Source organism: Mucilaginibacter sp. Mucisp86 (genome assembly GCF_047324315.1).
Taxonomy (GTDB): domain Bacteria; phylum Bacteroidota; class Bacteroidia; order Sphingobacteriales; family Sphingobacteriaceae; genus Mucilaginibacter.
The window spans coordinates 5,071,491-5,129,161 of the sequence record NZ_CP168503.1; the positions used below are offsets into that span (position 1 = coordinate 5,071,491).

Genomic DNA, 57,671 nt, shown 5'->3' on the forward strand with positions numbered 1-57,671 from the left:
AAGCACAGCAGTAATAATACAAAGCAATAAAAACCCGGTGCAGGCTTGTGAGACTGTCTAAGCTCCCGCCGGGTTTTGATCCGTTGGTAAAATTCTTTCATAAAAATTGGTTTGATAATGGTTCTTTATTTTTGAGATTTGGTTGATGGGTTTATTGGTTTGGGTGCCATTTAAATGCGCAAATGGTAAAAGGTTTTTCCAGTAGTAAAAGGTTTCATCATTTTTTAAATATGTTAAGTTGACAATTAAAAGTTTTGAGCTGCGTTTACAGCTTATCGCTGTTTTTTAAAAAAATCAATTGGTTAAAAAATAGATTAGCTGGCACGTGTTCCCCTTGCTGTTTTTATTCTTATCGGTGTCAATTTTCAGGCTCAGCGTGTGCGGGCCTTTTTTTAGGTCGGTACTAAAGGTTACATACCAGGGCAGGTAGATCCATGAGCTGAACTCTGTGTACAGGTCCATTTTTTTCTCAGCACCGCCGTCAATGCTGTAGCTGATAATACCCGCATCCGGGCCTGATACAATGGCCATTCCAATAGCGGTGCCGGTAAATGGCAGCGTTAATGATGAGCCCGGTTTTGTGCCAATAAGCATCGGTTTGTGTACAAAACCCTGGCGGGTGCTCAGGTTATTGTTTGGTGCCCAATCGGGGTTAATGACCCAGCCGTTCAAATTTTTTGCATTTTGAATGTTGTAATAACGGCCGTTGTTCAGATTAAACGCGTTGACCGGTTTGGGCAATGGATTGGCTTTAGACGCGGTTGTCTGCTGTTGGTCAAAGCATGAATTAAGCAGGCTTTTTATTGTGGCAAAGTAAAGTTCCTGCCCATAAATAGCCGGGTGAAGGTTTTTAAAATCATATTCCCATGAAAACTCATGGTTATTAAGCTTATCAGTAACTTCTTTAGCCAGGTTGATGGATGGTAAGCCGTAATGCTCTGCGATCAATTCGTGATTTTTGATTTGCAGCGGGGTTTTACCATTGTTATAATCCCTGATTTTATCAGGATCAACAAATGACATCATGACAATGTCCATTTGAGGATTGGCTTTTTTTGCATGCCTTACAATTCCTTCCAGGGCCCGTACTTCGGTAAGGCTGTCCAGCCCGTTCACGTTATCGTTTACCGCGGCTTCAACAAACATCAAGTCAACTTTGCCCGAATCAAGTACGTCCCGCTGTAAACGGAATGCATGCGGCACACTACCTAACGAGGGGATCCCGGCCTGTATAAAGTGAAAACTGGTTGAAGGAAAGTGTTCGGTAAGGTAGCGGCTTATCTTTTCGCGCCAGCCGGGGTTATATGTAATTGATCCGCCTAAAAAAGCTATAGTAGCTTTTTTGCCCGCATTGAATATATTGAGGCTGTTAGTAAGGCCTTTACGGGAAATAAAATAATCGGTATACGGCAATGTCTTTTTTAAAGGATAGCTGTAGCCCATGATCATATTGGCCCAATGTTCGGGATGTTCAATAGGGAAGTGGTGTCCGTCCAACTCCTGCGGACCGGCAGTTACCGGGTATATCATCATCGGCCCGCCTAAAGCGGTATAGCGTTGAGCAAGAATGTTGGTGTTTTCGGCATTGGGCACTACTTTATCATTGATACCTATGATATGGATAACCGGTACCTTAAAAGCAGCAAGGCCATCAAGGTTATCAACAGGGTTGTCTTTATAATCAAGCGCTTGTTGTTCGGTAATGTGATACGCCTGTTGCAGCTGTTTCCATAAGCTGGAATCGCCCGGAGCACCTAACTTGCCACCTGGCCAGCTTTGAATATTGCAAACGGGGGCTTCATTATAAATGCAGCTAATTTTATCAGGGTTGCGTTTGGCCCAACCATATACATATAAACCGCCACGACTAACGCCTTCAAGGGCAACTTTAGTTGCAAAAGCTTGCTTGCCGGTTAAATATTGATAAAAAAAATCCCAAACCTGCAAAGCATAGGGACTGCCGTATTGATCGTCAACATTTATGAAAGCTACATGAAAGCCTTTGGTTAGCAGGATACTATCAATGTCAGTATGCCAATCAGGAAAAGAGGCCCGCCACACCCATGGATTACCTTCGAGCGCCTTTTTAGGATTTACATAATAAGCTTTGTGAGGGCCTATGGTGATATTGATCCGTTCAAATCCTTTCCAGCTATCGTTAGCTGTATGTTGAACAGTATATACGGCTGGGGCATTGCCCGCACCGTCATTTTCATGATTTTGTGCAGAGGCAATACCGGCCGTGAACCCAAATAATAGCGTAATAAGTAAAGTTTTAATCATTCAGTATTGGTTATAACAATCCCACTTCAAAAACTTCGTCCTTTTTTTGGATTGCGGTTTCTGATTAAAAAAATATTATGTAAACCTTAATTGCTGGCGTTTATAATTAAGATAAAAATATGGAGGGCATTGGCAATAAATTGCACTTAAATTGATTTGTTTCGATACTATTTTGACATTGGTTTTTGGGTTTTGAGTAAAAAACGCATTGCTGAAACAATTTAGTTGTATTAAGTGTAGTTTTCACAACAAAATAATATTGAAAAGGACAAAAAGTTGCGCAATATGGTATTGGTTGTTTTGTTAGTTCCACTGCTGATGGTTCATGGCAGCATCCAGTGGAGTGAAGGTTCAGAAACTTACGAAGTTTTTAAAACTTCGTAAGTTTAACAGGTGGGTTTAATGTCCTATTGCTGTCAACAGTGGTTCTTCGGGCCCGTCCGAATAAGTTTTGTTTTTTACCACATAGCCTTTAACCCCGTAAAATAGTACGTATACATAGCAAGCGAGCGGCGCAATGAATGCTATTTTGATACCTGAATGGTCTGATATCAAGCCCATTATTGGTGGGATAATAGCTCCGCCTACAACACCCATAATGAGTAATGACGAGGCTACTTTGGTGTAGTCACCTGTGTTTTTGATGCTGAGCGTAAAAATAATGGGGTACATCACTGAAGTAAACAGCCCCACTATCGACAGTGAAATTATGGATACATAGCCACCCGTAAGTACCGATACTAATATCAGCGTAAACGCACCTATACTGCATAAGGTAAGCACTTTATTGGGTTTTACCTGCTTAAGCAAAAATGCTCCCAGCAGGCGCCCGGCTAAAACCAGTGCCATATAAAGCGTGATAAATAAGGCCGCTTTTTGCTCGGTAATGCCGGCAATATTTAATGATTTTGTATACCGGATAATGAAACTTACCACGCCAACTTCGGCACCCAAATAGGCAAAAACTGCCAGTACACCCAGGATAGTATGCCTAAACTGAAATACCCCCGAAAGTTTTTGACGACTGTTGCCCTCATGAATAACCGGCAGTTTTAAAAAGTAAAGTACCACGCAAAGGGCAATAAACAGTGCAGCCAGTGTAAGGTAAGGAGGAATAACCAGATGTGCCTCGCTGCTTAAAAATGTTTTTAATTGTTCGGGGCTAAAGGATTGGATGAGGTTTGCCGGGATATCCTTTTCATGCAACAAAAATTTGGAGCCGATGAAGGGCCCTATAGTAGCCCCCATGGAACCAACGGCTGCCGCCAGGCTTAACCGGCTTGAAGCATGATCCGGATCGCCAAGTTTTGAAATATAGGGGGTAGCGGTAACCTCCAGTATAGCAAAGCCCGATGCCATGGTAAACAATGCCAGCAGGAACACAGGATAAAACCTGGTTGTTGCAGCCGGATAAAATATGGCTGCCCCTATAGCTGCCAGGATAAGGCCCGTAAGCATTCCAGCCCTGTATCCCATTTTTTCAATGAAACGCCCCGCAGGCAAAGCCATCAAAAAATACGCCCCAAAAAATGCCGACTGGATCAGTGACGATTGCAGATCGGTTAGCTGGCAGGCCCGTTTAAGATGTGGGATAAGTACGTCATTGATGTTGCGGCTCAAATTCCAGAAAAACATCAGGCTCATTACTATCAGCAGAGGCGCCAGATACTTTGATGCATTACCGTTGGTTTTGTTCATGGTTAATATCTTGTTTTATCGTCTGTATCCCAGTTCGGCGCCACCGCTTACGGGCATAATGCAGCCGGTTACAAACCGGGCCGCGTCCGAAAGCAGGAAAACTGCGGCATCGGCCACTACATCACCCTCGGGGCAGTAACCTAAGGCATGGATATCATTCAGGTATTTCTCTATCGATCCGGGATCAGGCTGTTCGGCCGCCCATTGTTTAAGTAAGGGTGTCCATACACCGGCAGGCGAAACGGCATTTACCCTGATGCCATATTGCGCATAATCAAGTGCCATTGATTTGGTAAGCGCATTGATGCCGCCCTTTGTTGCGGTATAGGCAGCATGCAGGCTTTGACCGATATCGCCGGCCATACTGCTGGTATTTAAAATGCAGCCTTTTGATGCTTTAAGTAAATCAATACCGTATTTGGTTGTCCAAAACAGGCTTTTGAGATTAACATTCATCAGAGCATCCCATTCATCCTCTTCGGTTTCGTCAACAGGTTTTGAGGGATGCGCAATAGCTGCATTGTTATGAATAGCATCAAGTTTGCCATAATGTTTCCGTATCGCGTCAAAGGCTGCTTTTACATCAGCCGCCTTTGATACATCGCCGGGAATACCTTCATGGCTGCCACCAAAACGGTCAAGTGTTTTGTAAAGGGCCCGTTCATTTACATCCATTATAAAAACAGTTGCCCCCTCACGGATGTAAGCCTCAGCGCAGGCCAGGCCAATGCCCGATGCACCTCCGGTAATAAATATTACTTTGTTTAATAATTGGTCCATTTTGGGTTTTAGCTGGTTACAAGGTCGCTGCTGTTGCCTGCTTCGGCAGGTACGGCATAATAGCCCCCGCTAATATTGGCCGGATTTTTAAAATATTTGGCCAAATGCGGTATATGTTCCAAAAATAAGTTTTCGTGCCCAATAGCCACATGGTTAAATAATACCAAATGCTGATGGATCTGCCCCATATCACCTACATGCGGCACCACCGGGATATTGAATTTTTTTGCCAGCAGGCTTATCGTCAAAAATTCGGATACGCCACCAACACGCACGCAATCAACCTGGCAAAAATCCATGGCCCCGGCCTGCAAAAAGTTTTTAAAGATGATCTTATTGGGGATATGCTCACCCGCTGCAATTTTAAGCGGAGCAATTTCCCTGGCCAGCGTTTGATGGGCCAACACATCATCGGGGTGGGTGGGTTCCTCTATCCAGTAAGGGTTTATGCTACTCAGTTCTTTACAAATGGAGATCGCCTGCGGCAGGTTCCATTTTTGGTTAGCATCCAGCATAATGGTTGTTTTATCCCCTGCTTCGGCCCTAACCAGCTTTGCCCTGCGGATATCGCGCTGCGGATCATTGGAGCCTACTTTTAACTTCATGGCTGTAAAACCGCGGTCAATGGCACGTGCCACGTTCTCTTTGATCTTCTCATCGGAGTAGTTAAACCAGCCTACTGATGTATCGTATGCTTTATAGCCTGTTTGCAAAACGCCATTGCGTAGTAAGCGGCCCGAAAAATTCCCGCTTAAAATGTTTTCGGCTTCTTCAGCGGTTAACACATCTTCAAGGTAATTGAGATCAAGTGTAGCTATTAATTCTTTCGGGCTCAAATCGAGCAGAAGCTTCCAAAGCGGTACCTGGCGGCTTTTGGCCCAAAGATCGAAGCATGCGTTTACTATAGCTGCCAGTGCCAGCTGCATAACGCCTTTGTGCGGCCCCAGCCAGCGGTAAGTGGGCGAATCAAGTATTGACCGGTAAACCGAACCGAAATCGGCCATGAGTTCCTCAATTTCGCGTCCTTTTAATGTTTCAGAAAGGTATTGTATGGCTTTGCATACCAGGTCGTTACCGGCACCGAGGGTAAAGGCTAAACCAATTCCTTTTACGCCGCTATCAGTATGCAGTTCGCAAATGGCATAGGCGTATTGCGTTGAATCGTTTACGGCATCGGAGCCGGCGCCATTGCCTAAATTAAAACGCTTGTCGGTAACTTCAATTTTATTAATGTACATGTAAGTAAATATATTTTGCAAATAATTTCAGGCTGTTCTCAATAGCAAAGCCTTGATGAAAATCTTGTTTCCTGTGTTTATAAATCGGTTTATTATATCTTTTGGGGTAAGGTATAATGCTGTAAAATTAGCTCGGTTTGATTTTTTACTTTCACTTTAATTGGCAACTTTCAATAGTATTTTTGCTTATGTTTAGTTTTTTTTATGAGATCCTGTTAAAATGAAACCAATTTTAGCTGTTCTGTCTGATGGTGTACAGTCAGATGACCTGTTTGTTGCCCGCGAAGTAAAGCTTCCTTTTTTTTCAAGTGAGTTTCATTTTCATGAAGAATGCCAGTTAGTGCACATCGTAAAAGGTTCGGGTAAACGCATCATCGGCGACCTGGTTGATTATTTTGAAAGCGGGGAGCTTATCTTTCTTGGGTCAAATATTCCGCATGTTTGGCACAATACACAGGAGCAAACAAATGAAGATGCTCCTGAACCCTATGCGCACTCGCTATCCATTCATTTCAATCCGGCAAAATTGCTTATGCACCTCTCTGCATTTGGTAATATCCGTAAAGTCGAATCCTTTTTAACTAAGGCCCAAAGAGGGGTGGAGCTGAAAAGCAAAAGCCGCGAACAGGTGGTGAAGCTAATGTACCAGATACTGCAACTGGATGGATTACAAAAAATTATCACCCTGCTCGAGATTCTCAATATTATGAGTTCGGATACCGAGTATAGCCTGCTTGCCAGTATTAATTATATCAACTATTATCAATATCATGACAGCAAGCGTATGGACCAGGTGTTTAAATATATCTTTGATAATTTCAGAGAGGATATCTCGCTCAATACAATTGCTGATGTAGCTAATATGAACACTTTTGCATTTTGCAGGTTTTTTAAGGCCCGAACCCAAAAATCATTTACCCAGTTTGTAAATGAAACAAGAATAGGCTATGCCTGTAAGCTGCTGGGCAATAAAGAAGCCAGCATTACAGATATAGCCTATGAATGCGGTTTTAATAATGTATCAAACTTTAACCGCTTTTTTAAAGTGATCAAAAAAGTAAGCCCGCGTCAGTACCGGAGCCAGATCTTATCTTAATTCTGGTTTACAGTAAAACTTTTTAACCTGTTCGATGAATTATTTACCGGTACAGTCTCGGCCCATTTAATTTCATCGTTCATAAAATGCTCTGTACGACAGCCATTATTCCGGATGCTTTTTATAAAATCAAAGTACAGGTCATTAAATACATATACGTTTTCTTTTAAAATAGCATAATTACTAAGTATAAAACCAAGCGTATTAACCTTCACTATGATCTGTTTTGAATCGTCGCATAATTTAATAAGGTTTTTAATATTGTTAACAACAGCAAGATGATTGCTTACCGGCAGTGCCAGTTTTATTTTTAACCCCTCATAAAGTACTTTCATAAATGTTGTAAAGCCGCCATCCTGCTCGCTGTACGTATGATTTATCTCATTAAAAATATCCCTTGCCTTATCTTCATAGCCCGATGCCAGATACGACTCGGCCATAATTGTTTTTAAGATAAATGAATATCCCATAGAACCCTTGTGCACTTTATTTAATCCATTAATGAACTTGGCCGCTTTGTTGTGCTTTTGACAAATTGTTGAGGTGTATAAGGCCAGCAGGTAAACCACTTCGGTAAAACCCCTTGATACCCCTGTACTTTGAACCGGGTTGAAGTAAAATTTGGTTATCTCGGTTAAAGCCTCTTTTTTAATAATACCATATTTCAGATAAAACAGAATGGTTTCGATACAGTTTACCGGGTTTACAGGCAAATTCTGCAAAGCTGTTAAGTTATACTGCTTTAAATCGGTAAGGTGCTTTTCGATCTTTATTAAATCAAGCTGCATTACGGCAATAGCAGAAAGGCAGGTTTTTATCAATATTTGTTGTTGGGTTGACAGCCGGAAATTCAAAAACGTTTCGAGCACTTCTTCATAAGCTACATCAATAAACTCAAGACTGATAAAATAGTTAAAGAAATCCTCGCTGCATACCTGTTTAAACAAATCTTTCATCCGTTCGGTCATGTGTGTATTTACATGCTGAATTTTAAGCAATTCGCCAATGAAGCTTATGATCTCAGATTTTTCGTTTGGAAGCAGTTGTACGTTAAGCAAGGCTTTGAGGTCAAATTTATAATCCTTATGCACAGCGTTATAAATAAACCATTTTATGATAGGGAGCTTTTTATCGCGGGTAAATACCAGATCGGTTAAGTTTACGAGATTATCGTCAAATACATAGTTATTATTGTACATGAGGATCATAGCTAGGGCGTACTCAAGGGTAGCTTCATCAATCATTTTAACAATGAAGTTCAGCTTGTTTTCGCGCGACAGGTTTAACTCCTCAATAATGCCTGCGCTAAGCATTTCCTGGTAGGCAGATCCGTATTTTTTGATGAGCTCGTATACCCTGATCTTGCTAACTTCATACACCCTGTTGTCGGTATCCATTTGATTGATGATGCCTGTAATCAGTAGTACTTTTTCAATAGCATAATGTCCTTTATAAACATTATGATAATAGTTTGCACCTACAAGATCATAATAGGTAAGGTCATTAAAATGAGTTAAACTAAAGTTATCAGTGTAGCGTTGGTAATAGTATTGAAAGTATAATGGATGGCTTAGTTTATCAATAATAGGTAAAGTTATATCATGGGTAATATTGGGGTTTATATTATCACAAAGTTTTTTGATTTCTTCAGAAGTGAACAGCGGCACATTAAGTTTTTGATTAGTATCCATCATAAAACCAGTAAACCATATGTCGGGTTTTGCTATAATATCTTCCCTGAAATTGCTCCAGGTAGATGAACGCATGGTTAGTATAACCTTAAACCATGCATATTTGTGATACATAGCTATAATATCGGCCAATTGATTAAATACAGTTTCGAAAGTATTATTTCTGAAATGAAATTCGTCGAAACCGTCAATAATCAATATAAACCGTCCGTTAAAATCTTCAGCTATTTCGGCCAGATCTTCCAGGTCATCATCGGGCGACAGTCCGATAAGGCCCATCAACCAGTGATTAAGGTGAATATTTTGAAGAGATGAATTGAGTGTGTTCCCGTTAAAAAACAATATCAGGTCCTTTTCATCCTTTTGCATATTGGATTTTATCAAATCTTTAACCCAATGGCATAACCCGATTGTTTTGCCATAACCAGCTGGCGCTGTAAAAACGGTAGCCGTATAAGGTTGCTGCATAAATATGGACAATTGGTCGTCGATAAACTTTCGCGGCGTGGTATATTGAAATGGTATGCCAGAGTGATTAACCTGGGTTTGTAAAGTGAAATTGGTAATGCGCTCGGCTTTGGCTGTTACCTTGCCGGGTTTATGGGCATGATCCTCTTTTTTGACAATCGTTTTTTGTGTGCTTTGGCAAAATGCATCCCATCCGGTGTAACCGCAAAACTCGGCAAGTGCATTCATCGTGAATAATGATGGGGTAAACTTGCTGTACGCAAATCCAAAGATCCGTTTCAACGTGGTTTCACTAATGCTTTTTTGAGTTTTATTAAATAACATTAATGACAAGGCCCGGCAGTCGGCAGGGGTAATATAAGCCATACCGGCTTTTTCGGTCAGTTCTTTTTTTAACAGATCAAAATGATAAGTCGAAAATAGATGCATTGGTAAAGGTTTAAAAGTGAATATTATTAACCACTAAGTCAGTCAAAACATAAGTCAGTTAAAACAAAATAGCACTAACACAATTAGCGAAGACTCTTAAAGTAAAATGTTATAAAAGGCTCAAGTAACTCCCTGGGGTAACGGGATATTGTTAATACATGGCGAAACAAATATTTTCACATATTTTGTTTAGTCAATAATACGTATGTTAATTGGAAATAGATTTATGTTTTTGGGAAAATGATATTCCTTTGGGTTGTATTTGACGAATGAATAAAATGAACAGAAAATGAATATAGAAAACAGAATGAACGGGGGTGATTAAATACTGAACAATATGGCTGGAACAGTTTTTAATGAATGAAAAGCCCTTTTAGTATTGCATAGGCTTGATTTAGCTTTACGGAGTCTATTTCAAATATCTATGCCTTATGAGAAACCCCGCCTTTAACAGAAACGCTTTTTCAGTGTTATTTATTTTATTGGCATTGTTTAATATTAAATATGCGCAGGCGCAGCGAACATATGCCAATACCGAGCAACATGGGGTAACCGGAGTTGCCTGTGTAAACTGCACAGTGTTAAATGCAGCAAATGCAGCAGATGGTAATGTACAAACATTCTCCTCTTTAAATGTAACAGTTGGTGTTGCAGCACAAACCTACCAGGAATTAATATTTCAAAGCTCAAGGCCGTCAGGCACCCCGGTCACTGTTAAATTGGGGTCGGGTGATAAGTTACTGAGTTTAACTGCGCTTGGAGGCGTTTTTTTACAGGCATATAACGGAAGCACTGCTATCGGTACCCCGGTAACCGTTGCTACATTGCTTACCGCCGTGAGCAATAACAATCAGGTTGAGGTTAGCATTACTCCTGCGCAGGCTTATGACCGCATCAGGGTAACCGTTAACGGAGGCTTAGCCGGCGTTTTGGCAAATACTTATTTATATGATGCTTTTACAACCGGTACAGGTGCCGGTGTTTGCGGTTTGGCCGTAGATGAATTACATGGCATCTCATCAGGCTTATTGGGTTTGGGTGTTGATGTAGGAGGGGTAGCAAATCCTCAGAATGCCATTGATGGTAACCTTAATACGGCATCCACCTTAAATGCAGGTGTGGGTTTGCTTGGCGCATATGCGCAGCAAACTATTATATATGGCAGCCCTTCTGTAATAGGCGATTCTGTGAGGATGACCTTATCGATACCGCAGTCATTAATAGATGTGGGGCTACTGTCAAATATATCGGTAGCAACGTACCTTGGCAATACTTATAATAATGATCAAAGTGCAATAAACGCGTCGCTTTTAAATCTGCGGCTGCTTGACCTGACTAACAACAGGCGAAAGGTTACCATAACCTTTGCGCCTGCTCAAGTTTTTGACCGGGTGCAACTCATCCTTGGTGGTGTTGCCAATGTATTATCGACCCTTGACCTTTATGAGGCTGTCAGGTTGATACCAAGGCCTGTTACAAAAATCAATAATGTATTGGGCGTTACCGCGCAGATCAATTCGGGCTCAACAGCAACGCTTACTGCCAATGCTGTTGCCAATACTACATTTAACTGGTACACACAGGCAACTGGCGGATCGCCGGTGGCTACGGGGCCAAGCTATACCACACCTGCACTTACAGCATCTACTGATTATTATGTATCTGCTTCGCGTACTGGTTGTACCGATGAATCAGAACGGACAAAGATTTCGCTAACTGTAGGTAGTACCTCAACTACGCCACCGGTAAATCCGTCGGGAGTGCGCACTTATGCCAATGCCCAGCAACCGGGCGCAGGCGGCTTATTGTGTCTTGGCTGTACAGTAACCAATCCGGGTAATGCTGCTGACGGCAACCTTCAAACATATTCTACCTTAAACGTAACCGTGGGGGTTGCTGCACAAACTTATCAAACCCTTACATTCCCTGGCGGAACCAAACCAGCCGGAACTCCCGTTACGGTTAAATTAGGTACGGGGGATAATTTACTTAGTTTGACAGCGCTTGGCGGTGTAACGCTACAGGCTTATAATGGTTACACGCCTGTAGGCTCACCAGTTTCGGCGGCAACACTGGTATCGGCATTGAGCAATAATAACCAGGTTGAACTGAGTTTTGCACCAACACAAGCTTATGATGGCATAAGGGTTACACTTAATGGCGGATTGGTCGGTGCATTGAGCAGCTTATATTTATATGAAGGATTTGTAACCACCGCCGGCCCGGCTGTGTGTAACACTGCTATCGACGAGCTTCATGGGATATCTTCAGCGCTGCTGAATTTAGGTCTTAATGTAGGAGGGGTAGTAAATCCGCAGAATGCTATCGACGGAAACCTGAACACAGCATCTACCCTAAATGCCGGTGTAGGCTTACTGGGAGCATACGCGCAACAAACAGTAATATTTTCAAATCCATCGGTAATTGGTGACTCCGTGAGGTTAACCCTTTCAGTGGCTGAGGCCTTGCTGCAGGTTGGTTTGCTGGCAGGTTCATCAGTAAACACCTATTATGGCAATACGGATAATAATGATCTTACTTATTTAAGTTCGTCATTATTACAAGTTCGTTTGCTTGATCTTACCAATAACAGGCGTAAGGTTGTGATCACTTTTGTACCAGGTAAAGTATTTGATAGGGTACAGTTAAGGTTAGGTGGCGTTGCCAACGTGTTATCAACCCTCGATTTATATGAGATCCAGCGATTAATTGCCAAACCGGTAATTAAAATAAATAATGTGGCATCAAATGATGCCCAGATCTGTACAGGTACCACAGCTACATTCACAGCCACTGCGGTACCCAATACCATATTTCACTGGTATACACAAGCAACAGGCGGATCGCCGGTATTTACCGGGGCTGCCTTTACAACACCTGTTTTAACAGCTTCGGCAACCTATTACGTTGCCGCCATGCGGAGTGGATGCACTGACGAGTCGGACCGAACTAAAGTAACTGTTACTGTAAATGCTGTGCCGGCATCACCGGTTATAGCCAACAATACTGTTAGCGTTTGTTCAGGGCAAACCGCTACGTTTACCGCCACCAGCGTAGCCGGCGTTACCATAAACTGGTATAGCGCCGCTACCGGCGGTACATTATTACACACCGGCGATAGCTTTACGTCACCGGCCTTAACTGCCGCCACAAGCTATTACGCCGAAGCAGTAGTTGCAGGCGGAAGCTGTGCAAGCGCAGCCCGTACCAAAGTAACTGCTAATATTACAGCGCCACCAGTTGCGCCAACACTTACTGCTGCCAACGTAACTATTTGCAGCGGTGGCGTTGCTACTTTATCGGTAAGCGGAGCGGTTGCAGGTACTACTTATAACTGGTACGCTGCCGCAACCGGAGGCACCCCGGTATTTACCGGAGCTACTTACACTACCGCGGCTTTAACCGCTAATGCAACTTACTATGTTGAAGCTGTAAATGCCGGCGGATGCAGCAGCGCCGCGCGTACCCAGGCGACTGTTACCGTTACGCCGCTACCGGCTGATCCGGCGGTATCTGCGGCAAACAGCTCAATAGCGGCGGGACAGAAAACAAGTATCAGCGTAACCAGTCCGCAGGCAGGTATTACTTACAACTGGTATACATCTGCAAATGCCGGTGCTCCGGTATTTACCGGCACTACTTTCCAAACGCCTTTATTATATAATAATACAACTTACTATGTAAGCGCTGTAAACGCTACAGGTTGTGCATCAGCCAATCGCACTGCAGTTACCATTACCGTAACCATCAATACTAATGCACCTTGTACTTTTGCCAATCAGCAAACATCAACTGTAAACGGGCTTTGTTTAGGTTGTACAGTTACTAATGCTGCCCTGGCTACTGATGCGGATACAACTACCGCATCAACTATTAACGTATTGGCCGGGTTAATCGGCGGTAACGTTCAGCAGGAATTGCGCTTTCAACAGCCGGGTTTTGCAGGCGACACTATCAAGCTGGTACTGCAAAATCCTAATGGTTTATTAGGCGCCGCTGTTTTGGGTAATATCGGTGTGACACTGGCTAATGGAACCATCACAACTGCAAGCTATCAGCTTAACAATGCGCTGATAAAAGTGTTCCTGCTTGCAGGTAGTTCAAATAAGTATGCGGTTTATATCCCGGCAACAGGTGCTTATGATCGAATTACGATAAGCATTAACTCGGGCCTTGCAAGTGTTTTAACACCGCTTAACATTTATTACGCTTCGCAACAATTCCCTAAGCCAGTATTTAACCCAACCGCTCCTGAAATTTGTAAAGGCAGTAGCGCGGTTATAAATATTACTTCACCAGCTAACGGTACATTCACCTGGTACAACGCGCCAACCGGCGGAACCGTTGTACATACAGGTACCTCGTTTACAACTCCGGCTTTAAATGCCAATACAACTTATTACATAGAATACACCCGTGGTACCTGTACCGGTACTGTAAGGTTCCCTGTTACTATTTTGGTTGATGATGTTCCGGCAGCGCCAACTGTTACTGCTCAAAACGTAACCATTACCAGCGGACAACCAGCTACTTTAAATGCCACTGCCAGCAATGGTGCTACCATACAATGGTATGATGCAGCAACCGGCGGTAACCTGGTACATACAGGAAATCCATTCGTTACACCAGTTTTAACTACTAATAAAATTTACTATGCTGGTACTGCTTTAGGCAGTTGCGTATCGGCTACCCGTACACCGGTTAATATTACCGTTCAGCCTATAGTTATCCCTACCGTATCGGTAACACCACCAACAGTAGCGCTTAATGCAGGTCAAACAACTTCGTTTACTGCTTCGTCAACTACACCGGGGGTAACCTTTAACTGGTTTACTACGCCAACCGGCGGTACAAGCATTTTTACCGGTGCTACTTATACTACCCCCCCTCAGTTTGCCAATACTACTTTTTACGCCGAAGCTATGGTGACTGCCACAGGTGTAAAATCAGCTACAAGAGCGCCTGGCGCAGTAACTATCAATCAACAGGCGTCAAGTCCTGTTCCTTGCGATGCTGCTATCGACCAAACCAATACCACAAGTGGTTTACTTTGTGTGGGTTGTGGGGTACTCAACGCAACAGGTTCGGTTGATGCGGACAGGAATACTTTCTCACAGTTAGCAGTACCGGTTGGATTACTGAATGCGTATGCCAGCCAAACATTAAGGTTTACCAATACAGGTCTTGCAGGTGATAGTGTTATTGTAGAATTAGGTGTTCCGGGAACACTGGCCAGTGTAAGCGTACTTTCACAGATTCAGATTGGCACTTATAACGGTGCGACATTCAATAATGATTATTTCAATGTAAACGGATCATTGATCAATATCCAATTATTAAGTGGCACAAGCCGTTTCAGGGTAGCCTTTAAAGCAACTCATAACTTCGATAGGGTAGAAGTAAGACTGAACGCTGCTCTGGCAGGAGTATTCAGTGCTCTTAACGTATATGACGCTTCACAATCTGTAGCGGCTCCGGTTATCGCGTTAACTCCTGTTACAACTTGCTCAGGCGCTCCGGTAACACTTTCAGCGACAGTTCCGGCTAATGTTACTGTAAAATGGTATACCTCAGCTACCGGTGGTACCGCTGTTGGCACAGGTGCTAATTTCACTACACCGGCCCTTAGTGCATCAACAACTTATTACGCCGAAGCAAGCCGTACCGCTGACGGTTGTACACAGGCTGTACGTACACCGGTCACTATCAATGTAGTAACTATACCTGCGGCACCGGTTGTTGCGGCAGCAAATGTAAGTGTGTGTGCAGGCCAAACAGCAACATTTAATGTAACCCCGGTTAGCGGGGTAACCTATAACTGGTATTCGGCAGCGACAGGCGGTACACTGGTTCATACAGGTAACAGCTTTACAACCGCTGCTATCAATGCAACCACCAATTATTTTGTTGAAGCCGTAGCGGGCACAAGCTGTGTAAGTACAACCCGTACACAGGTAACAGCCACCCTGGCTCCGCCGCCAACATTTCCCGCACTTAACGCTACCAGTGTAAGCATTTGCGACGGCAGCGTTGCAACCCTTGCGGTAACAACTCCTGCCGCCGGGACTACCTATAACTGGTACACCACAGCAACCGGTGGTACACCAGTATTTACCGGGCCGACTTATACAACAGCTGCATTACACAATAACACAAGCTATTATGTAGAAGCAGTAAACGCAGGCGGCTGTACAAGTGCTCAACGTACCCAGGCTGATGTTACCGTTGTGCCACTTCCGGCTAATCCAACTTTATCAGCAAATAATAGCTCGATAGCTGCCGGTCAGCAAACTACTATCGGCGTTACCAATACACAAACCGGTGTTACTTATAACTGGTATACATCAGCAAATGCTGCTTCGCCAGTATTTACCGGTACTACATTCCAAACCCCGGCATTATACAACAATACTACTTACTATGTAAGTGCGGTTAACAGCACCGGTTGTACATCCGCCAGCCGTACAGCAATCACTATTAATGTAACCATTAACACTAACGCACCTTGTACATTTGCTAACCAGGAAACTGTTACTGTCAATGGTATTTGTTTAGGTTGCGGTGTAACCAATGAATTGCTTGCAACTGATGCCGATACTACGACAGCGTCAACCATCAATGTGCTGGCTGGTTTATTGGGCGGATACGCTCAGCAGGAACTTCGGTTCCAACAGCCGGGTTTTGCAGGCGATACTATTAAACTGGTACTGCAAAATCCTAATGGATTATTAAGTGCCGCCGTTCTGGGTAATATCCAGGTGACATTAGCTAACGGTACTACTCCAACTTCAACGCTTGCACTTAACAGTGCTTTGATAAAAGTATCCCTGCTTGGCGGCGGCTCAAATAAATATGTAGTTTTAATTCCGGCAACGGGAGCATATGATCGTATCACCATAAAAATAAACTCTGGAGTTGCAAGCTTGCTTACGCCTTTGAATATTTACTACGCGGCACAGCAATTCCCGCAACCGGTATTTAACCCAACTGCTCCTGAAATTTGTAAAGGCAGCAGCGCAGTGATCAATATTACATCGCCTGCCAACGGAACATTTACCTGGTACAATGCACCGATTGGTGGTACTGTTGTACATACCGGCTCATCGTATACAACTCCGGCCTTAAATGCCAACACCACTTATTATGTAGAATATAGCCGTGGTTCATGCGCTTCAACAGTAAGGTTCCCGGTAAATGTTATTGTTGATGATGCTCCGCCGGCACCAACAGTTACCGCTCAAAATGTAACCATCACTGCCGGGCAAACAGCTACTTTAAATGCAACCGCCAGCAATGGTGCTACTATACAATGGTTTGACGCGCCAACAGGAGGTAACCTGGTATTTACCGGTAACCCTTATGTCACCCCGGTTTTAACAGCTACCAAAACCTATTACGCAGGTACTGCGCTGGGCAATTGTGTGTCGGCCACACGTACACCTGTAATCATTAGCGTACAGCCTGTTATAATCCCTGATGTAAATGTGACCCCGCCAACCACTACGGTTAGTCCGGGACAGACTACTGCATTCACCGCGTCATCAACTACGCCTGGCGCTGTATTTAACTGGTTTACTACACCAACAGGTGGTACAAGTATCTTTACAGGAGCTACTTACACAACTCCACCTGAATTTGCTAATACCATTTACTATGCTGAGTCATCAATCCCCGCAACCGGCGTAAAATCGGCCACAAGGGCAACCGGTATAGTAACTGTAAATCAGCAGGGTTCAAATCCTGTACCTTGCGACGCCGCTATCGATCAAACCAATTCCACCAGCGGCTTACTATGCGTAGGCTGCGGTGTGCTGAACGCTACCGGATCTGTTGATGCAGATCGCAACACGTTCTCTCAATTATTGGTTCCTGTGGGATTGGTTAATTCATACGCCAGCCAAACCCTGCGCTTTGCCAATACAGGTATAGCAGGCGACAGCATAATAGTTGAATTAGGTGTTCCCGGAACGCTGGCCAGCGTGAGCGTACTATCTCAAATTCAGATTGGTACTTACAATGGTGCAACCTTTAATAACGATTATTTCAGCGTAAATGGCTCACTGATCAATATCCAGTTATTGAGTGGTACAAGCCGTTTCAGGGTAGCCTTTAAAGCCACCCATACATTTGACAGGGTAGAAGTAAGGTTGAACGCCGCCCTTGCGGGTGTATTCAGCAGCCTGAATATTTATGATGCCTCACAATCGGTTCCAGCCCCTGTTATAGCGGCTTCACCAGTTACTGCCTGCTCCGGCACACAGGCTACATTGACAGCTACTGCTCCGGCAAACGTAACTGTAAGGTGGTATACTTCGGCTACCGGTGGTTCACCAGTATTTACCGGTGCAACCTTTACTACCCCGGCTTTAACCGCATCAACAACTTATTACGCCGAAGCCAGCCGCACTGCCGATGGCTGTTCGCAGGCTGTTCGTACGCCTGTACAAGTAAATGTTACTACTCCACCGGCTGCTCCGGTTGTGGCGGCGCCTAATACAACAGTTTGCGCCGGTCAGCCTGCTGCCTTTGCTGTAACACCGGTTAATGGTGTTACCTACACCTGGTATGCTACTGCAACAGGCGGTACACCTATAACTACAGGTAACAGCTTCACTACTCCGGCTTTAACTGCTACTACTTCATATTACGTTGAGGCATCAAACGCAGGTCAGTGCAGCAGCAGTAGCCGTACCAAAGTAACTGCAAATGTAACCGCTACTCCTGTTACTCCTACAGTTTCACAGGCCAGTACACAAACCTGCTCTGGTTCAACGGTTACCTTAACGGCTTCATCAACTCAGCCTGGTGTTACTTTTAACTGGTATACTACAGCAACAGGCGGTACCCCCGTACATACAGGTGCACAATACGTTACCCCTGCTTTAACTGCCAACACATCATATTATGTTGAAGCTGCTACCGGCACCTGTACAAGTGCCAGCCGCGCCAAAGCCGATGTCATCGTAAACCCAACCCCGGTTGCACCTACTATTACGGTGGTTCCGGTTGGCGGACAGATCACATCCGGGCAAACAGCTCAACTTTCAGCCAGTTCAACAACTGCTAATGTTACCTTCAACTGGTATAGTACTGCAACAGGTGGTACACCGGTTCACACAGGTGCTACCTTTACTACTCCAGCTTTAACTACCAATACAACCTACTACGTTGAGGCTGTATCAAATACTACAGGCTGTATCAGCACAACCCGTACGCCAGTTACAGTAATCGTTAACCCGGTATTCTCTACTTCGTGCGATTTTGCATCGACCCAAACCAACAGTACCAGCGGTGTTGCCTGCTTGCTGTGCGGTGTAACAAATCCTGATAATGCTGTAGATATTGATACAGTTAACTTTAGTCAACTTAACCTTGGTGTTGGAGCTGTAGGTTACGTAGGCCAGAAACTGATTTTTGGCGATGCTGGCCTTGCCGGTGATACTGTAACGGTGAAAATAAAAGTACCGGTTAACCTGGCATCGGTAGGTGTATTAGGTCAGCTGCAGATAGGTTCATTCAATGGCAATACTGATAATAACGATAGGATTGCGCTAAGCAGCACATTGATCAAGGTAACCATACTTGCGGGCGGTCAAACTGCTTTGGTAAAATTTGTGCCTAAAGCTGTTTATAACGCCATTGAGGTGAGGTTAACCACAACAGTATCGCTGTTTAACTCGCTAAATATTTACTACGCAACCAAGCAGGTACCAATACCTCAGCTTACAGCTAAAACAGATAATATATGCGCCGGCGGAACGGCTACATTTACAGTAGCTAATCCTGTTGCCGGAGTAACTTATAAATGGTACTCCGCAGCAGTTGGCGGTACATTGCTCCATACCGGTAATAATTACACCACTGCGGCATTAAATGCTACCACTAATTTCTACGTAGAAAGCAGCCGTACATCAAACAGCTGTCCTAACCCTAACAGGGTAGCGGCAACTGCAAATGTTACCCCTGCTCCGGTAAATCCAATACTTGCACAAAACGCGGTATCTGTTTGCTCGGGCGATGCAGTTACCTTGTCGGTAACCAATGCCGCAGGTGCAACCGTGAACTGGTACGACGCGCCAACCGGCGGTACCTTAGTATTCACCGGTGCTAACTACCAGGCAACACCAATTGCAACAGTTAGCTATTATGCCGAGATCACCAATGGCAGCTGCGTAAGCCCATCGCGTACAAAAGCTACAATTACGGTAAATCCCCGTCCGGCGGCACCGGGCGTGCAATCAGCCAATGTGCAAGTTTGTCCGGGCAGCACCGCTACTTTAGCTGTACTTAACCCGGTTGCGGGTGTTAACTATCAATGGTTTGCGACTGCAACCGGCGGCACTGTGTTGCAGACTGGCAACACTTACACTACGGCGGCTCTTACACAAGATGCAACCTATTATGTGCAGGCAACCAGTGCTACTACAAGCTGTTCAAATAACGGTGCACGTACAGCCGTTGATGTAACGGTAACCAATTCGCTTACAGCACCGGTATTGAGTGCGGCTACCACTAATGTATGCAGCGGCGGTAGTGCTACACTGAGTGTTAATAACCCGGTTAACGGCTTAACCTATAAATGGTACACAGCTGCCACAGGCGGTGCTCCCGTATTTACCGGGCCGATATTTACTATAAATAACTTGACTGCTGATGCATCATACTTTGTTGAATCATCAAACAGTTCAGGATGTACAAGCCCAACCCGCGCCCGTGCCGATATTACCGTGCAGCCCATACCAACTGCTCCGGTTATACAAGCCAGTGCAGGCGGCCTTAATGTGTGCGAAGGTGAATCAACAAGCCTGAGCATCGCCAACCCTGTAACAGGTGTTGTTTACCGCTGGTATACCGCTGCAACCGGAGGAACCTTGTTGTACACCGGTACACAGTTCAATACACCGGTATTAACTGCAGATGCCACTTATTATGTAGAGGCCGCACAGGCCGGTAACTGTAATGCATCTGCGCGTACGCAGGTTAAAGTAACGGTTAATCCATTGCCTGCCGATCCAATATTGGCCAGCAACAACGTACAGGTTTGCTTGGGGGCTCCGGCTACATTGAAGATCCAGTCGCCAGTTGCGGGTATCACTTACCAGTGGTTCAGCACAGCATCACAAACTACCAAACTGTTTGAAGGTACAACCTATATAACAGGACCGCTTACTGCTAACGCAACTTATTACGTGGCTGCGGTAAATGCTTCGGGTTGTCAAAGCGCTAACCTTACCATAGCACAGGTGAGCATCCAGGCAGCGCCATCAGCGCCTGTAATTGCCAATGGCAGCGCGGTACAAACCTGTATCAATAGCATTGTAACGCTTAATATCTCCAACCCGCAGGCAGGCTTTACCTATAACTGGTACAGTGCAGCTACCGGAGGTACACCATTGTTTACCGGTACAGGCTTTAATACACCGGCGCTTGCAGGTAACGTAACTTACTATGCCGAGGCAGTGAACAGTACCGGTTGTACATCAACCGGTCGCACTTCCGTAAGCATTAATGTAAATCAAATACCAACCGCGCCTACGGTAACAGCACAAGGCGGTGGAAATACCACCGTATGTTCGGGCGGTACTATAGCGCTTACAGCTACCAGTACTACACCTAATGTAAGCTTTAACTGGTATACAGCTGCAACCGGAGGTGCGCCAATATTTACCGGTGCAACCTACACTACGCCTCCGCTTACAGCAGCTACAACTTATTATGTTGAAGCCGTAAGCAATGGAAGTTGTGCTTCAACTACGCGCACGGCTGTTCAGGTAACCATCGGCAATACTACAACGCCAACACCACAGGTAGTAGCGGCCGATCTGTCTGTATGTCAAAACAGCGCAGCTATAATTCACATTAGTAATCCTGATGCAGGTACTACCTACAACTGGTATAACGTAGCAACCGGAGGTAGCTCGCTATATACCGGTACAGCGTTTACAACACCGGTATTATCGGCAAATACAACTTACTACGTGCAGGCTTCAAATAGCCAGAGCTGTAATGCTTCGGCGAGGCTGGCCGTAAATGTGGTTATTGTTCCGCAGCCAAATACACCGGTGCCAACATTGGCTAACGTGCCTGTGTGCAGCGGAAATACAGCGACTTTATCGGTACAATCGCCGCAGGCAAATATCATCTACAAATGGTATAGCAATGCAGCCCGCACCAACCTGTTGTTTACCGGTTCAACCTATACCACTGATCCTATCCAGGCAAATACTACCTTCTACGTTGACGCCAGCAACGGATCATGTGCCAGCTCATCGGCAGCAACTGTTCAGGTGACTATTTCGGCACCGCCATCAACACTGTTGCTGGTTAACAGCAGCCCAACGGCTTGTGGAGGTTCGCAGGTATTGTTAAGTATCTCAAACCCACAGCAAGGCTTTAGTTATAACTGGTATACAGCAGCTACAGGAGGTACACCGGTTTATACAGGTACAAACTTTACTACGCCTTCGTTAACAGCCAGCACAACTTATTATGCAGAAGCTGTGAATGCTGCAGGATGTAGTTCACCAGCAAGAGCATCTGCCGCAATAACTATACTTGGCGCTCCAACTGCACCTGCAGTGAATGGGCCAAATGCAGGTATTTGTCCGGGCAGCACAGCTACACTTACTGTTAGCGCTACTGCTAATGTTACCATCAAGTGGTATGCTGATGCAACAGGCGGAACAGCATTGGCTACAGGCAATAGCTTCACTACACCGGCGCTAAACCAAACTACTACCTACTATGCTGAGGCTTCAAACAGCGGTGGTTGTAATTCAGGCACACGTACTTCTGTAACTGTACAGGTATTGCAAAAGCTTGCAACGCCGGCAGTTAATGTTACAGAAACCACAGCAACAAGTATAACCTTTGGCTGGGCAGCAGTAACCGGGGCAACCGGATACGAGATCAGCCTGAACAATGGCTCAACCTTCAGCAGTGTTGGTACAGCGCTAACCTTTAAGGTTGATAACCTGCAGCCGCTGCAAAGCGCCACCATTGTGGTGAGGGCGCTGGGCACTTCAGGTTGCGAATTGAGCGATAACTCGGCAGCAGTAACGGGTACAACAACCAATCCGCTTGGCAACAGCATATTTATCCCTAACGCCTTCAGTCCTAATGGCGACGGCAATAACGATACGTTCCTGGTATTTGGTACCGTGATCAAAGGCATGAATATGTCGATATATGATCAGTGGGGTGGATTGCTCTTCAAATCTACCAATCAATCGGCCGGATGGGATGGAACTTATAAGGGCAAGGCGCAGCCGGTGGGCGTATACGTGTACTACGTTGAGGCCACACTTAACGACGGACAAGTGATCAAAAGAAAAGGAACTATCAATCTACTACGATGAGAAATAAAATCACAATTGTTACCCTGCTGCTCCTCATTGTAGTAGCAGGGCGGTTATCAGCTCAGGTTGATCCGCATTTTTCACAGTACTACGCTTACCCGTTATGGCTCAACCCTGCTTTGACCGGAGTTATTAACGGCGATTCGCGTGTGAACGCAAACTTTAAAAGCCAATGGGCAACCATCAATAACGCCTATCAAACGGCGGCTATTTCTGCCGATATGCGTACAACCGATAAACTAAGCCTTGGTGTAAATATCCTTGATCAGTCGTCGGGTGGGCATAGTTTCAATTACCTGAGTGCTTATGGTGCTTTGGGCTATGCAATCTCTATTTCTGCCGACGGAAATCAGCGATTGAGCTTCGGCGTACAGGCGGGTATCATCAACCGCAGTTTTGATATGAACAAGCTGCAGTTTGGCAGCCAGTACACCCCAATAGGCGGCTTTGACCCCAACATGCCAAGCTTTGAAAACTTCAATACCACCAACAGCACCGTATTTGACGCCAACGCCGGGATCTTTTATTACGACGGTGATCCTTTTAAGGATGTTAATGCCTTTGGCGGTGTAAGTGTAGGGCACTTATCAAGACCTAAAGATGCTTTTTCCGCAACATCCGGTGGGAAGATTCCTCTACGCTATACCGTTCATGGCGGTTTAAAGATCAAAGCTTCTGATTTCTTCGACCTGACACCAAACGCGGTTTATATCAAACAGCAAGGCGCAGATATAAAAGGTTTGGGCGCTTACTCTGAATTTAAATTTCAGAACGATAATGGCCTCATCCTGGGTTTCCTGTACCGCTTTAAAGATGCCGCCGTTGCCGATGTTGGTTACCACGTAAAAAGCCTGATCATAGGCGCCAGTTACGATGTAAACACTTCATCCTTAAACCGTGCCACAGGTGGTAATGGTGGTTTTGAACTATCGCTGAGCTATATTTTCCGCAAACGTATACAGGAACCTGAACCTGTTTGCCCAAGGCTTTAATCGCTTAACTATGAGAGCTATAATTATATCTATTTTCTTATCGGCCATCACCCTGACATGTTTTGGCCAGTACGGTAAGGATTTTCGTAACCTGGGCGATAGGGCATTTGCAGATAAGGATTATTACGAAGCCGCCTTTTACTACCGTAAGGTTGCCGAAGGTATGCACTTGCTGCAAAACAAAGAGGTGCCGTTTCAAACCATGAATAAGGCACCTAAAAAGGATAAACCGTCGGATGCTACTTATGTGAGCTACCGATTGGCAGAATCGTATCGTTTATATGAAAATTACATTGAAGCCGAAGGCTGGTATAAAAAGACCATCGATGCGCCGGACGCGGCTACTTATCCTTTAGCCCGGCTTTGGCATGGCGTATGCCTTCGCGCGATACAGCGCTTTGATGATGCTATTACAGAATTGCAGCAGTTTAACGCCGGCTACAATAAAACCGACGAATACAAGGCTATCGCTAACAAGGAAATAGCTAATTGCACGTTCGCCAAAGAGCAATACAAATATCCGCAACTGCTTGAAGTTGTAAAGTTAAAAGGCGATTGGAACTCGGACGGATCTGATTACGCCCTGCTTCAAACAGGCGATAACTTTATGTTTACCTCATCGCGTTTTGCAAAAGATGATAAAAAACATATCAACCGCATTTATACTGCCAAAGCTGCCAACGGTTTAAAACCGCAGGTGATCACCTTAAAAGATAACGATGCCAAAAAGGAAACAGAATATGGCACGCCTTCGTTAACGCCGGATGGTAAACGGATGTACCTTACCCGCTGGTATAAAGAAGGCAGCAAGGTTTATCATAGCATTTATTTTACCCAAAAGCAGGACAGCACCTGGCAGCCGTTACATAGGCTCGGTAATAATGTTAATGCCGATGGCTATAACGCAATACAGCCGTTTATCACTGCTGATGGGAAGAAGCTGTTCTTCGTATCAAACAAGCCTGGTGGCTTTGGCGGTGATGATATCTGGGTGAGCGATTTGGGGGATGACGGTGACGCCACGAACGCTGTGAACCTGGGTAGTACCATTAATACTGATCGTGACGAACAGTCACCTTATTATAATGCTGATGAAAAAAAGCTGATCTACAGTTCGAAAGGTTTTATTGGTTTAGGTGGATTTGATTTTTTTGAAAGTAAAGGTGACATAGGCAACTGGAGCGCACCGGTAAACATGGGTTATCCCATGAACTCAGCTAAGGACGACCTGTATTTTATGCCTGATAACAAGGATGCCAACAAATGGTACATCAGCTCGGACAGGGAATCAGATTGCTGTTTGAACCTGTTTGAGGTACGTAACAAGAGCTTTATTCTGTCCGGTATAGTTACCGATTGCGAAACCCATAAGCCATTAGCAGGTGTAAAGGTTAGTTTTATCGACTCGCTGGCAAAGCAAACCCTTAAGGAGCTAACTACCGGGGCCGATGCCAAATATGCTTTCAAAGTAACCTCAAAACGGCCATACAATTTAAAGCTCGAAAAAACAGGCTATTTCACCAAGGTATTGCCTATCCCTGCGAGTGGCCAAATGAGCAACGATACACTTTACAACGCAGAGATCTGCCTGCAGGCTTTTGAAAAAGATAAGCCTATAGTGATCAATAACATCCTATATGATTTCAACAAGGCAACCTTAAGGCCCGAATCTAAAACGGTGCTCAATAGCCTGGTTACCATTATGAAAGATAATCCTAAGATCATTGTGAGGCTTGGCGCGCACACCGACTCGATAGGTAGCGTAAAATACAACATCAAACTGTCGCAGGCCAGGGCGCAATCATGTGTGGACTATATTATAAGCCAGGGAATAACCAGTGAGCGCATCTACGCTAAAGGATACGGAAAAAGTATGCCTGTTGCACCAAACTCGCTGCCTAACGGCAAGGATAATCCAGCTGGACGACAACTTAACCGACGCACAGAATTTACAGTAGTAAAAACAGAATAATCATGGATCTATTAACCTAAGCTATTTTTTATGAAAGAGTCAGCAACATTTCACCGCCCGTTTTTAAGAACAAAAGGATTTTCAACCTTTCACATTCACATTTTTGAGCTGATACTGCTTGGTAAAGCCAATCGCGAGATCAACAGACTTATGGGATATACACCCAAATCGCACATGGTAGTTGACCATTCGCGCCAGGTTATGAATAAACTGCTCTCGTACGAGGGCTTGTGTAAACGTGATTATAAGGATAGGGTAGTATACCCCCGCAAATACCAGTTCTGGTGGAAAAAGCTGCTTGAAAAACATAAGAATACCCTGATCCAGAAAGCCATAATACCGGAGTACTACGAAGATGTAGCACCCGGAATTTAAAGATAAAGGGCATGCTGTTAGGTGACGTGCCCTGGGTTGTAATGGTTAGTACGAGCCCCGCGGATAAGTGTCTGTGGGGTTCGTTGTTTTTATTATTTCCGTAGAGACGTATCACATGCGTCTGACGTAGGATAAGGCACTTTCCCAATTTGGCAAATCCAATAATTTGCATGGGGGAGACGCATGTGATGCGTCTCTACATTGAATTTAATAGCCGTAACAATTCAATTACAAAGCCATCTCCACCTAAAATAAAGTGTATTTAATACACTCTGAATGTTTTAAATAGTTATTATTGTGTAAGCCAATTGTTTGAACAGCCCTTTTAGCAACACTGCATTTTATATTTTTTTGCCTTGTACATAAATCCTTTTAGCAAGGCGTGGGATAATGCTGCTTTTATGGCTGTTCATTAAATGTAAATCAATAATAATCTCAAACATGTCATTAAAAACAAAACTCACCTACGTTTTTTTGACAGGATTAACTTTCCTGCTTTATTCCTTTAAAAAACCGTTTGACAAGCCGCGCGTGCTTGTATTTTCCAAAACTTTAGGCTGGCACCATTCGTGCATCCCCTTCGGGATAGCGGCCATTCAAAAATTGGGTGATGAGAATGGATTCGATGTAGATACAACCACCAGTTCGGCTAATTTTAATGATGATAACCTTAAAAAATACCAGGCGGTAATATTTAACTGCACTACTGGCAATGTGCTTAATGCCGTTGAACAGGCGGCTTTTGAACGCTACATCCAGGCAGGGGGCGGCTTCATGGGCGTACACTCTGCTGCCGATACCGAGTACGACTGGCCGTGGTACGGCAAACTGGTTGGCGCGTATTTTTCAAGTCACCCCAATAATTCAAATATCCGTAAGGCAACTATTGATGTAACTGATAAAAGTCAGCCGGCTACGGCCAACCTGCCTACAAGGTGGGAGCGTACCGACGAATGGTACAACTACAAATCTATTTACAGCGGCATTCATGTGCTGGCAAGCCTTGATGAAAATACTTATGACGGCGGTACCAACGGTGCTAATCACCCTATAACCTGGTATCACGAGTTTGATGGCGGGCGTGCTTTTTACACAGGTTGCGGCCATACCGATGAAAGCTACAGCGATCCCTTGTTTTTGGGACAGCTGCTGGGCGGCATTAAATATGCTATGGGCAATGGCAAACCGCTTGATTATAACAAATCATACTCAAAAGTAGCTCCGGATCAAACCCGGTTTATCAAAACCGTTTTGGTGAGCAATATAGCCTCGCCCATGGAACTGGCTGCTGCCAAAGATGGCCGCGTGTTTTTTACCCAGTTGATGGGCAATTTTTCGGTTTACAACACTAAAACCAACAAATTTAAGGTGATCTATAAGTTTCCGATCACTTATGAGGGAGGTACAGGCGTAATTGGTTTGACGCTTGATCCGGATTTTGAAAAGAACCAGTTTGTTTACATTTATTATATGCCCGCCGGGCAAACCATTGAACCGCTTAACTTTCAGCTTTCAAGGTTTAAATTAAGCCCGGCGGATGTACTCGACCTAAAATCAGAAAAGATCTTATTGAAAGTGCCTGTTCAAAAGGTGAGCGGTGCGCACCACGGCGGTTCATTAGCCTGGGATAAAAATAAAAACCTGTATCTGTCTACGGGCGATAGTTCAAGCCCGTTTCCCTCTGATGGTTATGCGCCGTTGGATGAACGCCCCGGTACAGAACATTACAGTCTGGATGCGCAACGCAGCGCAGGCAATACCAATGATTTTAAAGGCAAGATTCTGCGCATTCATCCGGAAGCTGACGGTACATACACTATCCCCGAAGGAAATCTTTTTCCGAAGGGCACAGCTAAAACTAAACCAGAAATTTATGTAATGGGTTGCCGTAATCCGTACCGTATCGCTGTAAACCCTAAAACTTCGGTTTTATATTGGGGAGAGATAGGGCCGGATGCAGGTAATGACTCACCCCGAGGCCCGCGCGGATATGATGAGTTTAACCAGGCAAGGAAAGCCGGGAACTTTGGCTGGCCATATTTTGTGGGCAATAATTTTGCCTACTCGCATTGGGATTTTGTGAACGCCAAGCCGGGGCCAAACTTTGATCCTAAAGCGCCGGTAAATAATTCGCCTAATAATACCGGTTTAAATGTGCTGCCTCCGGCTATGCCTGCCATGATCTGGTACCCTTATGCTGCGTCGGATGAGTTTCCTGAATTGGGTATGGGAGGCCGCTGTGCCATTGGTGGAGACTTTTACGAGTTTGATAAAAATGTAAAAAATCCCAATAAGTTTCCCGAGTATTATGATGGTAGTTTATTTGTTGCAGATTGGATGCGTAACTGGGTGATCAACCTCCGTTTTGACCAGAACGAAAACTACCTGCGTAACGAGGCCTTTATGCCTGCCAACGGAGATTTCAGGCGGCCAATTGATATGCAGTTCGGCCCCGATGGTGCTTTGTATATGTTGGAATACGGTTCGGTTTACGGTGCGCAGAATGAAGATGCCCGTTTGGTCAAGATCGAGTATAATACAGGTAACCGTGCGCCGATTGCTAAAGCCAGCATTACGGATACGGCCGCGTTTAACAAGTTTGCCAAAACCAAATTTTTAACGGTGGAATTAAAAGAGTTCCCTGCAAAAAAGGAAATAGCAGGCCAAGCTCCACTTAAAGTAAGCTTCAGCAGCCAAAACAGTAAAGACCTTGACGATGACGACAAGATCACTTATCAATGGTTGTTTGACGGCAAAACAGTTGGCGCCACCACATCATCAGCCAGTTATACATTTACTAAGCCGGGCGTTTATAAAACCATTTTAAAAGTTACTGATAAAGGTGGCTTATCCAGCAGGGATACAGTAACTGTAAGGGTGGGCAATACCAAACCTGAAGTGACCATAGCGAGTGCCGATAATAAATCATTCATCTGGAAAGGCAACCCGTTCCGCTATCATGTGGTAGTTAGTGATAAAGAGGATGGTAAGATAGATCCTAAAAAAGTGAAACTGTTTTACATCTATAATCCCCAGCCATCGGCCAACAGCACTACCCAAAACCTAACTGCTTTGTCAACTACCGAAGTTAGTTATCCCGGCAAAGGTTTGATAGCTAACAGCGATTGTAAATCGTGCCATACTATTAATAAAACTGCTGTAGGGCCAAGCTTTTTGGCTATTGCCAATCGTTATAAAACCCAAAAGGGGGCTCTTGATCAGCTGTCTAAAAAAATAATTGCGGGTGGTGCAGGGAGCTGGGGAACAGAGCATGTGATGAGTGCGCATCCTCAACTATCAAATGCCGATACAAGGGAAATTGTGAAATACATTTTTTCACTAACAGATAAAAAGAGCCCTGTATTGCCGCTGCCTTTAACTGGTACGCTCAATTTGAAATTTAATGATGCTGAACCACGAGGCGAGTACGCCCTGCTTGCATCCTATACCGATAAAGGCGGCAAAATTGTTGGTCCGTTGAAGGCCACTGATATGGTAGTTTTGCGTAATTCGGCAATTAAGGCCGTTTATGCCGATGAATTGAAAGGTTTCAACAGGTTTAAAGACGATCTGTCGGCAGGTAACCATAAATCGTATGTGCTGTTCAGAAATATTGACCTTACCAATATCAGCAAGTTTGCATATAAATATGCCTCAAAGGATTATGACGGCGAGATTGAAGTAAGGATCGACTCGCAGGCCGGACCGGTGATTAGCTCCGTAGCCTATCAAACAACAGGTGCCTGGGACAAAATGGGTGAAGTAACCGGGACTTTAAATAAGCCCGTGAACGGAAAACATGATGTATATTTCTTTGCTATAAAACATGCTAAGCCAAGTGACGGTATTTTAAATCTGAAGAATATTCAGTTTGTTGAGTAATTCTATTTACATAACGTCATTGCGAGTAACCATCAGGGAAAACCTGAAAAAAATCGTAATGACGTAAAAAATATATTCCAGCGATACTGTGCGGGGGCCGCGTTAGTGATAGTAGCGGATACCGGCCATGTGGCTAATGCCTGTGCAGTATGAGCGGATAGCACGGGCCGCAGGCAACGCCCATATTCACAAAACTGATAAAAAAACATACCTAATAATCAATAACATACAATCACGTCATTATAAGGTACGAAGCAATCCCCAATAAGCAGATCCGCCCTGCATAGTTCGCGATTGCTTCGTACCTCGCAATAACGCCTTTTTTAAATCCTGATTAAATCATGAAAAAATCAATCTTATTTATAGCCCTTTTAGTCGCCGTGACCTTGGGGCAAAACGAAGCATCGGCACAAAATGAACCACTATTTACTAACGCCATAGGTGTACAGGCCTACACCTTTCGCAGCAGTATGCCCAAAGCAACAGCTGCAGTACTGGATACAATCAAATCTTTAGGTATTACCGAAATTGAAGGTGAGGGCCCCAAAGGAATGCCGCCTGAGGAGTTCAGGAAAATGTGTGATGATAGAGGCATAAGTATCCCATCAACAGGAGCAGGATACGATGCCATTGTGAATGATCCGGGCAGTGTGATCAAGCTGGCCAAAATATTAGGCGCTAAATACGTAATGGTTGCCTGGATTCCGCATGGTAAAGAGTTTACTTTAGATGACGCCAAAAAAGCAGCAGCTGACTTTAACCGCGTTGGCAAGATCCTGAGTGAAGCAGGTTTAACTTTCTGCTACCATAACCACGGTTATGAGTTTGGTCCTTATAACGATGGCACGCTGTTCGATTATATCGCCCAAAATACTAATCCCAAATATGTTTCATTTGAGATTGATATCTTATGGTCGTTCCATGGCGGGCAGGATCCGGCAGCCCTTATTAATAAATATCCTTCGCGTATGAAACTTATGCACCTGAAAGACATCCGCAAGGGTGTAGCTAATGACCTTACAGGTGGTACCGATACTAAAAACGATGTGGCGTTGGGTACCGGCCAAATTGATATTCCCGGAGTGTTGAAGGCCGCGAAAAAGGCCGGGATCAAACATTATTTTATTGAGGATGAAAGTCCATCGTACAGCGAACAGTTACCGGTTACCATTGCTTATCTGAAAGGTTTAAAAGATTAATATATGAGCAATTTAAACCGCAGGCAAGTGTTAAAAGCAATAGGTTTAACGGCAGGTGCCGCTGTGTTGAGCGAAGCGGGTGCAACGGCTACACCAATTGCCCCAAAAGCAGGTAATGGCTTTGTTTACTCGTTAAACATGAGTACTATCCGCGGGCATAACCTTGGTTTTGTCAGGGAACTTGAAGTAGCCGCCAAAGCAGGTTTTACTTCTGTTGAAATCTGGATAGATACTTTGCAAACCTATCTGCAGGGTAGAGGCACATTAACCGAAGCAAAAAAAATCATTGACGGATTGGGGTTGAAAATTGAAGACGCTATAGGCTTTGCCCCATGGCTGGTTGATGATGAGGCAACCCGCAAAAAAGGTTTAGAACAATTACAGCAGGAAATGGAAATGCTGGCAAAACTAGGTTGCCACCGCATAGCGGCGCCACCTGCAGGTATGACCCAAGGCCCCGTAATCGATCTGGATGTGGTTACTGAACGATATCTTACCATCCTGAAAATGGGCGAGCAAACCGGCGTTATGCCTCAGTTAGAGATGTGGGGAGGCTCACAAAATCTCAAACATATAAGTCAGGTACTTTATGTGGCTACGCAATGTGGTAATCCTAATGCCCGCATTTTGCTTGATGTATACCACATTTTTAAAGGTCGGTCGGCGGTTGAGGCCCTGAATTATGTTGGCCATCATGCACTGGATATTTTGCATGTAAACGACTATCCCGGAGGTATTAGCCCAGAACAAATTTCTGAACCGGACAGGGTTTATTGCGGCGATGGTATTGCTCCGCTTAAACAGATCCTGCAAATAGTTAAAAACCCCGAACGGCCGCTGGTGCTCTCGTTCGAGGTTTTTAATAAAAGTTATTATGCACAGGATGCCCTAACGGTAGCTAAAACTGCATTGGCGAAGATGAAGGCGGTGACCCCCTAACCCCCTAAAGGGGGAATTACTTGCAATTGTTTATGTATTGGGTGTTTATTCCCCTTCATAAACAAACTCAACACTGTCTTTTACCGTAAGACCGCTCATATTTTGCCCTACGTAAATTACAGTGTATTTTGATGGCTTGGTGATCTCATAGGCCTTCAACAGGTCAACAGTTGCTGATAGGCTGTCCTTCGGATTTACTTTAATATAGCTGCTGGCGGGCGGCGGCATCATTCTTTTGGCCATAGCTCCTTTGTATAGCATTTCTTGGCCGTTTGCATCTTTTACGTCGAGGTATTTGCTCATAAGCGGCTCAAATGGGGTATGCCATTTACAAAATTGACGGGCGGTGTCGGCATCGTTATAAACGGTAAATTTTAGTTCAACCGGATGTCCAATTTTGATGGCTTGCTTTATTTGCATTTTGGCAAACAAGCTTGCACTTGCAGCAGGGGCAACGTTTTGATTTTTAGCAGAATCAGAACCGGCAGATGTGTTTTTTACTTTGTTAACACCACATGCCGATAAGGTAAGCAGCGTTGCAGATAAGATTATTTTGTAGTTTTTCATACGCAAATGTAAGTACTTCAATAGTCATCAGACTGATGAATTATCTTATGAGTTCTTTTGACAACCATAAGCTGAAGAGAAATTGCTTTTAAAACACGTGGCACCTAACGGAGCCAATATCTTGGGGCCAAAATGTCTATAAACACGATATTCCTACGGAGTGTCTAACTAATTTTGCTTTAAACTCCGTAGGAATATCGTGTTTATAGGAAACAAACTGAAACTTTAAGGCTCCGTTAGGTGCCACGTGTTTACTATTGATTTTAAAAGCGATTTTCCTGTCATAAACAGGCTTAAATAAACAATGTTGTAAATTGCTGTAAGCATGAAACCTCAATTTAATCCTGCCTTAATATTAGGTTGCGTAATTTTGTGGGTATTATGGAGCAAATGGCTTTAGTTTCGGCATTAAAACATACCAGCCCGGTTGTCAAGAAAGATCAGCCGGATGATAGCTATAAATTTCAGCCCCTGCCAGAGCCCACTGGTAACTATCCTTATCATTTATCTGTACATGATGTGTTATCGGGTGTAGCTGATCATAAAATGGTTTTTCATATGGTAGGGGATACCGGCAGTATCCGTAACCCCGGATCGCAGCGGCGAATAGCCGGTTTGATGGCCGAACAATATAAAATGTTCTCCGGCGCTGATAAACCAAAGTTTTTATACCATTTGGGCGACGTTGTTTACAATTACGGAGAGGCCCAAAACTATCACGACCAGTTTTTTGAACCATATAGCCTCTACCCGGGCCCAATTTTCGCGATAGCCGGCAACCATGATAGCGACGTAAATCCGGCTGCTGAAATGCCCTATCAAAGCCTTGATGCGTTTACAACAGTATTTTGCGATACTGTTTCGCGCCCGGTAATGCTGAGCCGGAAGATCAACCGCAAAAGCATGCCGCAGCCCAATATTTACTGGACAATGGAAACACCGCTGGCAACTATCATCGGTTTGCATACCAATGTGCCTAAGTATGGCGTTGTTACCCGCGAGCAACGCGATTGGTTTATGGAAGAGCTAAGATCGGCAGATATGCAACGTCCCGAAAAAGCTGTTATCCTTTGTATGCATCATGCTCCCTATTCAGCCGATATTAATCATGGGGCCAGTTTGCCGATGATTGATTTTTTAGAAGGAGTTTTTGCGGAAACCGGCATCCGGCCCGATATCGTTTTTAGCGGGCACGTGCATAACTACCAGCGTTTCAGCAAGCAATATGATGACTTAACAGTGATGCCTTATATTGTTGCCGGTACCGGGGGCTTTGACGAGTTGCATCCAATTGCTTTGACTAATAACGAAGGTTTTACTGCCGGAGATTCGCGATTTGACGGTGTAAGCCTTGGATATAGTTGTGATACCAGGCATGGCTTCTTAAAAATAAGCATCGAACGCGATGACAGGGGGCTTACGCTAACCGGAGAGTATTATACCGTAGCAGATGAAGATGAACATACATCTGTTTTAACGGATAGTTTTGTTGTGAAGATCTGAAAGATAAAAGATATAACAAAACGGGAGGCTATACCTCCCGTTTATTGTTTACTATTAAAGCTCAATACCCTGTATCGCTTTATCTAAAGCTGTTTCCTGTAACCCCGGCACTTTTATACCTTCAACTCTGAAAGCTTTGATATCTGTCATACCCAAAAAGCCTAAGGCCGCTCTTAAATAAGGCTCGGTAAAATCATAAGCTTTCATAAACCCCTCAGAGTAAACACCGCCCGATGAGATAGCCAGGTACACTTTTTTGTTTTTAACCAGGCCTTCAGGTCCTTTTTCGCCATAGCTGAAAGTTTTGCCGGCACGGGCAATATGGTCTATCCACGTTTTTAAGGTTGATGGAATACCGAAGTTGTACATTGGAGTATCAATAACTACGGCATCAGCATTCAATAACTCGGCAATAGCTTCGTCCGAATGTTTAACGGCTTCAATAAGCTCTGGCGTCCTTTTTTCTTCGGGAGTGTAAAAAGATGTTATGTGTGCCTCTTCCAGATGCGGGAACGGTGTGGCAGTTAAATCATGAGTGGTTAATGTATTATCCGGGTGGGCAGATTGCAACTCGCTAACAATAGCGTTGCCTAATTTTACGCTGAATGATGCTTCGCCCTGTGGGCTGCTGATGAGATGTAATATTTTCATTGTTGTTTATTTTGTAGCAGCAAAATTACCTTGCTTAACTATCAAAAAGATACTACTATCCTAAAGGATACCGGTATCCTTTAGGATAGTAGTATCTCGGTCTTTTAATATCTGTTTGAACATCAAATAGATGTGGGTTGTGCGGATTTTGCCGTTGTTACGCGGCGCTTAAATTATGGAGTTTGAAGAAGAGCGCGTTCTGACAACCGATTAGCCTTTTTAAAAAGTTCGTTTTTGCTGGAATTTGCAGGTTTTTTGTTGTTTTAACCCGTTCATTACCACGTATTTATACGTGCTTTAATTGCGTATAAATACGTGGTAATTAGCGTGCATACACTTGCAGGTTACTAAAGCCGGATGCCCAACTTTGGTATAACATCAGCAGCCAAACTGCAACCACCTATAAACATCTAATTATCATGATTTACCAAACCTTAAGCTTTTTAGCTGAACAGTTAAATAACTATCTCAAAACAACAGATGGGAACAGCGGGCTTAGTTCAACCTTTACCCAGCTTAAAAACGTAGCCCATTTGAGCGAAGATGAGATCAAAGGTTTGGAAAATATCCTGGTTACGCTGGTAAATATCTCCGAAGAATTTACCATGAAAAACATCCCCAACTATGTGCGTAATGGCGACGATATCAACTACCGAAATGCACCAATGTACCTTAACCTGTATGTGCTGTTTTCGTCATGCCTCTTTAGCTCCTACGAAAAGTCACTGATCTTTCTTTCACATATAGTTGAGTTTTTTCAGGGCAAAAACACGTTTACCAAACAAAACAGTCCCACTACAAAAGTTGGCCTCGGCGACTTCCGCCTTATACTTGATATCTACTCGCCCACATTTGAGCAGGCCAATTACCTGTGGAGCACGCTGGGCGGCAAACAATTTCCATATGTACTATACCGCGTTCGCCTTGTTGAAATATTACGCGACAATGTAACCGAAACACGCGGCATCATTAAAAAGATAGAACTGAGCGATAAACTGAGTTAACGATTAGTGCGGGCAGTAAACCTATAAATTATAACCCGATGGTACTTGACCTGAATTACGAAACGCTTTTTGAGATTGACATCCGTCATCATTATCACCTTGATGACGGCGTCACGCTTTTTGATACGCTGAGCGCCGATGCGCGCCTGGCTATGCTGGAGCGGTATGACATAGGCAGTTTCATGAGCGTAACACCTACCAAAGCTACAAGGGCAAAGTTTGCGGGTTTGCATATAGTTTATAAACAAACCGAAACCGGTGTTATTACCGGTATTCCGTATACTTTGAACGGTACTAAGGAGCAACCACAGATAGTTCCGGCAGATGACGAAGTATTCAGCTTTAGTTTAGCCATTAACGATGGCCTTTTTGCCAACTATAGTTCATTGCCTTTAAAAGCGCCCGACGGAATGGTGTATTTTTTTACCAACGATCCTTCATTATCGCCGCGTGTGTCTCCGTTTATAACTGCCACACCAGGTGTATATAAGGCGGCTACCGATTATTATCCGGGTGATATGCTGGTTGATAACCAGGCTACGCCAACCAAATTGTTCATCGCGCAGCAAAAAAATAGCCTCGACCCAACTGCAGGGGCCACGCCTGCAGGTAACTGGATCACCGACCCGCTGGTTGGTGGAAAACCTTTGGCTTATGCCGGTAACAGCGATCTGATCCGCCAGTTTGGGCGGGTATTTAGCTACCAGGTAACAGTAGCAAATAAAACCCCGGCATTAACGATAAAAGACAGGGCCGGTAACGTGGTGAATGTAGTTACCAGTGTAGAGACCGGTCCTCTGAATATTATAAAAGCCGACATAAGCAGTTTGCCTGAGGGCTTGTATACTGCCCACCTGGCTGATACCGGTTATACTGATGATTTTCCTTTTTATTATAGTACAGATGCATCGGCATGGGCTTTTATAGATATCTGCGTTAAAACCAGCGGCGTTGCTTATAATCTGATGCAGGCTGATACTACCCTGAAATCGCCGGTGTTTAGCTTACGGTTCAAAAACAGGGCTACTTACTGGCGGTATATAGGTACAGCTTTCGGGGCCGCATCGGTAAGTGATAATGCGCTGCCGCTTACAAGGCAGGGTTTTATAACCGTGAAAGTGAAGGATAAAAATAATAATCTGACAACTGTCGATCTGCCTAACGCAACGGCATCGCTCATAAAACCAGAAACCAACCAGATTTTTTCAGACATATTTTTTTAGCAAGTAAAAAACAGTAATATGGCAACAACATACAAAACTCCGGGTGTTTACGTGGAAGAAATTCCGCTCCTACCTCCATCGGTAGCCGAGGTTGAAACGGCTATCCCGGCCTTTATAGGCTACACACAAAATATTAGCTACAACGGGGCGTCATTGCAGTACAACCCTGTCAGGATCAAATCGCTTAAAGAGTATGAGCAGATCTTTGGTTTTGCCGAAAATACTTTGTTCACCACTGCCGGAACTACAACCGGTATCAAGATCAAAAAGACAGCCGGCGTATTTTCGTTTGATGCCGCGGTAGATGATCCTTATCCAGCCCTGAAATTCAGGATGTATTATTGCCTGCAGCTTTATTTTGCGAATGGTGGCGGGCCGTGTTATATCGTGTCGGCCGGCCAAACCGGTGCGGCTGTTAATGTAGATAAAACGCTGCTTACCAATGCGCTTGCTGCAGTGCAAAAAGAAGATGAGCCTACCATCCTGCTGTTTACAGATGCGGTAACCCTTACTGTTGCCGCAGATTACTACGGTTTATATACCGCGGCATTGGCCCAGGCCGCATTTTTACAGGATAGGGTGGTGCTTATTGACCCATATGTGGCCGTTGCCGATAAAGGCAAAAAAGCATTCGGCGATATAGCTACAGCCTTCCGTACTGCTATCGGGGTTAATAACCTGAGCTATGGTGCCGCATATTATCCGTGGCTGCAAACCAGCATCAATTATTTCAGCAATGAAAGCAAACAGCTGATTGTTTCCGGAACAGGCGTTACCGCAACTGATTTTCCGGCTACTGCGGTGCTGCGGGATGATACCAATACCGCCAATTCTATCTATCACATCAACAGCGATCTGTATAACTATATCACTCAGCAAACCAACCTGTTCTCGGTTATTTTACCTCCGGCAGCGGCAATAGCAGGCGTGTATGCGTCTGTTGATAACACGCGCGGTGTTTGGAAAGCGCCGGCAAATGTGAGCCTAAACCTGGTATCGGCCCCAATGGTTAAAATTGACGATAGCGACCAGGAAGATATGAACGTAACCAGCACCGGTAAATCGGTAAATGCTATCAGGGCATTTTCAGGCAAAGGTGTATTGGTTTGGGGCGCGCGTACACTGGCCGGTAATGATAACGAATGGCGTTACATATCGGTAAGGCGTTTCTTTAACATGGTTGAAGAATCGGTTAAAAACTCAACCCAGCCCTTTGTATTTGAGCCAAATGATGGCAATACCTGGGCAAAGGTGCGCGGCATGATAGCCAACTTTTTAATACTGCAATGGCGTGCCGGTGCCCTACAGGGAGCTAAGCCCGAAGATGCCTTCTTTGTGCACGTTGGCCTTGGCGAAACCATGACCTCTTTAGATATTCTTGAAGGCAGGCTCATTGTTGAGGTAGGCATGGCAGTGGTTCGTCCGGCCGAGTTTATTATTCTGCGTTTCAGTCATAAAATGGTTCAATCTTAAATCAAATAGTCATGGCTTATAAAACACCCGGAGTTTACGTGCAGGAGATTGCACTGTTTCCGCCATCAGTTGCCCAGGTTGAAACCGCTATACCTGCTTTTATTGGCTTTACCGCCTTTGCCCTTACCCCCGAGGGTAAATCGCTGGTGAACGTTCCAACCCGTATAAAATCGCTATTGGAGTTTGAAAGCTTATTTGGGGGCGATTATGTACCAACAACCGTTAAGGTTACCGTTAACCCGGCTACAAACCAGATCCTGAACGTAGTGCCTGATAAACGCTTTCAGTTGTATGTATCACTCAGGCAATACTTTGATAATGGCGGCGGGCCATGTTATATCGTTTCTGTTGGAGATTTCTCAGCAGCGGTAACAGCAGCTCCTATATCAGGAGGTATTGATACGCTTTCGGCCGAAGATGAGCCTACGCTGATCCTTTTCCCCGATGCGGTTCAATTGTTAGCTGGTGGTAATCCCGATCTTGTTGGCTTTAGCGGTTTGCAAACCCAGGCATTAGCCTTGTGCGCTACCATGCAGGACAGGTTTTCGATACTTGACCTTTTACAGGGCGATAAACGGCAGGATACAACCAATAAGCCGATAGATAATTTCCGAAGCTCAATAGGGATCAATAATCTAAATTATGGTGCGGCTTATTATCCCTGGATAATTACAAGCTATGATGTTAATGTTGATTTCAGGCAGCTGGAGTTTTGGAACAATGCCGCCACACCGGTTAAGATCACCAACTACGATAGCTTTTCAAAAAGCCCTGCCGAAAAAACGCTTGTGACCAATCTGCAAAATGCTATAAAAGATACCGACAAGGTAATAGGTTCTGTATTTAGCGCAGCGGCGGATGCAACCGCCCTAAGGGTAAGCGGTGTTGATGCCGTGAAAGCTAAATTAACCGCACTGGCAAATAACATTGCCCAAAACGTAACTCCCGATGTGCAGTTAACTGCTTATCTGGATTTATTAGCCGCAATTGTCACCGCCGGTAAAAAGGCAAAGGATGCACCGGCTGTTGGCGCGCTTTATGGCAAAGACATTGACGCGTTAAGTAAAGATACCAAGCTTGAAGCCGCCATCACCAACCTGATTGCCTACGAAAAAAACAACAAGGTTGCTGCTAATACAACTGCCGGTCGTAATCCGGCAACTGTTTATTCGGTATTGGATAATACGCCCTGGGTAGCCAATTCAACCTACGCGGCAATAATAGCCAATGGTGATCCTTTTACTAAGGATGCAGCAGGAGCGCTTTCAATTGTTCAGGCATTGCAGGATACTGTTGCCACTATTTTAACAGGCCTGGGTGCATTAATAAATGGTGCATTGTTTTATGAAAACCTGGCTGAGCAGGCACTGTTTTCGGGTAACGTATTTTTCGGTGCGGCAAACTCGGCAGTAACGCTTAAAATGAGTACCATCCCTCCTTCGGGGGCAATTGCCGGGGTTTATGCCAATGTTGATGGCTCCCGCGGCGTTTGGAAAGCGCCTGCCAATGTAAGTCTTAATAATGTAATTGGCCCCGCTGTAAAAATTGACAACAGCGATCAGGACGATATGAATGTTACCGCAACCGGTAAATCAATTAATGCCATCAGGGCCTTCGCCGGCCGCGGCACTTTGGTTTGGGGGGCGCGTACTTTAACCGGTAATGATAACGAATGGCGCTACATCCCGGTAAGGCGGTTCTTCATCATGGTTGAAGAATCGGTTAAAAAAGCTACCTATCCTTTCGTTTTTGAAAATAACGATGCCAACACCTGGACAAAAGTAAGGGTGATGATCCAGAACTTTTTAACCCTGCAATGGCGTGCCGGTGCATTACAAGGCGCTAAACCCGAAGATGCGTTTTTTGTACACGTTGGCCTTAACGAAACCATGACTGCGCTTGATATTTTAGAAGGCCGCATGATAGTTGAAATAGGTATGGCTGCAGTAAGGCCTGCCGAGTTCATCATCCTCCGTTTTTCACACAAAATGCAGGAGAGTTAATTAAATAAAATCTGTTGAATTTCATTTAAAACAAATAAAATGGCAAATTATCCTCTACCCAAATTCCATTTCCAGGTTGACTGGGGTGGCACACGTATCGGTTTTACAGAAGTAACCGGCTTACAGATAGAAACCGAAGTGATTGAATACCGCGAAGGCAGCAGCAAGGAATACAATAAGGTAAAGATGCCTGGTATGCGCAAATATGGTAACATCACCCTAAAACGCGGCACATTTGCTAATGATAACGAGTTTTATGACTGGATGAACACTGTGAAACTAAACCAGATAGACCGTCGTGACCTTACCATTAACCTGCTTAATGAAGAGCATCAGCCGGTTGTTACATGGTCGGTTAAAAATGCTTTCCCGGTTAAGATTCAGTCGGCCGATTTGAAGGCAGATGCCAACGAGGCAGCAATTGAAACGCTTGAGGTTGCTCACGAAGGTTTAACTATCAAAAACGGCTAATCATGGCCTTCGACGCTAAATCAGGTTATCCGCCTTTAGGCTTTCACTTTAAGGTGGTGTTTACGGGCATCGGCGATGAAAATATCGACAGCAGGTTTCAGAATGTATCAGGCCTATCCATGGAGATGGAAACAGAATCCAAAAAGGAGGGTGGCGAAAATCGTTTTGAACATGCGCTGCCGGTGAGGGCCAAGTTTCCGGCACTGGTGCTGAAACGGGGGCTCATTACCGAATCAAAACTGCTGATGGATTGGTGCAATAACGTGTTCAATAATTTTATTATCGAACCTAAAGACCTTACCGTAAGCCTGCTTAACGAAGAACATGACCCGCTTTTGACCTGGAATGTAGTACAGGCCTGGCCCAAAAAATGGAGCCTGAGTGATCTGAATGCCGAGCAAAACAGCATCGCAATTGAAAGTTTTGAGCTGCAATACCAGTATTACACACTTCAAACCTGATGTTATGCCAATCGAGATCAGAGAATTGAACATCCGCGTAAGCGTAAACCAAAGCCCGGCCGAGCAGGATTCAAAGCCCTCAGGCGGTGGCGGCGGACAGGGCGGTGGCGGCGGTGATAAAGATGAGATCATTGCCGAATGCGTGGAGCAGATATTGGAGATTTTGAAAAATAAAAACGAACGCTGATGGCCGATAATGTAACCAAAATGAAGATCGTAGCCTGGTCCGATCCGCAGAGCAAAAAGGAAGAAGGCTCCATGTTTGTGCAGGTCAACCCCGAAAGCTATAGCCAGAAGATCGAGATCAAGTATTCTGACAAGCAGGCGCAGGGTACATCAGGCAAGCTGCCTAAGTTCTCCAAGATCGAGCCGCAGAAGATGGATTTCGAGCTGATGTTTGACCGGACCGGGGTTATCAACGGTGCTACAGCCGGCGATTTAGGGGTTGATGAGGATATCGACAACCTGCAAAAGCTAATCATTGAATACCAAGGCGATAAGCACAGGCCAAGGTTTGTGAGCATCTACTGGGGTACACTTCAGTTTGATGGCGCATTGGAAACCATGGATATCAGCTACAAACTTTTTGATAGCCAGGGTCGTCCGCTCAGGGCTATTGTAAAAGCTTCGTTCATTGGTTCTGTTGAGGACAAAAAGCGGGTTGCTAAGGAAAATGCGCAATCGCCCGATTTAACCAAGGTTAGGGTGATTAATGAAGGTGATACTTTACCGCTGCTCTGCTACCAGATCTACGGTGATTCAAAGTATTACATCGAAGTAGCCCAGGCAAATAACCTCAACGATTTCAGGTATCTCGCAACAGGTACAAAAATCAAGTTTCCACCATTAAACCAGTAACAGATCATGGCAGATAGCCGCACCATAGAAACCACCCGGCCAAGTACCGTTGTTACCCCCATTGTAAAAATTGAGGGTACCGAGATACCGCGCACCCTACAGGTGGAGGCTATAGTGATTGATAAGGGCGTAAACCGTATAGCTGCTGCCAAACTGGTGATCGTGGATGGTGATACCTCGGCCCAAAAGTTTGACGCCAGCAACGGCGACTTATTTATACCGGGAAAAAACATCGAGATCCTGTGCGGTTACGAGTCGGATAATTATACGCTTTTTAAAGGTGTGGTTATCAAACATAGTATCAAGCTACGTAACAGTGGTTCGCAGCTGGTTATTGAATGCCGCGATAAGGCGATTGCCATGACCCTTGCCCGCCACAGCAAATACTTTGGCGAAAATGTGAAAGACAGTGATGCTATAACCACCCTAACAGGTACTTATAGCGGTTTAACAGCCGATGTTGCAGATATGAACATCACCACCAGCGACCTGGTACAATATGAGGCCACTGATTGGGATTTTATAACCGGTCGCGCAGAACTAAACGGGATGCTGGTTTATACCGATGATAATACCTTATCCATTAAAAAACCCGAAATAAGCGGTACAGCGGTTGTGGAATTATCATTTGGTGCTACCATGCTGGAGTTGGATGCCGAGATTGATTCACGCATTCAGTTCCCCTCCATAACCGGCCGCACCTGGAACCCTGCATCGCAGGAAATTGAAAAGGTTGATGCCAACCCGCCATCCGGCGAGTTGAATGGGAATCTTAGTTCTGATGATCTGGCAGGCGTATTCAATGAAAATAAATATCAGCTCAATCATGGCGGCAAGCTTTCGCAGCCCGAACTGCAGGCCTGGGCAACAGCGCTCAAGCAAAAGCAGGTACTTTCAAAGGTACGGGGCAGGGTAAAGTTTAAAGGTATTCACACGGTAAAGCCGGGCATGATTATCAAACTCAGCAACCTGAGCGACAGGTTTAACGGCAATGCCTTTGTTAGTCATATTCAGCATCATGTATCTGCCGGCGACTGGCAGCTTGAGGTGCAATTTGGCTTAGACCCGCAATGGTTTACCGAAAAGTTTGATACCAGTATAAAGCCGGCTTCAGCTTTGATCCAGGCGGTGCCCGGTTTGCAGATAGGTGTGGTAACCCAACTGGAAAGCGACCCTGATGGCGAATGCCGGATCCTGGTGCGCATGCCGGTGATCAGTCCCGATGATCAGGGGATCTGGGCACGCGTGGCCACCTTAGATGCCGGTAAAGATCGTGGAAGTTTCTTTTTGCCCGAAGTTGGCGACGAAGTAGTAGTAGGCTTTTTAAACAGCGATCCGCGCAAGCCGGTAGTACTGGGCATGCTTAACAGCAGCAGTAAAAACGCTCCGTTAACGGCCGCCGATGCCAATAACCAAAAGGGCTTTGTAACCCGCAGTAAAATGAAACTTGTTTTTGATGACGATAAAAAATCGGTAACCATTGAAACGCCTGCCGGAAAAAAGATAACCATGGATGAAGATGCCGGGGCGATAGAACTAAAAGACGAGAACAATAACTCGATAAAAATGAACAGTGATGGTATAACCATCGAAACCCAGGGCAAACTGGTGCTTAAAGCCCAGCAGGATTTTAATGCCGAGGGCATGAATTTAAGCCTGAAAGCCAATACCGCGCTTTCGGCCGAGGGATCGGCCAGTGTGGAAGTAAAATCAAGCGGAACAGCGGCGCTTAAAGGCTCAATTGTACAAATAAATTAATAACAAAAAATGGCAGCAGCAGCACGGATAGGCGATATGCACGTATGCCCTATGGTTACAGGCGTAGTGCCTCATGTAGGCGGGCCGGTAATAGGGCCGGGGGTACCAACGGTGCTTATTGGCGGCATGCCTGCGGTATGCGTAGGCGATATGTGTACCTGTGTTGGTCCGCCCGATTCAATCATCATGGGTTCGGCAACGGTGCTGATAGGGGGGAAACCCGCCGCCCGCATGGGCGATAGCACAGCCCATGGCGGATCGATAGTGTTAGGCTGCCCAACAGTAATAATCGGAGGTTGATCAATGGAACCAAAAATACCTTTTATAGGCCGGGGATGGAGTTTCCCGCCAAGTTTTGACAAGGCTGCCGGCAAAGTTGAGATGCTTACCGACGAGGCCGATATTGAAAGCAGCCTTGGCATACTGTTTACCACCCGGCTGGGCGAACGTATTATGCAGCCAACCTTCGGGTGCGATTTGCAAAATATAGTTTTTGAGGCTGTGAACCTCACCCTCAAAACCTATATCAAAGATTTGATTGAAACAGCTGTGCTGTACTTTGAACCAAGAATAACGCTCAACAGCACCGAGGTTGACAGCAGTATGGATAGCGAAGGGGTTTTACTTATTAAGCTCAATTACACGGTACGTACCACCAATTCAAGGTACAACTATGTGTTCCCTTATTATAAAAATGACATTACCAGCATAACTACCAACCAATAACCAAACCATGGCCTGTAACGATAAAAATCCGCTTCAACGTGATGGCTCAAGCCAGTCACAGCGCTTTCTGAAAGCGCTTGACCCAGCCTACGCCCCAATTGAGGAATTGGGCATGGAAGACTGGCTAACGTTTGCGGCTGCTTATGCCGATAAAATAAATTACTATACCCCGAAAGACAGCAACTACCCGCAAGGCGACTGGAAACCGTTTTTTATCCAGGATAAAAAAGCGCTGCAGGATTTTCTGAAGCAGGTTGAGGTAAAAATGCAAAATGCAGGTTTGGGATTTCCCGACTCAAGCATTAAAAGTGATGTTGAACCACACCTTGCCTTGTTCATGTGCTTTATTATGCTGCTGCAGCACTCAGAAGATGCGCTGAACCAGTTTACCGGCCGTCATCTTGATTTTTATTTTAAACGGGTATTGCAGTTGCGCAACAGGCCGGAGGTACCGGATAAAGTGCACATCATATTTGAACTGGCCCGTAACCTCACCGGTTTTTTATTGCCGCAGGATACAGCACTTGATGCAGGTAAAGATAAAAGCCCTAAACCTAAGCCCGTTGTTTTTAAAACAAATGCCGAGCTGGCAGTAAACAGCGCCACCATAGCTGCTATGAAAAGCTGGTATCAATCGCCTGCAGATAATAAAGTCGCTTATGCCGATGTTACCTTCTCTGCCGATGGTTTGGGTACACCTTTTAAGGACGATGTACCCAAATGGAACCCCTTTGGCAGCAAAAGCTGGCCAACGGCATCAATGGGTTTTGCTTTTGCTTCAAGCGTTCTACTTCTGGGTGAGGGCGACCGTACTATAACCCTTACACTTAATTTTACCGGGCTCGATGCCTTTGATCCTGCATTAATAGCGCAGTTGTTTAAAGTATTTCTGACATCTGAAAAAGATTGGCTCCAGGCCGATTTTCCTTCAACCGCGCCCGCTACGCTGAGCCAGCAAAAACTGATTATAACTGTAAATGTACCACCTAAAGCTAAAGCGGTAGTACCCTATGATCAGGCTATCCACAAAGAGAATTACAAAACCGATTTTCCGGTTATTCGCCTGCTGATGACCGTACAGGACAACGCTTACCCTGTTTACCAGGCATTAAGTAAGGCCCGGCTTGATAGTGTGCAGATTGACGTAGCCGTAACCGGCATGAAAAACCTGGCGGTTGAAAATGATAACGGTAAGGTTGACCCCTCAAAACCATTCCTTGCTTTTGGGGCAGTACCCAAAATACATTCAAACCTTTATATTGGTAATGCTGAGATCTTTCAAAAACAGTGGACGGAGATCAAACCTCAAATTAACTGGAAAGGAGTACCGAGCCCGATAGAAGATTATTATAATGCTTACCGCGCCGATTTTGTAAGTCCTTCGTTTACACCGAGTGCTTATAAAATTACTTCCAGTTCAGGGCTTAGTGATTTCGGCGGGCGGGTTATTGCCGATAAAGATAGCTTTACTGCAAAGGTATCGTTTATCAAAGATGGAAAATGGTTCCCTGATGGAGGAAGCTCGATCAGCGTGCTCGATGACTCATTTACCTTAACACCGGATGGTGTGCCCCAGCCGGTAAATCAGGCCCCGAGTTTTATTAACCAATATCTTTACTTTAACGTATCCGGGGCATTTAATTACGGCTGGGGGGCACAGGCCGAAAAAGCACTTGTACAGCAATATGTACAGCCCATGCAGTTCTTTTTTCCTACACTGGGATTTATAGGCTTCCAGCAAACTGCCACACCGGTGCAAACACAAACCGAAAATTTTTCGGCCGGGGTTAAGGATAACTATATCCGCATCAATTTAGACCGCGACTTTTTGCATACCGAGTACCCCAAATTATTTGCGGCAGCCATGATTAAAAAAGAAGGGGACGCAATTATACCGTCGGTGCCTTATACGCCTGAAATAGCTTCGCTTACCATCGACTACAAAGCAACGGCTTCAAACGATATTGATAAGCTTACAAGCAGTAATAATAATGCCGGTCTGCTGGCCGACTATGTGAACCACAACGTTCAGTTTTTTCATGAAACACCATTTGGCCAGGCCGAGCAGCATGCTTTCCTCAAAAAACAATTTCACGGTTTAATTGATGGCAACATTACAGCCATACCACAGGCACCCGATCTTGCCGCGTTTTATATAGGCATCTCGGGTATTCAGACAGGATCGGTAGCCAGTATTCTTTTCCAGGTGGCCGAGGGGAGCGAGGATGCGCTTGCGCCATCGTTCTCTGATACCATCCAACCTAAATGGTTTTACTTATCCGGCAATGAATGGATTGCACTGGATAAAAGCAATATCATCAGTGATGATACCAACGATTTTTTACGCTCGGGGATTATCAAATTCTTAATTCCCGAAGGCGCTACAACCAATAATACATTTCTTAACCAAAGCCTAACCTGGCTTGGGGTTGAGCTACCAACTTCAGTTACTATCGATTCGGTTTGTAAGTTCATTAATGTACATATCCAGGCAGCCGAGGCTGAATTTGCCGATAATGACAACGAACTTTCACATCTGGACGCAGGCCTGCCCGCGGGTACAATAAGTAAGCTAATTGACAGGCTGCCGCAGATTAAATCGGTTACGCAGCCTTATGCCTCGTTCGGCGGTTTGTTGCCCGAGGATGATGGTGCCTTCCGTTTACGGGTAAGCGAACGCTTAAGGCATAAACACCGGGCAATTACCATTTGGGATTATGAACACCTGGTAATGGCGCAGTTTCCGCAGGTGTTTAGGGTTAAGTGCCTTAACCATACTAACGATGACATAGAGGTGGCGCCGGGTAGTGTAAGGGTTGTGGCTATCCCCGATATCCGTAACCAGATCAGTTTTGACCCATTTAAACCCCGGGTAAGCAAAAATACCCTGAGTGAGATCACTAAATACCTGTCGGGTTTAAACTCCATGCACGTTGATCTGCTGGCTATTAACCCTGATTATGAGGAAGTGATCCTTGATTTTAAGGTGAAGTTTTACTTCGGGCTGGATGAAAACCTGTACGCCATTAAGCTGAATACAGATTTGATCAATTACCTGTCGCCCTGGGCTTATAACCGCAATGCGGATATTGATTTCGGCGGAACATTGTATAAAAGCGTGGTGATCCGCTTTATTGAAGAGCTACCTTATGTTGATTATATAACCGATTTTAAGATGTACTTCACTGCATCGGGGCCCGCAAATCCCGATGTTTTGGAGGCAGGCAATTCAAAGGCCATTCTTGTATCGGCAAAGCAGCATTTAATTGATACCCAAACCATACCTACATGCCCATGATTGATCAGTTAACCATACCGAAACAAATTGATACCAGCCTTGGGCCCGAGTACAATACCCTGCGCACCGAAGGCATGCAGCATATCCGCGATCTGGCGAGCGCCATCTGGTCGGACTATAATGTGCATGATCCGGGGATTACCACGCTTGAGATGCTTTGTTATGCACTAACCGATCTTAACTATCGCATTACCCTGCCGGTGGAAAATATCCTGGCTGTTGACCACGATAATACCACCAGTATGCATGAGCAGTTTTTGTCTGCCATAAAAATACTGCCCGGTTACCCTGTTACCCCCGATGATTACCGCCAACTGTTTGTACGGATAGATGGTGTGCGGAATGCCTGGATCAAGAAATCGCCCCACAGTATTATTGCCAACTATAAACAACCGGATGGTAAACCGCTTTTGCGCTATGCAAAACCCGGCGAAAATGCCCTGACAGGCAAAGAGGTTAAATTCGATTTAAAGGGCATAAACGATATCCTGATTGATTTTGAGGACTTTCCTGAACTGGGCGGCGATGCCGCCAAGATCAAAGCCAAACAGGACGATATCATCAAACAAATAAAATCGGTATACCATTACTTCCGTGAGTTGTGTGAGGACCTTGACCAGGTAAAGGCGGTTGAAAACCAGGAAATAGTTATCTGTGCCGAAATTGAATTGCAACCCCAGGCCGATCCTGAAATGATCTGGGCACAGATCATGTTCAATATTGAGCAATACCTTACACCCGATATTCAATTTTACCTGTTGCAGGAGCTGCTTGACAAAGGCATGCAGCCCGACGAGATATTTGAAGGCCCCGTGCTTGATTTTGAAAACCTGCAGGGTATTGATGCCAAGTTTGCCAAACAGGGGTTTATTATCCCCGCTGAGCTTGCGGCCTCACAATTGCGTACCGAAGTGCGCCTGTCTGATCTGTACCGCATCATTATGGAAATTGACGGTGTGCGGCTGGTGAAACGCATTTCCTTTGGTTTTTGCGGCTGTACCGCACCTCAGAGCGAGGTTGCCGATAAGATCTATAAATCGAACCAATGGTTGCTTTGTATCCAGGATGGTCATAAGCCTGTTTTGTGCGAAACCAATTCGTCATTCACCTTTTATAAAGACGTGGTGCCTATCGAGCTGAAACAGTCAGAAGCCCAGACCGATCTTAACCAGTTACGTAAAGACTGGCAAGACAGCGTTGAGGCAAAGAAGATAGTCGACCTCCCCGTACCCGAAGGTGATTACCGCGATATCGGCCACTATGAAACCCTGCAAAACCAGTTTCCTGAAAACTATGGCATTTCACCGCTGGGTTTGCCCGATACCGCAACAACCGAACAACGTTCGCTGGCTTTACAGCTTAAAGGATATTTGTTGTTTTATGATCAGGTGCTGGCCAATTACTTCGCCCAGCTTTCAAATGCCCGGATCTTGCTCACTGCTGATGACAGTATCCGTAAAACCTATTTCAGCAATACGGTAAACGGTATCAGGGATGTAGAAAAACTTGTGGATGGCTATGCCCAATGGGAGCAAACAGTTGATGATGTAATTAAAGAAATTGGGCAGGATAACTATCCCGAGCGGAAAAATAAATTCCTTGATCATTTGCTGGCCCGCTTTGCAGAGCAATTTAACGAATACGTGTTTTTAATGTACCGCATTTACGGCGAAGATTATCAGCGCAATATCATCAGGCATAAGGTTAATTTTTTAAAGGATTATGATCAGATGAGCATTTGCCGTGGTAGCGGGATGGACTTGTATAACGCTAAAACGCCCGATCAGCAATTGGTGAATGTATCGGGCATGGAAAAACGCATCTCGATGCTGCTGGGTTTCTCCAACTATAAAATGCAGCAGCTAAGCGTGGAGGATTACCTTTTGTTCAAGGCCGATGCCCTGCATTACAACTGGACAATATCGCAGCTTGGTGTAGTGAAATTTAAAGGCAATGCCAATTATCTAAAGGAAATTGACGCCTATGAAGATCTCGGCCTGGTATCTGTGCTGGCCTGCGACAGGGAAAACTACCGCTTAAGCCCTGGACCTACTGCCGGCAAATATGTGTATAACATAGCCAACTCGGCCGGTACGCTACTTACCCTTAATGATATGGAGTTCAGCGCCGCTGCCATCGAAACCGAAATTGCATTTATCATCAAGTTTATGCAAAACGATTTTAAGATGGAGGGTATGTACGTGATAGAAAATATCCTGCTGCGGCCTCCATTTGATTATACCGGCGATGACAGTACCCATCACCAGTTTATGCCGGTTTGCCTTGATCCTAATGGCGTTTACTGCGAGCCGCTTGACCCATACTCTTTCCGTGTTTGTGTGATACTGCCCGGCTACAGCGTAAGGTTGCGTAATACAGCTTTCCGCACCTATGCCGAGCGGCTCATCCGTACAGAAACGCCGGCCCATATTTTACCGCGGATCTGCTTTATAGGCCATGATCAGATGGTTGGTTTTGAAGCGGTTTATAAAGATTGGCTTGCCGCCAAACACATAGCGGTAAGTACAGATACACCTATTGACCCGGTATTGAACAGCAAATTCATAGATGTGCTTGAAAAACTGTACACCGTTTATCAGCAGGGGCAGTTAAGCGATTGCGACGACGACACCCAGGAAACCAACCCGATTATATTGAATAAATCAAGCCTTGGCACCTTGCAGGGCGGCACAAATAATAACAGTTAAAACCTAAATAAAAAAGCCATGCCACCAGTAACCAACATAAAGCTCACCGATATAACTTTAGAGTATAACTCCTTTGTTGACAGCCAGGTGCTTACAGCCAAGCAACTGAACGATATTGTAGAGTTTTTTGAAGATCAGCAGCGCCTTACCCGTACCTGTTTAATTGGTGTTGGCCTGGTATGCGGTCTTAGCTTTAAAGGCGATGCCAACGGCATAACCATAGGTAAAGGCTGCGGTGTAACTACCGACGGTGATTTGCTTTACATGCCCGAAACAACCTATAAAAATTTCAGGGCCTATGATAATTCGCTGATTAAATACCCGCCTTTTTACCCTTTAGGGACAGATGCCGCTCAAATGGCTTTATGGGAACTGGTAACCCCGGATGACAAGGGCGTTTTCCCTACCGATAGCTTTGCCCTTACCAATTTTAAAGCAAAAGCCGGTAAAGATCTGACAGAAATGTACGGTCTGCTTTACCTGGAGTATTACTCTAAAGACCCAGATGCCTGTACCGCTATTGATTGTGATAACCAGGGGCGTAAGCAGGTAGCCAAGCCAAAAGTGCTGCTCGTTGCCCAGGCCGATATGAACCAGATCATCGAGCAAACCGGTTCGGAGGTTATTTATGATGATATCTACAAAAAGTATTTCAACGCTTACAACGCCTATTTTGATGCTCCGGTGCTGGCTGCGAAACGGGTGTTCTTTAATACGCAAACAACCGCATCATCATCTGCACTTACCGCTGCTTTTTCAAGTATCGCAAACACGGGGGCAGCAGGTTTATCAGCAGCCATTCAATCGTTATACAATACTTTCAAATTCGCGCTTGATCCGCAATCTGCTTACCCTATTACCAGTATCGTTGCGAATATCAATACAACGCTAAGCAAAGCTACGGCCCCAATGCAGGCACAATACCTGTATGATTTTTACAAGGACCTGCTAACCGGATACAATGAATTACGGGCCATACTTTCGGATATTATTTACCAGTGCTGCCCCAATATTTATGCCTTTCCAAAGCATATCATGCTGGGGGCTTTAAATGTTACTCCAACAGCCAAACCAACGCCTTATCGCCATAAATTTTATGCTTCGCCTGCTGTAAGCGCTAATAAGGACAAGCTGAATATTGCTTTGAATTTGTTAGACAGGCTGAACATCATGAGCAGTGGGTTCACCCTGCCTGCAAACCCAGTGGTGAAGGTAACTCCATCTACAGATAATAGTAAACCTTTAGAGGCAAGGGCCATCCCGTTTTATTACGGCAAACCGGTTGATCTGGCTAAAAAATGGAGTTATGGCCGATGGCTGCAGGGTACAGATAAGCTAATCCTTAGTTATAATGCTTCGGCCTATTCGCCTGCAAATGACGTTGTCGTAAATCCATTAAACTATTCCATTGATGCTAATAATTTTTTCAGGATAGAAGGACATATCGGCAAAAAGTATACTGATGCGCTTGCCGCGGTCGATAAGATCAGGCAGGATGCTAACCTCCCTTTTGATGTAGTGACCATCAGGCTGGGGGATGTTACCCTTAGCGACATCAACATTGATGACTATGCCTGCCAGTTTAATGACCTGGAGGCTACATTAAGAGCTTTCCAGGCCGAACAAAACTGCCTTTATAGCGATGTAAGCAAGTTTTTTTCAAGTTTTGATACCAAAACAGGCTATTCAGTGGCAAACCAGGTCCTGGCCCAGGCTGCACAGCAGCCACTGTCGTTCGCTAATGAAGAGGCAGCGGCGGCACCTGCAGCTGCAACACCCAAAATGAGGATGGCTGCAGCTACGGTTGAAAAAACTGCAGGCATATCAATCGGGAGCAGTATGGAAGCAACCAGCGGTCTGGCAATTAATAAAAGTATCAGCAGAGTAGCGGTTGATAGTGGTTTTAGCGCGGTGGATAATAACATCAATGTTGCGCAGGGCAGCATAGGTTACTATGTAGATCAGATCCGCAGGCAGGGCGACGCTGTAAGTATTTCGGACTATGCGGACGCTGCAGTTAAAAATATAGATACCTCGGCAACCGGTTCATATGAACAGGCTATAGCTGTTGATATTCCGGTGCGTGTGATTGCCGGTACCCGAAATATAAGCCAGTGGCTGCCCGACAGGCTGGTTGATATTGACGATGACACTATTACTAACTTCTCGGCCCGGGTAGATGATCTGTGCAACGAGGTAAAAGCGGCAAGTGTAAAAAGCCGCCAGATTTTTGCGAAGGCTGATTATGTGCGTAAGGGGTATGAAGATGATTACGAGCTGCAATTGTGGCGCTTGTCTGAAAACTGCTGTGCAGGCCAGGCGCTTGCCGTTATTTTAAAAGAAATCCAGGACCGCAAGGCTAAGTTGTTGGCTCAGCTTACTTTTTCGGCTTATGCTGCAAATCATACTGGTTTGGAGCATCTTGCAGGTGTACCTGCAGGCGGAACCTTTGTAATGGTATACGCCACTACCATGACTACGCCGAGTCCAACAATACCTCCAAATACACTTTCGCTCGATGAAAGGTTAAAGGCACTCCAGGCTAACCCTCAGTTCGTAAAAGGTTTTGCAAGTGATGCCGACGCGATGACTTTTATAGCTCAGAATACCAACTTTGATGACATTTCTGCCGCTGTGAAATTTTACCAGGTGCAGTCGCCGCGTAAATTTACACCAACAATTGAGGCCGATGTTATCAGTAAAACCCAGGCCTTAGCTGTTGATCTTGGTAAAGTAAGGTCAGTGGGCACAAATCCCGATGTGCCGGAAGATATTGTGTTTGCAGATTTTTGCTTGCCTTACATGTGCTGCTCTGATTGTCCGCCGGTGGCATTCATTATGCCTAAGCCACCGGTAGGTTTAAGCTTGCCTAAAGCCGTAGCCTGCTCAGACGAAGGCCTGCTGCAGTTTAAAGTTAGTCCGGCTGATGGGGTTATTAAAGCCGCTGCCGGTTTTGAAACTACCGTTGTAACTAAAGCAGCGGTAACCTACTTCGATACAACCAAGGTTAAAGATGGCACATTTGGCCAGCAGATTAAATTTACTGTCAATGATCAGCCTACAGAATGCACTATCACCGTATTTAAACACCCGTCTGTTAAACCTGCGGCCAGCATAAGTGATACAACACAGTTTGCCGTATTTATTCAGTTAACGGCTACAAGCAATCAAGCGCCTGGCGATACATTTGCCTACACCTGGACAATGCCCGACGGACAGGTGCATGCTAATCTTATCACACCGATTGATAACATTACCTTTCAGTATGCCGATCTTCGCGCAAAATTCCCTGATGGTAAACTAACCTTCACCTTATCTGCCAATAATCATGATTGTACCGATACACAACAGGTTGTTATTACGGTAGACATTCCTGAGGAGCCTGTAGACCTGCAGTTAGCTGCCAGCGAAGTTTGTTCGGACGGAGGTAATATAAACTTTACAACCGTACAACCTGCAACAGGTATCATTACCTCAAAATTAGCGGGAGACGCTGTGAAACTACTCGGCAGCCAGTGGGTTGTTGATCCTTCAAAAGGCCCTTATGATGTTAGCATCAACGACTTTATTGTGAACGGCAAGCCGGTTCCTGCTTGTACACTGATGATCCACGAGCATCCGCAGGCCTCGTTTGATTATAAAGTAGATGGTGATCCGGCCAAAGGCACTGCTACTGTTACGCTAACCAATAAAACACCTAATCCTGGCAGTTTCAAATTTACCTGGACGTTTGATGATGGCACTACCAGTAATGATGTAAATACTGTAAAAGTATTTAACATGGGGCAGTTTCCACGCGGTCGTAATACGGTCATCACACTTACAGCAGTGAATGCTAAGTTTGATAAATGCCGTGCGGTATTTACACCTACTCCGCCTGTTGCTTTACCTTCTACGATTACTACACCGATATTTACCAACCTGCCACCCTTAGGCACAACCACAACTACAACAACCCCACCGATACTTGTTGTTAAAGATGCACCTTCGGCTGCTGCGGTGACACCTAAAGTAGATCCGGCTGTGATTAAAGAAACCCCGGCAGTAACACCTTCGGTGACACCTAAAGTGGATCCGGCTGTGATTAAAGAAACGCCCTCGGTAACACCGGCGGCAACACCTAAAGTGGATCCGGCCACGACTAAACAGGACCCTGTTGTAAAACCGACGATAACACCTAAGATAGATCCGAAGATCATCAAAAAAGATCCGGGTACTACAGATCCTGGTACTGTTAAATAAGACTGAATTATGGCAGGTAGCACACATATTATCCACAAGCTGGTACTTGATATCGAAGTACCGCACCGCGATGCTGCCCGAAAGGCGCAGGATGAAGCCGTGCGGTACTTTGAACTGGTATTGCTTAAAAAGCTGGAGCAATTGCTGGATGATATGGATGTGCCTGCCCATGTTTTGATAGATAAGATTGATCTTAACCTGGGCGCGGGTAAACTGGAGGATGTTTTTGAGCAATTGCAGGCAAGCCTGGCTAAGGCGCTTGAGCCGGTTTTAAATCCTGCTGTATTACCCGGAAGCGACGAACCCGATAATGAGATCAGCTATTCATTGCTTACTGAAGAGCAGCAGACTTTTAGTGTATTTGTCTATTTTCTTGATACGGGAAGGCTCCCGTGGTATGTGGTTGCCTCAGCAGAATGGCTGCAGCACGAAGATATTTGGTTAAGTAAACTATCAGGGCTGTTAATAAATGATAAAAGCTACCAGGTAAAGCTCATTAAGCTTTTTAAAGGCTCGCAGCTTATACTGAGCAGATTGTTTAGCCAGTTCAGTATTACATTTATTAAAAAGTTGGCACCGGTTCTGCTGAATATAGATGCCCGTGAACTTCAAGAAAAACTCGATGCTGCTATAGGTGAAATCAGGGCTTTGGCAAGCGGCCAATCAACAGGTGATCAAGCAGCTTTGTCATCAGCAGAACTTACCGGGAAAACGGAGCATATTATCGAAAAACTTTTACTGATGATCTTTCTGCGCACAGGCAACAATGACTTTCCTGGTAGTAGTGCGGCCCATAAAAAGTTAGCTGCTTTATGGTATGAAAACTTAAATGGTTCTGGCGCAATGCCAACGTTGAACCTTATTCAAATTGCTGAAACGGTTATTCAATCAGCAGAAAATAAACCTGTCCAGCCAGCCAATAAACTTGTCCAGCCGGTCAATAAACCTGTAGTAACGCCCGATCATGCATCTGAAACGGAAATGAAAAAAGAGGAAGAGCTTGAGGGCAGGTATGTAAACCAGGCCGGTTTGGTGCTCCTGCATCCATTCCTCGAATATTTCTTTAAAGATTTTGGCTTGCTGCAGGATAACGATTTTGTTGATCTGCCGGCAAGGCAACTGGCCATTCACCTGCTGCATTATTTAGGCACCGGTAATGTAAAAGGTTTTGAGTACGATCTTGGTTTTGAAAAGTTTTTATGCAGCTGGCCTGCCAGAGAACCCTTGGAACGTGATATTGAGATCCCCCAGCGCATGCTTGATGAAGGTGACAATATGCTTCGCACGGTAATCAAGTATTGGAAAGCATTAAAAAATACTTCGCCGGGCGGCTTGCGCGAGGGCTTTTTAATACGAAAAGGAAAACTGATTGAAGCAGAGCAGCCTGTACGCCTTATCGTAGAGCGGATGGACCTGGATATCCTGCTTTCGTCATTGCCATGGGGGATTGGCGTAATTAAATTACCCTGGATGGATGGACCTTTTTACGTGGAATGGCAATGAAAACACCTCAAAAGGCAGCACCGGCAAATACCAAACAGCATCAGCCCGCCAACCGGCAGGCAGCAGGGAAAGATCCTTTTTTCTCGGCCGCTCATGACATAGATCGCGCGCCTGAATCTCCTTTTTTTGAGGGCAATAAGGTTCAGCGTAAAATGACGGTTAATGAACCCGGCGATCATTTTGAAAGGCAGGCCGACCAGGTAGCGGATAAAGTTGTTCAGCATATTAATCAGCCTAAAACCGCAGCTAACCCTGCAACCACTGCAACTGCTCCTGCCGCTGCATCTACCTCCGCTGTACAAAAGAAAGAGGATAAAAAAGAAGATAAGCAGGAAAAAGAGCAAAATGGTGCCGATAAAGAATTACAGCGCCGCCCCGTTTTTGAAAGTGATGGCGACCCCAATGAAGGGAATACCTTAAAACGCAGCAGCCAATCTGCTGCACCGGATGTATCTCAACAAACCCAGCAAAAGATTGAAAACAGCAAAGGTGGCGGCGAACCATTACCTTCCAATACCCGCGAGGATATGGAAAGTGCCATGGGGGCCGACCTGAGTGGCGTGCGCATCCATAATAACAGCGAGGCAGCCGGCTTAAGCAACGATTTGCAGGCTCAGGCCTTTACCCATGGTAATGATATTTATTTCGGCGCGGGCAAATATGATACCCAGAGTAAATCCGGGCAGCATTTGCTGGCGCATGAGGTGGCGCATACGGTACAGCAGGGAGGGGGCGGTGTAAAAAAGAAGATCCAACGGACCCCTGCCGCCACATCCCCGGGCCAGGGTGTTGCCAATACCGGCGAAGCAACGGCGCATGCCG

General features: G+C 45.0%; 33 protein-coding genes (2 of these 33 cut by a window edge). 25 read left to right on the forward strand and 8 right to left on the reverse strand.

Features of this window, described 5'->3' with window-relative positions; translation table 11 throughout:
* The 5 genes from ACEN9X_RS21380 to ACEN9X_RS21400 form a co-directional block, all read right to left on the reverse strand.
* Window positions 1–101: the beginning of a SusC/RagA family TonB-linked outer membrane protein gene (locus ACEN9X_RS21380; RefSeq protein WP_413667070.1), read on the reverse strand. It extends 3,217 nt beyond the left edge of the window; the window shows 101 of its 3,318 coding nt (coding positions 1–101); the start codon lies at window positions 99–101; its stop codon lies off the left edge, out of view.
* A 193-nt stretch (window positions 102–294) separates the two neighbouring features.
* Window positions 295–2,283: a GDSL-type esterase/lipase family protein gene (locus tag ACEN9X_RS21385; RefSeq protein ID WP_413667071.1), complete on the reverse strand. Its 1,989-nt coding sequence runs from the start codon at window positions 2,281–2,283 to the stop codon at window positions 295–297.
* A gap of 399 nt (window positions 2,284–2,682) precedes the next feature.
* Window positions 2,683–3,981, reverse strand: coding sequence for an L-fucose:H+ symporter permease (fucP, locus tag ACEN9X_RS21390; RefSeq protein WP_413667072.1), 1,299 nt, complete (start codon window positions 3,979–3,981; stop codon window positions 2,683–2,685).
* A gap of 15 nt (window positions 3,982–3,996) precedes the next feature.
* Window positions 3,997–4,761 carry an SDR family NAD(P)-dependent oxidoreductase gene (locus ACEN9X_RS21395; protein WP_413667073.1) on the reverse strand — a complete coding sequence of 255 codons (765 nt, stop codon included), beginning with the start codon at window positions 4,759–4,761 and terminating at the stop codon, window positions 3,997–3,999.
* 8 nt (window positions 4,762–4,769) lie between these two features.
* Window positions 4,770–5,999 (reverse strand): enolase C-terminal domain-like protein, encoded by a 1,230-nt coding sequence (locus ACEN9X_RS21400; protein ID WP_413667074.1) that lies wholly within the window; start codon window positions 5,997–5,999, stop codon window positions 4,770–4,772.
* A gap of 220 nt (window positions 6,000–6,219) precedes the next feature.
* On the opposite strand from ACEN9X_RS21400, the gene ACEN9X_RS21405 reads away from it, so the two are divergent.
* Complete coding sequence (locus ACEN9X_RS21405) at window positions 6,220–7,095, forward strand: AraC family transcriptional regulator (protein WP_413667075.1); 876 nt, start codon at window positions 6,220–6,222, stop codon at window positions 7,093–7,095.
* Here the strand turns inward: ACEN9X_RS21405 and ACEN9X_RS21410 are convergent.
* Window positions 7,092–9,683: an NACHT domain-containing protein gene (locus tag ACEN9X_RS21410; RefSeq protein ID WP_413667076.1), complete on the reverse strand. Its 2,592-nt coding sequence runs from the start codon at window positions 9,681–9,683 to the stop codon at window positions 7,092–7,094. The two genes, ACEN9X_RS21405 and ACEN9X_RS21410, sit on opposite strands and share 4 nt — an antisense overlap.
* A gap of 431 nt (window positions 9,684–10,114) precedes the next feature.
* Between ACEN9X_RS21410 and ACEN9X_RS21415 the strand changes: the two genes are divergently transcribed.
* The 7 genes from ACEN9X_RS21415 to ACEN9X_RS21445 all read left to right on the forward strand — a co-directional run bounded on the left by ACEN9X_RS21415 (window position 10,115) and on the right by ACEN9X_RS21445 (window position 32,400).
* The gene (locus ACEN9X_RS21415) at window positions 10,115–23,041 is read left to right on the forward strand and encodes a gliding motility-associated C-terminal domain-containing protein (protein WP_413667077.1); all 12,927 of its coding nucleotides are present in this window, start codon (window positions 10,115–10,117) and stop codon (window positions 23,039–23,041) included.
* Window positions 23,038–24,033 carry a PorP/SprF family type IX secretion system membrane protein gene (locus ACEN9X_RS21420; protein ID WP_413667078.1) on the forward strand — a complete coding sequence of 332 codons (996 nt, stop codon included), beginning with the start codon at window positions 23,038–23,040 and terminating at the stop codon, window positions 24,031–24,033. The genes ACEN9X_RS21415 and ACEN9X_RS21420 overlap by 4 nt, the downstream gene beginning before the upstream one ends.
* A 10-nt stretch (window positions 24,034–24,043) precedes the next feature.
* The gene (locus ACEN9X_RS21425) at window positions 24,044–26,005 is read left to right on the forward strand and encodes an OmpA family protein (RefSeq protein WP_413667079.1); all 1,962 of its coding nucleotides are present in this window, start codon (window positions 24,044–24,046) and stop codon (window positions 26,003–26,005) included.
* A gap of 30 nt (window positions 26,006–26,035) precedes the next feature.
* A complete protein-coding gene (locus tag ACEN9X_RS21430) occupies window positions 26,036–26,380 on the forward strand; it encodes a hypothetical protein (protein WP_091211191.1) in 345 nt (114 codons plus the stop codon).
* Window positions 26,381–26,821: 441 nt separating this feature from the next.
* Window positions 26,822–30,262 (forward strand): ThuA domain-containing protein, encoded by a 3,441-nt coding sequence (locus ACEN9X_RS21435; protein WP_413667080.1) that lies wholly within the window; start codon window positions 26,822–26,824, stop codon window positions 30,260–30,262.
* 341 nt (window positions 30,263–30,603) lie between these two features.
* Window positions 30,604–31,461, forward strand: coding sequence for a sugar phosphate isomerase/epimerase family protein (locus ACEN9X_RS21440; RefSeq protein WP_413667081.1), 858 nt, complete (start codon window positions 30,604–30,606; stop codon window positions 31,459–31,461).
* Window positions 31,462–31,464: 3 nt separating this feature from the next.
* A complete protein-coding gene (locus ACEN9X_RS21445) occupies window positions 31,465–32,400 on the forward strand; it encodes a sugar phosphate isomerase/epimerase family protein (protein WP_413667082.1) in 936 nt (311 codons plus the stop codon).
* 45 nt (window positions 32,401–32,445) lie between these two features.
* Here ACEN9X_RS21445 and ACEN9X_RS21450 read toward each other — a convergent pair whose 3' ends face one another.
* Window positions 32,446–32,967 (reverse strand): protease, encoded by a 522-nt coding sequence (locus ACEN9X_RS21450; RefSeq protein ID WP_413667083.1) that lies wholly within the window; start codon window positions 32,965–32,967, stop codon window positions 32,446–32,448.
* 390 nt (window positions 32,968–33,357) lie between these two features.
* Here ACEN9X_RS21450 and ACEN9X_RS21455 point away from each other — a divergent pair, with 390 nt between their 5' ends.
* Window positions 33,358–34,470, forward strand: coding sequence for a metallophosphoesterase family protein (locus ACEN9X_RS21455; protein ID WP_413667084.1), 1,113 nt, complete (start codon window positions 33,358–33,360; stop codon window positions 34,468–34,470).
* Window positions 34,471–34,524: 54 nt separating this feature from the next.
* Here the strand turns inward: ACEN9X_RS21455 and ACEN9X_RS21460 are convergent, their stop codons facing one another.
* A complete protein-coding gene (locus ACEN9X_RS21460; protein WP_413667085.1) occupies window positions 34,525–35,121 on the reverse strand; it encodes an FMN-dependent NADH-azoreductase in 597 nt (198 codons plus the stop codon).
* A 419-nt stretch (window positions 35,122–35,540) separates the two neighbouring features.
* Here ACEN9X_RS21460 and ACEN9X_RS21465 point away from each other — a divergent pair, with 419 nt between their 5' ends.
* The 16 genes in view from ACEN9X_RS21465 to ACEN9X_RS21540 are tightly spaced (at most 39 nt apart) and all read left to right on the forward strand, a layout consistent with a single transcriptional unit that may run on beyond the window.
* The gene (locus ACEN9X_RS21465) at window positions 35,541–36,125 is read left to right on the forward strand and encodes a DUF4255 domain-containing protein (protein WP_413667086.1); all 585 of its coding nucleotides are present in this window, start codon (window positions 35,541–35,543) and stop codon (window positions 36,123–36,125) included.
* A 38-nt stretch (window positions 36,126–36,163) separates the two neighbouring features.
* Window positions 36,164–37,348: a hypothetical protein gene (locus tag ACEN9X_RS21470; protein WP_413667087.1), complete on the forward strand. Its 1,185-nt coding sequence runs from the start codon at window positions 36,164–36,166 to the stop codon at window positions 37,346–37,348.
* 18 nt (window positions 37,349–37,366) lie between these two features.
* Complete coding sequence (locus ACEN9X_RS21475; protein WP_413667088.1) at window positions 37,367–38,821, forward strand: phage tail sheath family protein; 1,455 nt, start codon at window positions 37,367–37,369, stop codon at window positions 38,819–38,821.
* A gap of 11 nt (window positions 38,822–38,832) precedes the next feature.
* The gene (locus ACEN9X_RS21480; protein WP_413667089.1) at window positions 38,833–40,824 is read left to right on the forward strand and encodes a phage tail sheath C-terminal domain-containing protein; all 1,992 of its coding nucleotides are present in this window, start codon (window positions 38,833–38,835) and stop codon (window positions 40,822–40,824) included.
* 39 nt (window positions 40,825–40,863) lie between these two features.
* Entirely contained in the window at window positions 40,864–41,295 is a 432-nt protein-coding gene (locus ACEN9X_RS21485; RefSeq protein WP_091211201.1) for a phage tail protein, read from the forward strand.
* Window positions 41,296–41,297: 2 nt separating this feature from the next.
* On the forward strand, window positions 41,298–41,756 hold the full coding sequence (locus ACEN9X_RS21490) for a phage tail protein (RefSeq protein WP_090524166.1): 459 nt from the start codon (window positions 41,298–41,300) through the stop codon (window positions 41,754–41,756).
* A gap of 4 nt (window positions 41,757–41,760) precedes the next feature.
* Entirely contained in the window at window positions 41,761–41,943 is a 183-nt protein-coding gene (locus tag ACEN9X_RS21495; protein WP_121227826.1) for a DUF5908 family protein, read from the forward strand.
* On the forward strand, window positions 41,943–42,614 hold the full coding sequence (locus ACEN9X_RS21500; protein WP_413667090.1) for a CIS tube protein: 672 nt from the start codon (window positions 41,943–41,945) through the stop codon (window positions 42,612–42,614). The genes ACEN9X_RS21495 and ACEN9X_RS21500 overlap by 1 nt, the downstream gene beginning before the upstream one ends.
* Before the next feature lie 6 nt (window positions 42,615–42,620).
* Window positions 42,621–44,372: a type VI secretion system tip protein VgrG gene (gene vgrG / locus ACEN9X_RS21505; protein WP_413667091.1), complete on the forward strand. Its 1,752-nt coding sequence runs from the start codon at window positions 42,621–42,623 to the stop codon at window positions 44,370–44,372.
* A gap of 9 nt (window positions 44,373–44,381) precedes the next feature.
* On the forward strand, window positions 44,382–44,672 hold the full coding sequence (locus ACEN9X_RS21510; protein WP_121227820.1) for a PAAR domain-containing protein: 291 nt from the start codon (window positions 44,382–44,384) through the stop codon (window positions 44,670–44,672).
* A gap of 3 nt (window positions 44,673–44,675) precedes the next feature.
* Window positions 44,676–45,098: a GPW/gp25 family protein gene (locus ACEN9X_RS21515; RefSeq protein ID WP_413667092.1), complete on the forward strand. Its 423-nt coding sequence runs from the start codon at window positions 44,676–44,678 to the stop codon at window positions 45,096–45,098.
* A 7-nt stretch (window positions 45,099–45,105) separates the two neighbouring features.
* Entirely contained in the window at window positions 45,106–48,396 is a 3,291-nt protein-coding gene (locus ACEN9X_RS21520) for a baseplate J/gp47 family protein (RefSeq protein WP_413667093.1), read from the forward strand.
* Complete coding sequence (locus tag ACEN9X_RS21525) at window positions 48,393–51,104, forward strand: hypothetical protein (RefSeq protein ID WP_413667094.1); 2,712 nt, start codon at window positions 48,393–48,395, stop codon at window positions 51,102–51,104. The genes ACEN9X_RS21520 and ACEN9X_RS21525 overlap by 4 nt, the downstream gene beginning before the upstream one ends.
* 18 nt (window positions 51,105–51,122) lie before the next feature.
* On the forward strand, window positions 51,123–55,346 hold the full coding sequence (locus tag ACEN9X_RS21530; RefSeq protein ID WP_413667095.1) for a hypothetical protein: 4,224 nt from the start codon (window positions 51,123–51,125) through the stop codon (window positions 55,344–55,346).
* Window positions 55,347–55,355: 9 nt separating this feature from the next.
* Window positions 55,356–56,849, forward strand: a complete 1,494-nt coding sequence (locus tag ACEN9X_RS21535) for a contractile injection system tape measure protein (RefSeq protein WP_413667096.1) — start codon at window positions 55,356–55,358, stop codon at window positions 56,847–56,849.
* Window positions 56,846–57,671, forward strand: partial view of a DUF4157 domain-containing protein gene (locus ACEN9X_RS21540; protein ID WP_413667097.1) — the 5' portion only. 2,732 nt of this gene lie beyond the right edge of the window; the window shows 826 of its 3,558 coding nt (coding positions 1–826); it begins with the start codon at window positions 56,846–56,848; its stop codon lies beyond the right edge, outside the window. The genes ACEN9X_RS21535 and ACEN9X_RS21540 overlap by 4 nt, the downstream gene beginning before the upstream one ends.

Coding starts and splice junctions, on each gene's coding strand:
- ACEN9X_RS21465 (WP_413667086.1), top strand. CDS start 35,541: ATGATTTACCAAACCTTAAGCTTTTTAGCTGAACAGTTAAATAACTAT.
- ACEN9X_RS21525 (WP_413667094.1), top strand. CDS start 48,393: ATGATTGATCAGTTAACCATACCGAAACAAATTGATACCAGCCTTGGG.
- ACEN9X_RS21435 (WP_413667080.1), top strand. CDS start 26,822: ATGTCATTAAAAACAAAACTCACCTACGTTTTTTTGACAGGATTAACT.
- ACEN9X_RS21470 (WP_413667087.1), top strand. CDS start 36,164: ATGGTACTTGACCTGAATTACGAAACGCTTTTTGAGATTGACATCCGT.
- ACEN9X_RS21385 (WP_413667071.1), bottom strand. CDS start 2,283: ATGATTAAAACTTTACTTATTACGCTATTATTTGGGTTCACGGCCGGT.
- ACEN9X_RS21420 (WP_413667078.1), top strand. CDS start 23,038: ATGAGAAATAAAATCACAATTGTTACCCTGCTGCTCCTCATTGTAGTA.
- ACEN9X_RS21500 (WP_413667090.1), top strand. CDS start 41,943: ATGGCCGATAATGTAACCAAAATGAAGATCGTAGCCTGGTCCGATCCG.
- ACEN9X_RS21410 (WP_413667076.1), bottom strand. CDS start 9,683: ATGCATCTATTTTCGACTTATCATTTTGATCTGTTAAAAAAAGAACTG.
- ACEN9X_RS21405 (WP_413667075.1), top strand. CDS start 6,220: ATGAAACCAATTTTAGCTGTTCTGTCTGATGGTGTACAGTCAGATGAC.
- ACEN9X_RS21440 (WP_413667081.1), top strand. CDS start 30,604: ATGAAAAAATCAATCTTATTTATAGCCCTTTTAGTCGCCGTGACCTTG.
- ACEN9X_RS21480 (WP_413667089.1), top strand. CDS start 38,833: ATGGCTTATAAAACACCCGGAGTTTACGTGCAGGAGATTGCACTGTTT.
- ACEN9X_RS21450 (WP_413667083.1), bottom strand. CDS start 32,967: ATGAAAAACTACAAAATAATCTTATCTGCAACGCTGCTTACCTTATCG.
- ACEN9X_RS21495 (WP_121227826.1), top strand. CDS start 41,761: ATGCCAATCGAGATCAGAGAATTGAACATCCGCGTAAGCGTAAACCAA.
- ACEN9X_RS21475 (WP_413667088.1), top strand. CDS start 37,367: ATGGCAACAACATACAAAACTCCGGGTGTTTACGTGGAAGAAATTCCG.
- ACEN9X_RS21510 (WP_121227820.1), top strand. CDS start 44,382: ATGGCAGCAGCAGCACGGATAGGCGATATGCACGTATGCCCTATGGTT.
- ACEN9X_RS21430 (WP_091211191.1), top strand. CDS start 26,036: ATGAAAGAGTCAGCAACATTTCACCGCCCGTTTTTAAGAACAAAAGGA.
- vgrG (WP_413667091.1), top strand. CDS start 42,621: ATGGCAGATAGCCGCACCATAGAAACCACCCGGCCAAGTACCGTTGTT.
- ACEN9X_RS21490 (WP_090524166.1), top strand. CDS start 41,298: ATGGCCTTCGACGCTAAATCAGGTTATCCGCCTTTAGGCTTTCACTTT.
- ACEN9X_RS21425 (WP_413667079.1), top strand. CDS start 24,044: ATGAGAGCTATAATTATATCTATTTTCTTATCGGCCATCACCCTGACA.
- ACEN9X_RS21395 (WP_413667073.1), bottom strand. CDS start 4,761: ATGGACCAATTATTAAACAAAGTAATATTTATTACCGGAGGTGCATCG.
- ACEN9X_RS21460 (WP_413667085.1), bottom strand. CDS start 35,121: ATGAAAATATTACATCTCATCAGCAGCCCACAGGGCGAAGCATCATTC.
- ACEN9X_RS21515 (WP_413667092.1), top strand. CDS start 44,676: ATGGAACCAAAAATACCTTTTATAGGCCGGGGATGGAGTTTCCCGCCA.
- ACEN9X_RS21530 (WP_413667095.1), top strand. CDS start 51,123: ATGCCACCAGTAACCAACATAAAGCTCACCGATATAACTTTAGAGTAT.
- ACEN9X_RS21485 (WP_091211201.1), top strand. CDS start 40,864: ATGGCAAATTATCCTCTACCCAAATTCCATTTCCAGGTTGACTGGGGT.
- ACEN9X_RS21520 (WP_413667093.1), top strand. CDS start 45,106: ATGGCCTGTAACGATAAAAATCCGCTTCAACGTGATGGCTCAAGCCAG.
- ACEN9X_RS21535 (WP_413667096.1), top strand. CDS start 55,356: ATGGCAGGTAGCACACATATTATCCACAAGCTGGTACTTGATATCGAA.
- ACEN9X_RS21455 (WP_413667084.1), top strand. CDS start 33,358: ATGGCTTTAGTTTCGGCATTAAAACATACCAGCCCGGTTGTCAAGAAA.
- ACEN9X_RS21400 (WP_413667074.1), bottom strand. CDS start 5,999: ATGTACATTAATAAAATTGAAGTTACCGACAAGCGTTTTAATTTAGGC.
- ACEN9X_RS21445 (WP_413667082.1), top strand. CDS start 31,465: ATGAGCAATTTAAACCGCAGGCAAGTGTTAAAAGCAATAGGTTTAACG.
- fucP (WP_413667072.1), bottom strand. CDS start 3,981: ATGAACAAAACCAACGGTAATGCATCAAAGTATCTGGCGCCTCTGCTG.
- ACEN9X_RS21415 (WP_413667077.1), top strand. CDS start 10,115: ATGAGAAACCCCGCCTTTAACAGAAACGCTTTTTCAGTGTTATTTATT.